The following is a 57,671-nucleotide window of genomic DNA, read 5'->3' as shown; positions in this document are numbered from 1 at the left end:
GATGCCGAGCACCTTGAAAAACAGGTGATAAACCGCCAGGGCAATGCCGAAGAACAGCGCCGCGCGCCAGATCCACGAGGCATAGCTCCAGCACAGCAGGCGCCGGCGCAGCTTCGGCGACCAGCGTTCGGGCATGGGCTCGCCATAACCGAAGAGCGTTTCCCGCAGGTGCCAACGACCCAGGGCGAATCCACGCCCCTGCAGGTTATCGACCCCCCACAGATCGCTGAGCAGGAAATAACCATCGAAGCGCATCAGCGGATTGACGTTGATCGCCAGGGTGGTGATCCAGGTGGCACTGGCCAGCATGAAGGCGGCGGTGCGCCCTGCCCCGTCCGGCAGCAGCGACCACGCCAGCAGGGCGATACAGGCCAGGATCAGCTCGGCGAGCACGCCACCGGCGCCGATCAGCAGGCGGGTGCGGCGGTCCTGCACGCGCCAGGCATCGCTGACATCGGTGTACAGCATCGGCAACAGGACCATGAACGCCACGCCCATGCTCGGCACCCGGCAACCGGCGCGCTTGGCCATATAGGCATGGCCAAATTCATGGCACAGCTTGGCGAAGCCCAGGGCAATGGCGAAGGCCGCCATGCCGCCGAGGCTCAGCAGATGGGGGAAGGTCGACAGAAAGCGCTCCCAATCGCGCATCACCAGGAACAGGCCGAGCAGCAGCGTAGCCGGCAGGCCGTAGCACAGCAGGTTGCGACCATGGCGTTCGAGCCAGGGCCAGGTGCGATTGAGGAAAGCGTCCGGGCGCCACAGGGGAATGCGGAAAAACAGGTATTTGTGCAGCACCTGGGCCCAGATGCCCTGGCGCTGGGCTGCCGCCTTGGCGGCGTAGCTGGCGCGCTGCTCTTCATCCACCGCGCTGATCAGGTCATGCCCGCGCAGAAAGCGCAGCAACTCTTCCACCGCAGCGCCGCTCAAGGGTGCGCCCGGCTCGGCATTGGCGGCGTTCAGCACCCGTTGCGGATCGCCCAGGGCCCAGTGGCGCAACAAGCGCATGGCCGGCGCACCGAGCTTGAAATAACGCCCGCGCAACGGATCGGCGAGGGTCCAGTTGGGCGAGCCGTCGAGCCCCGGCGCACCCGCCGAAAGCTGCAAGTCGGGGCGCAGCGCCGGCAGCATCACAGGCCCACCGCCTGACGCAAGGCCGCCAGGGGCCGGCGCAGCAGATACAGGGCCAGCGGGGCGCGATCACCGAACACCTTGGCGGTACCGCGCAGGCCGATGCGCGGCGGCGCGTTCTCGAAGCGGGCATCAAGGCGATAGGCAAGCTGCCCGGCCGGGGTGTTCTGCGCCTGGTAAGCGGCGCGCTCGAGCACGGCGTTGTGCCGGTGCAGCGGATCGCTGTCGAGAAACAGCGCGACTTCGGCGCCCTTCTCCAGGCCAATGGCATCAGCCACCGGCAGTTCGATGCGCAACTCGGCCTGGGCCGGGTCGGCGATTTCCATCAGCCGTTCGCCCGTGCGCATCGGTTTGCCGATATAGCGCTGGGCATCAGCGAACACGGCAATGCCGTCGCGCTCGGCACGCACTTCAGTGCGCGCCAGCAGATCACGGGCGTAGTCACGCTCGGCACGCTTCTGCTCGACCCGGGCGGCCAGCAGATCGAGGCGGGCACTGGAATCGCTATCGGAAAAGGCGCGCTGGGTATTGGCCTTGAACTCCGCCTCGGCCACGCCCAAGGTCCGTTCGGCGACATCGGCCTGGGCCTTGAGGGTGGTGGCATCGAAACGCACCAGCACTTCGCCGGCCTTGACCGGCTGATTCGGCTTGACCAGAAACTCGGCGACCACGCCATCCAGCGGCGCGGCAACCACCTGCCCGTTGCGCGGCGCCACTTCGGCCGGGGCCAGCACCGACTGGCGCACCGGCACCAACAGCACCAGCAGCAGGGCTGCCGCCAAGGCCCAGCGGGTCCGCGCCGGCCAGCGCAGGCGCCATGGCTTGCCCGGCTGCAGTGCAAGCCAGGCGTGGCTGTAACAGTCACCGAGTTGCGCCAGCAGCGCTTGTTCGGCCTCGTTCCAGGGCATGTCACGGGCCAGCCACAGCCCACCGAAGACTTCGCCCTGGCGGTCCTTCAACGGCAGCCAGAACGCATGCGCTGCAGACAGCGCCTGCCAGTCATCCCGACAGGCCTGGTCCAGCTCCTGCGCAGGCACCGTCCCCGGCAGGGCAAAACGCTCGCCAGCCGCCAGCGCCTTGGCCACCCGCTCGACAAACACCACGAACGGCGCATTCGGCTCCACCGAGCTGACGCCGGTCAGCGCGCGGACTTTGCCAGTGATCAACAGGGCCCCATGGCGGTAGCCGAACAGCGGCTGGCTGTCGTTGACCATACTGAACGCCAGCTCCTCCACCGAAGGCGCAGACCGGGCCTGGCGCTCGAGCTTCAGGTAATGGGCCAGCAGTTGCTCCAGAGCGCCGGGAACGGGAGCGTTCATTGGCGCTCCGCGAAGTGCGCCGTGCCGCTCATGCCAGACAGCAGGCCCGAGGTGTTTGCCGGAACATTGGCAATCAGCAGCAACGTCTGGCTGCCTTCGTCGATACGCGCGCCCAGCCGCTTGATCACCGCATCGATCGGCTTGCCGGTTTCATCGGGAACAAAGCTGAAGGTCTGTTCCGGCTTGAGTTTGCCCAGCCAGTTCGAGGGCACCAACAGGTGGATTTCCAGGGCGCGGTTGTCGACGATTTCCAACAGGGGTGCGCCGCTGGCCACGCTTTCGTGGGGCTGGACCCGCCGCTGCACCACCTGGCCGTCGTACGGTGCCTTGATCTGGCAGCGCTGTACCTGCACCTGGTAGACCTGGGCTTCGGCTTGGGCCTGGGCCTGGCGCGCTTCGGCCAGGGACACCTCGAACTTGCCGATCGAGTTCAGCGCAGCCAGTTGCTGCTTGTTGCGCAGCTCTTCACGGGTCGCCCGCACGGCAGCGGCAGAGGCATTGGCCTGGGCCTGGTAGGCACTGCAATCAAAGCGCACCAGCACATCGCCCTTGCTGAACGACTGGCCTTCGCTGAAGGGGATTTCCGTGACCCGACCGGACAGCTCGCTGGCCAATACGGCCTGGTGGCGGGCGCGCAGCACGCCGCGCACTTCACTGGCGCCGTTGGAGGTGGCGCCATCGAGCAACGGGTCGCTTTCGGCCGCCGCCTGTGCAGCACCTGTCATCAAGGCCAACGCCGCCCACCACAGTGCCTGCTTCATCTCGCTACATCCCTGTAAAAAGTGTGGATCTTATCCATTTGGGTATCGGCTGCTGTTCACAGAACGTGAACGCCATGTATCACCATGGGCCACTGTTTATCGAGCACCGCAGCTGGGCAAAGGCATCTGGCCGGGGACGCCGGCAAATGTGAAGCGCATCACAAAACCGGCATTCAAACAGATGGCTGAATGCTATCAACGTTTTTCATCCGCCGGAAGCGGCGAGTTGATCATCGGCAATCGGCAAATATCGGTTTGATCGCGGTTAAAGGCGAATTGCCATCAGCCGATAGGCATAATACTGGCGTTGCCCAATCTCTTGGATCAGTTGCTGCCCCATGATTACCCTGTTCGCCGTCCTGCTCGCCTTACTGCCCGGCCTGGCTCTGCTGCGGGTGCTGCACCGTCAGCGCCAGCAGCACCGTGCCCTGCTGGCGGCGCTGGACGTGGGCGTGTTGCAACTGGATCGTGATGGACGGGTAGTTTGGCACAACCCGGCCGCGGCCGAACTGCTCGGCTGTTGCAGCACGCCGTTGCTCGGTCAGTTCCTGCGAGAACGCCTGCCGCCGCTGGCCGCGCCAGCCGGTTCAGTGCAGTTCACCGGCGACGATGGCCAACCGCGCGCGCTGCACATCAGCCAGCACGTCACGGGCAATGCCAGGCAATGGCTGCTGATCCGTCCGATCCTGGTCGAGGCCGAACGCTTCCAGCGCAGCCAGTATTTCGCCCGCATCGGCACCTGGGATTGGGACATCGACACCGACCGCCTGTACTGGTCCGACGCCATCTACGGCATGTTCGGCCATGCGGTCGCCGCAGTGACACCCAGCTACCAGCTGTTCTGCAACGCGGTTCATCCGGACGATCGCGCCCGTGTGCGCGCCGGCGAACTGCGCTGCATCGAAACCGGCGAGAACCACGACGAGGAGTATCGGGTGGTCTGGCCGGACGGTACGCTGCACTGGTTGCGCGAGACCGGCAACGTGGTCAAGGACGAACGTGGCACGCCTATCAAGATGATGGGCGTGGTGCGTGATATCACCGAGGAGAAAACCTGGGCCAACCGGCTGCACCAACTGGCACACCATGACCCGCTGACCGGCCTGCCCAACCGCCTGGTGTTCGAGGAGCGCCTGGGCAGTGCCCTGGCGCTGGCCCGGCGCAACCACAGCCGTGTCGCACTGGTGTTCATCGACCTCAACGGGTTCAAGGCGATCAACGACAGCCTGGGCCACGCGGCGGGCGACCAGGTCCTGCAGGCCACCGCGAGCCGTCTGCACGAGGCACTGCGCAACTCCGATAGCGTGGCACGCCTGGGTGGCGACGAGTTTGTCACCGTGCTGGAAGGGCTATCGGCCGAGCGTGCGCCTGAGGACGAGGCACGGGGGATCGCGCAAAGGTTGCTGGTGCCGCTGGACGCCCCCATCCGCGTGGGCGACACGCTGCAGCGGGTCGGCGTCAGCCTGGGCATCGCCCTCTTCCCCGATCACGCGCAAACCCGCGACCAATTGATCCATGTTGCCGATCTGGCGATGTACGAGGCCAAGCGCAGCGGCGACAACCAGTACCGCCTGGGCCAGGCGCAGACGCTGCACGCCCGCAACGGCTGACGCGGATGAGGGCTACGCAATACCCTCTGACGTGGCCTCGTCTGCCCGCTTTCTACGCTGCCCGAGCAAGGCACGCGCCGCGACTGCAGCGACCACCAGGCCAGGCGACGCCGCCAGCAGCAGGCCGCCGACCCCCGCCCCCGCCGCCAGGATCTGCCCTGCCGCCAGCGGCCCGGCCATCGAACCCAAGCGCCCAATCGCCACCGAAGCCCCCACACCCGTGGCGCGTACCTGGGTTGGATACAGGGTTGGCGCCAGTGCATACAGCACCAGTTGCCCGCCGATGGCGCAGTAACCCGCAGTGAAACCGGCCAGCAACATCAGGCCAAAACTGCTCGACAAACCCAGCCCCGCCAACGACGCCAGCATCCCGGCATAGGCGATCAGCACCGCCCGCCCGGCAAAGCCGCGGTCCATCATGCGCCCGGTGAGGAATGAACCCGCTGCCCCGCCAAGGTTGAACAGGATCTGAACCGCACCGGCCTGGGGCCGGCTGAAACCTTGGCCGATCAGCAGCGACGGCAGCCAGTTCAGCAGCATGTACAGCACCGTCAGGGTGAAGAAGCATGCCACCCACAGCAGCAGCGTACGGCTCATCTGCCCCGCCCCGAACAGCTGGGCAAGGGTGCCATCGGCGCCGGCCTGCGCACCACCCTGGGCACGGAACGCCTGAGACTCTTTCAACCAGAGCATCAGCACCAGGGCAATCGCGATCGGCGCGATGCCACCGACGTAGAACACCGTGCGCCAGCCCTCGCCTACCCCGCTCATGCCAATCACCGACGCCAGCGCCCCGCCCAGCGGCACGCCGCAATAGGTCAGGCTCACGGCCGTGCTGCGCAGGTGCGCCGGTGCCGCCTCACTGGCCAGGGCGATCAGGATCGGCAACGCCGCGCCCAGTCCAAGGCCGGTCATCAAGCGCGCGATCAGCAGCGTGGTGTAGCTTTCGGCATGGGCGGTGCCGAGCGAGAAACCGCCGAACAGCAGCACTGCCACGATCAGGATCGCCTTGCGGCCAAGCCGGTCAGCCAGCCAGCCGCCGACGAATGCGCCGGGCAACAACCCCAGCAACCCGGCACTGAACACCCAACCGAGCATGCTCGGGGTCAGGGCAAACTCCTTGGCCATGTGCGGTGCGGCAATGCCGGTCGCCTGCAGGTCCAGCCCTTCGAGCAGTGCGACAAGAAAACACAAGCCGATCGTGAGCACCGCCTTGTTGGACGTTGCGGATGTATGACGCATGTGAGGCCCCTCTTGTTGTTATCGGTTGGGTAGTCAAAGGCGGAACGTGGCACGTAACGAGATGAACGACGAGTCCTCGCCGCCAGCGTCCTTGATGGCCGCGCCGACGTCGTAGTACTTGAGGTCGAGGTCCAGCGTGAGGTTGGGTGTGGCCAGCCAGCGGGTGTTGGCGCGGTAGATGGTGCCCACGTGCCGGCCCGTACCGCGGGTGTTGGCCAACAGGCTCATGCCGGGCATGTACACACCGTCCTCTTCGCGCTGCTTCCAGACTTCGAAGAGGCCGGGTTCGAAGCGCACCGTGCGCCAGGGCGAAAAACCGAACTTGGGCCCGACCACGATGATGTTGCTCAGGGTGGTGAGGCTGGCCTCGCCGTAGACGCCGTTGCGCGGGTAAAGCGGGTCGAAGGTGCCGACCTTGCCGTCGCCTGGGTCGCTGTCGCCGCTGGCGGCATCGATGCGCATGCCCAGGCGTGGTTGCCAGGGATGGGCGAAGGTATAACCGCTGTCGCTCGACACGGCCCAGGCGCGGATCGAGGCATTGCCCAGGTGGCCGGTCTGCCCGGCCAGGTTCCAGCTCCAGTCCAGCGCCTGCTGGCGGCCGAACAGCCGCGTGCCGAAGGTGTAGCGCTGTTCGTCACCGGATTCGCCGGCCAGGCTACGGTCGTCGGTTTCCAGGCCGAAGGCGAACAGGTCCATGTTCCAGGCCGGCGACAGCGGCAAGGTACCGTAGAGGCCATAGAACTTGACGCTGTTGTTGCTACCGTCGTCCCAGCTGTCCTCGCCGGTTTTCAGTGGGCGCACCGCAAAGGCATCGAGCTTGCGCCCGTCCTTGAGGTTGAGGCCGGCGCGCACGCCGTCGAAGCTCAGGCGGATGTTCGGTACGTCGCGGTAGGTGACGAACACCTGGTCGCCAAAGGCCATCTCCTGGCGACCTACACGGGTGGTATAGCGCCCCTCGGCAAAGTCGTGGTTGAAGTCGACGAAAGCCTGGCGCACTTCATTGCGGCCCTCATCGTTGGGCGAGTACAGGTCCTTGCCGAAGGCGCGGGTGTTTTCCACCTGGACGAAGGTGCGCAGGGCATCGTCGAACAGGTGCAGGTCGGCGTGGGCCTGCAGCCGTTGCAGCAGGTAGGAATCGTCTTTAACCCCGCGCAGGCCGAAGAAAGGCTTGTCGAGCGCGTCGGCCCGGTAGCGCGCCTCGGCACCGAGTTGCAGCCAGGCCGACTCGGACAGCCGGTGGTAGCGCAGGCCATCGAAAGGGTCGGTGGCTTTGCCAGGGTCGTCGAGAAAGCGGTAGTCCTCGATCCAGCGAGGGGCGCCGGGCCGCCCTGGCCGGCTCTCTTCAAGCGGGTTGGCCGCATGCACGGTCTGGCAGAGCGAAAGCAGTACAAGGGGCACCCACACCCCATTCAACGGCCTGGTCATCAGAATTTCCCTTTGCTTGTTCTTATATTTGTCTTTGGAACTGGATAACTCTATTAACGATTATTTTTGTTAACTATTAAGCCGTCAATAGGGATGATCGCTGCGGCAAGCAGCGACCACCATCAAGCGTTCGCTGATCGCACACTTCTGCACCCAGTGACCGCGGCACGCCCCTCTCGGCCGCTAGAATCTCCATGGCGCGGCCTCTAGCATGAGGCTCTAGCCAAAAACTCATTCATAAGAACAACAAGAGCACCTCAATGAATCATCTGCCCTCCCTCGCCGCCCTCGGCGTGCTCATGCTCGCTGCCGGCCAGGCGCTGGCTGCACCATCCGTTAAACAACCAAACATTCTGCTGGTCGTCGCCGATGACCTCGGCTTCTCCGACCTGTCGGCCCTGGGCAGCGAGATCCAGACGCCGAACCTGGACAAACTGCTGGCCGCCGGCCGCCTGATGCTCGACTTCCACGCAGCGCCCAGCTGCTCACCGACCCGCGCCATGCTGATGTCCGGCAACGACCCGCACCTGGCCGGGTTGGGCATGATGTCGGAAGCGCGCAAGCGCCTACCTCCAGGCTCCGAGGTGCGCGCCGGCTACGAAGGTGTGCTCGGTGGCAATGTCGCCACCTTGGCCGAACTGCTGCATGACGCCGGTTACCGCACCTATATCTCCGGCAAATGGCACTTGGGCATGCAGCCGGCGCAGCAGCCGCAGAACCGCGGCTTCGACCAGGCCTACGTGCTGCTCGAAGGCGGCGCCGCTCACTTCAAGCAGGCCAACATGGACCTGCAGTCGAACTACAGCGCAACCTTCCGCCACAATGGCGAGCCCATCGAACTGCCCGACGACTTCTACTCCAGCACCTGGTTCACCGACCGCCTGATCGATGTCATCGACCAGGGCAAGGCCAGCAACAAGCCGTTCTTCGCGTTCGCCGCCTATACGGCGCCGCACTGGCCGCTGCAGGCGCCGGACCGTTACCTGGCGCAATACCGTGGCCGTTACGACCAGGGTTACGAGGCCATCGCCCGTGAGCGCCTGGAGCGCCAGCGCAAGGCCGGCCTGGTACCGGCCGACTTCCCCCAGGAAGCCACACTGGAAGGCGTGCCGAGCTGGGCTTCGCTGAGCGAAGAACAACAGCGCCAGTCGGCACGCAGCATGGAGGTATACGCCGCCATGGTCACGGCCCTGGATGCCGAGGTCGGGCGCCTGGTGGAGCACCTGCGCAACACCGGCGAGCTGGATAACACGCTGATCCTGTTCATGTCCGACAACGGGCCGGAGAATGCCACCCGCGTCGATCCCGACTGGATCAAGGCGAACTTCGACAACCGCCTGGAGAATTACGGCCGCCGCGACTCGTTCCTGATGATCGGCTCGGCCTGGGCCCAGGTCAGCGCCCTGCCCAGCCGTCGCTACAAGATGACCACCTACCAGGGCGGCATCCGCGTACCGGCCTTCGTCTACTACCCGGCCACCATCAAGGCCGGCCGCAGCGAGGAACTGGCCAGCGTGCGCGACATCATGCCGACGCTGCTGCAACTGGCCGGTGCGCCGCTGCCCGGCATCAAGTACCGCGACCGCGATATCGTGCCGCCGCAAGGCACCTCGGCGCTGGACTACCTGCAAGGCAAGGACAGCCAGATCCACGCCAGCGACGAAGCCCTGGGCTGGGAAATCAACGGCAGCGCCTCGCTGCGCAAGGGGCCGCTGAAGCTGTTGTGGGATGCCACCGACGGTACACCGGGCTGGCACCTGTACGACCTGCGCAAAGACCCCGGCGAACACCACGACATCGCCGCTGAGCACCCAGGGCAGGTGGTGCAGATGCTGCGCGACTGGAAAGCCTATGCCCAGCGCAGCAACATCGCGATCGATGCCGATGGCCGCCCGGCCAGTCCGGCAAGCCCGGCCCTGGCCAGGCAGCAATGAACGCCCGACTTGCCGCTGGCGCAGCGCTCGCCGCCGGCCTGCTCGCCGCCGTGTACGGCGCCTGGCCACAAGCCGCGGCGCCGCTGCTGCTGTGCGCAAGCTACAGCGGCCTGCCCGCGCAGCGCCAGGGCCCGTGGCGGGACGGCATGGTGCACGTGCCTGGCGGCGAGTTCAGCTTTGGTTCAAGCCGCTTCTATGACGAGGAAGGCCCGCCCCATCGCGCCAGGGTGTCGGCCTTCTGGATCGACGTGCATCCGGTCACCAATGCCCAGTTCGCCCGCTTCGTGAACGCCACCGGGTACGTCACCCATGCCGAGCGCGGCATCAGTGTGGAAGACGATCCCGACCTGCCCGAAGGCCTGCGTGTGCCGGGCGCGATGGTGTTCCAGCAGGGCCCGGACGTGCTCAGCCCCGGCTGGCAGTTCATCCCGGGTGCCAGCTGGCAGCACCCGCAAGGGCCGGCGAGCAGCCTGGCCGGGCTGGACAACCATCCGGTGGTGCAGGTCGCCCTGGAAGATGCCCAGGCCTACGCCCGCTGGGCCGGCCGCGAGCTGCCCAGCGAGGCGCAGCTCGAGTACGCCATGCGCGGCGGCCTGGCGGATGCGGACTTCAGCTGGGGCGCCAGCGAGTTGCCCCAGGGCAAGCTCATGGCCAATACCTGGCAGGGCCAGTTCCCCTACCACAACGCGGCGGCCGACGGCTTTACCGGCACCTCGCCGGTAGGCTGCTTCCCGGCCAATGGCTTGGGCCTGTTCGATGCTGGCGGCAATGTCTGGGAACTGACCCGCAGCGGCTACCGGCCGGGCCACGACGCCCGGCGCGACGCCGTGCTCGACCCTCCAGGGCCGCAATTGAGCGACAGTTTCGACCCCGCCGAGCCGGGCGTGCCGGTGGCAGTGATCAAGGGCGGCTCGCACCTGTGCTCGGCGGACCGCTGCATGCGCTACCGGCCCTCGGCACGTCAGCCACAACCGGTGTTCATGGCAACCTCACACGTAGGCTTCAGAACGATTCAGCAATGAACGGCAACGGTGCAGCGGCCGCAGCGATGGCCGCCACCTGCCGGTCGAGGTCGGGTAGCAGGTAGTCGAAGAAGTAACCGACGCTTTCCTGCTTCTCGCGGCGTAGTGGCGCCTCCACCGGCAGTGCCTCGATACAGCGGGCAGTGCGGGCCCAGGCAAAGGCCTGCAAGGCCGTGGCACAAAGTTGCAGGAAGTCGCCAGCCGCGCGATACGGGTATTCGCAATCGTCCGCTGCCATCAACCGCAGGTTGGCCAGCACCGTTTCGAGCTTGTCGCAGGCCCCGCCCAGCTCGGTGGCAGCCCTGCCAGCCGACGCGGCGGCCTCGGCGCGCAACTCCCCCAGCAGCAGCGCAACCCCTTCGCCGCCATCGCCCAGCACCTTGCGCAACAACAGGTCGTTGGCCTGGATCTCGTTGGTGCCTTCGTAGATCATCGCGATGCGGCTGTCGCGCAGGGTCTGCTCGATGGCGAACTCCTCGGTGTAGCCATAGCCGCCGAACACCTGCAGGGCCTTGCTGGCCAGGCTGAAACCTTGCTCGGTGAAGGCCGCCTTGATCACGGGCGTCAACAGCGCGGCCAGTGTCGCCGCCTTGGTCCGTTGCTCAGGTTCGGCAGCGACCGCAGCGATATCCAGCCAGTGCGCCGCCCAGTAAGCCAATGCCCGCATGCCCTCGCTGCGCACGCGCAACTCCAGCAGGGTCCGGCGCATGGCCGGGTGCAGGTGGATCAGGTCGGCCCCCTGGGCACCCTTGGCGCGGCCCGGCGCGTTCATCTGGCGCCGCTCCAGGGCATAGTCGCGGGCCTGCTGCCAGGCGGCCTGGGCATGCCCCAGCCCTTGCAGCCCGACATGCAGCCGGGCCGAGTTCATCATCACGAACATCGCTGCCAGGCCACCGTGGGCCTGGCCGACCAGCCAACCGCGGGCACCTTCGAAGCGCAACGCGCACGTGGCGCTGCCACGAATGCCCAGCTTGTGCTCCAGGCCGTCGCAGTACACGGCATTGCGCTGGCCGTCCTCGTGCCATTTCGGCACCAGCAGCAATGACAGCCCACGGCTGCCGGCCGGCGCATCCGGAAGCCGCGCCAGCACCAGGTGGAGGATGTCGCGGGTCAGGTCGTGCTCGCCTCCGGAGACGAACAGCTTGTTCCCGGTTACCGCGTAACTGCCATCGCCCAGTGGCTCGGCACGGCTGCGCAGCAAGCTGAGGTCACTGCCGGCCTGGGCTTCGGTCAGGCACATGGTGGGCAAGGTCTGGCCACTGACGATGCCCGGCAGATAGCGTGCCTGCAACGCGACGGACCCGTGGCTTTTCAGGCACAGGTAGGCCCCATGGGCGATGCCGGTATACATGGCCCAACCGTGGTTGCTGCCAAAGAGCATTTCCTGCAGGGCCGCCTCCAGCACCAGGGGCAGCCCCTGGCCGCCAGACTCGGTGGCACACGCCAGCGCAGGCCAACCGCCTTCGACATAGGCACGGTAGGCGGCCGGGAAGCCCTCTGGCGAGCTCACCTGGCCTTGCGCCACCCGGCAGCCCTGGCGGTCACCGGGAGCATTCAAAGGCGCCAGCACCTGTTCGCTGAAACGGGCCGCCTGCTCCAGCACCTGAACCGCGAGGTCGAGGTCGACGTCGGCATAAGCCGGTAGCTGCGGCCAGGCCTGATCGACCCGAAGCCAGTGTTGCAGGACGAACTGCATGTCGCGCAGCGGCGCCTTCCAGGCCATGGCTTACCTCGGGATCAGTCAGTGAAATGGGGGTTTTCGATCAGCAGCGCCATGCCCTGGCCACCGCCGATGCAGGCCGCGGCGATGCCATAACGCAGGTTGCCGTGGCGCAGTTGCCGGGCCAGGGTGTGCACCAGGCGCAGGCCGGTGGCGGCCAGCGGGTGGCCAAGGGCGATGGAACTGCCGTGGACATTGAGTTTTTCCATATCGAGTTCGAGCGCCTGGGCTACTGCCAACAACTGGGCGGCTTGCGCCTCGTTGATTTCGAAGCGGTCGATCTGCTCCAGGCGCAGGCCGCTGCGTTCGAGCAGCAGTGCGATGGCTGGCACCGGCCCGATGCCCATGGTTCGCGGCGGCACGCCCACGGCCGTGGCCATCAGCAAGCGTGCCAGCGGTGGCTGGGTGCAGCCCGAAAAGCGCGTGACCACTGCCGCCGCCGCGCCATCGACCACGGCGCAACTGTTACCGGCGGTGTGTACGCCACCCTCGTGCACTGCACGCAAACGGGCCAGCGACGCCGCATCGGTAGGCCGTGGGTGGCTGTCCCGGCTGACCGCGGTCACCCCTCGTGGTAACCCGATGGCGCGTGGCAGGCAGCCTTCTGCGCTGAACGTCTGCGCCGTGACAGTGGCGATCTCATCGTCGAACCAGCCTTGTGCCTGGGCTTGCAGGGCGCGCTGGTGGCTGCGCAGGGCCCAGGCATCCACCGCTTCACGGCCCAGGCCATACTCGCGGGCCAGGAGCTCGGCGGTACCGATCATGTCCACGCCGGCAGCCGGGTCGTACAGCGCTTCCCAAAGAAAATCCTTGAACCCGACCGGCGCGCCAAGGCGGAAGCCGCCGCGGTGTTCGTAGGCGGCGATCGGGTTGCGCGACATCGACTCGGCGCCTACGCACAACACCTGCTGCGCGCCACTGCGCAACTGCTCGGCGGCCTGGCGCAGCAACTCCAGCCCGGTGCCGCAGATGCGCTGTACCGCCAGCGCCGGAACGCCTTGCGGTACGCCACAGTACAAGCCGATGTGACGCGGCAGCATGTAGGCATCGAAACTGGCCTGGGCCATGCTGCCGGCGAGCACGCTGTCCACCGTTTGCGGGGCGCTGCCGGCCCGCGCCAGCGCCGCCCGCCCGGCCAGGATGCCCAGGTCGATGGGCGAAACCCCGGCCAACGCACCGCCCAGGTCGACCCAGGGCGTGCGCGCCATCGCGACGATGGCGGCATCCTCGAACGCCGTGCACAGCCCGCTGCGGCTCATGGCAGCACCTGTGCGCGCAATGCGCTCGGGTCTTCGCCGCGGTACAGCGCCTCGACCTGTGCAGCGCGCCGTTGCAGCACCGCACGCTGGTTGATCGAGCCCTTGTCGGTGATCTCGCCAGCATCGATCGATGGCGGCTCTACGAGCAGCGCTAGCCACTCGACGCGGCTGGCGTTGCCCTGGGCATCGCGGTTCAAGCGCTCCAGCCAGCCGGCGAACCAGTGGCGCACGGCATCGCTGGCCAGTACCTCGGCATCGCTGGCAGCCACGGGCAACCCGGCCAGCTGCCGGCACTCGGGTAACCGCGCAAATACCAGCACCCCCAGGCATTCACGGTCCGGCGCGGTCACCACGATATCCTGCACATAGGGCGAGCCCTCCAGCACCGCACGGTTGCGCAGCGGGCCGACACTGACGAACACCCCTGAAGACAGCTTGAAGTCCTCGGCGATGCGGCCATCGAACATCAGGCCATGCTCGGGTTGCTCGGCAACGGCAAGCTTCAGGGCGTCGCCCGAACAGTAGAAGCCCTCCTCATCGAAGGCCTCTGCCGTCTGCTGCGGCGAGCGCCAGTAGCCCGGCATGATGTGCGGGCCACGGAAACGCGCCTCCAGCTTGCCGGCCTGCGGCACCAGTTTCACCTCGCAGCCCGGCGCCGGCAGCCCGACATAGCCGGCCATCGACAGTGGCCCGGTGGTGAAGGTGCATGAGGGTGAGGCTTCGGTCATGCCCAGGCCGGCCATCATGCGGATGCGCTCGCCACAATGCTGCTCGGCAATCCGGTCGAGGCGGTCCCAGACACTCTGCGACAGGCCCGCAGCGGCGAAGAAGAACAGCTTGATGCGGGCGAAGAACACCTCGCGCAGCGTAGCGTCCTGCTCCAGTGCCTTGACCAGCTCTTCCCAGCCCTTGGGCACGGTGAGGTAAGCCGTGGGGGAAATCTCGCGCAGGTTGCGCAGGGTCTCGGCGAAGCCTTGCGGAGTCGGCTTGCCGGTGTCCAGATAGAAGCTGCCGCCGTTGTACAGCACGATGCCGAGGTTGTGGCTGCCACCAAAGGTGTGATTCCAGGGCAGCCAGTCCACCAGCACCGGCGGCTCCTCGGCGAATACCGGGAAGGTCTGCAACAGCATCTGCTGGTTGGCGCAGAGCATGCGCTGGGTGGTGATCACCGCCTTGGGCAACTTGGTCGAACCCGAGGTGAAGAGGAACTTGGCGATGGTGTCCGGCCCGGTTGCGGCGAATGCCGCATCGGCCGCAGCCAGGTCGCCAGCTTGCAGCAGGGTGTCGAAGCCCAGGTGACGACGGCCCGCAGCCTGGCCGCGCACGCTGATCACTGCGACCGAAGCGTCCAGCACGGCATCGAAGGCCCGCTGGAACGGTTGGGCGTCGGTGGCAAACACCAGCCCTGGGGTCAGCACTTCGCACACATGGCGTAGCTTGGCGAAGTCCTGCGACAGCAGCGCGTAGGCTGGCGATACCGGGCAATAGGGAATGCCGGCATACATGGCGCCGAGGGCTATCTGCAGGTGCTCGATATCATTCCCGGAAAACAGTGCCAATGGCCGCTCGGCGCTGAGGCCAAAGCCCAGCAGGTTGGCGGCGATGGTGCGCACATCGGCGAGCATCTGCGCGTAGCTGATCGTACGCCAGGCACCGTCCGCCTGCCGCGCCGCGATGAACGTGCTGTCGGGGCGCACGCTGGCCCAGTGCAGCAGGCGGTCGAGTAGGCGCGCCGGTAGCGGTGCCAAGGGTTCGACGGGCTGCATGCGCAGCACGCCATCAACGTGGCTGACCTGCACTTGGGGATGCCCGATGGCCACCTGCCGGTAGCGCGGGACTTGGCCAGGGTCGATTGACCGTGAGCGGGCTTCGGTATTCACGCAGGTTGCTCCTTGTTCTTGTTGTACATCCTGCCGCCGCCTGACGTTGCAGGCGGCGGTCTTGTAGCGCGTTGCCTGGGGTTGCAAAGGCTAGATCGGGTAATGCCGCGGGCCTTGCTGCAGGGTGACCCAACGCAGCTGGGTGAACTGGTCGATCGCGGTGCGGCTGCCGAAGCTGCCGTAGCCGCTGGACTTGACCCCGCCGAACGGCATCTGCGCTTCGTCGTGCACGGTCGGGCCGTTGATATGGCAGATACCCGACTCCACCCGTTGTGCCAGGGCCAGGGCGCGACTGGTGTCGCGGCTGAAGATCGCCGACGACAGGCCGAACTCCGAGTCGTTGGCCAACGCCAGCAGGGCCTCGTCGCCCTCGGCACGCAGCACCACCGCCACCGGCCCGAAGGACTCCTCGCGGTACAGGCGCATGCTGGCATCGACGTTATCGAGCAAGGTCGGTTGCAGGATGCTGCCATCGAGTTGGCCACCACACACCAGGCGCGCGCCCTTGGCCACGGCGTCGTCGATCAGCGCCTTGATGCGCTCGCCGGCCTCGGCACTGACCAGCGAACCGAGCACCGAGGTGCTGGCTTGCGGGTCACCCGCGCGCAGCCCGGCGACCTTCACCGCCAGCTTGTCGACGAAGGCGTCGGCGATGCGGCTGTCCACCACCAGGCGTTCGGTAGACATGCAGATCTGCCCTTGGTTGAAGTAGGCGCCAAAGGCCGCCGCTTCGACCGTGACGTCCAGGTCGGCATCATCGAGCACCAGCAGCGGCGCCTTGCCACCCAGTTCGAGCAGGGCTGGCTTGAGGTGGCGGGCGGCCAATTCGCCGACGATGCGCCCGACATGGGTGGAACCGGTGAAGTTGACGCGACGCACGGCGGGGTTGGCGATCAAGCGCTCGACGATGGCCGGGGCGTCCTCCGGCGCATTGCTGATGACATTGACCACGCCATCGCCAAGGCCGGCGTCTTGCAGCACCTGGCCGATCAACCGGTGCACCGCCGGGCTCAGCTCCGAAGCCTTGAGCACCACCGTGTTGCCACAAGCCAGCGGCATGGCGATGGCGCGGGTGGCGAGGATTACCGGGGCGTTCCACGGGGCGATGCCCAGCACCACGCCACAGGGCGCGCGCAAGGCCATGGCAAAGCTGCCAGGCACATCCGAGGGAATCACCTCGCCGGTGATCTGCGTGGTCATGGCGGCGGCTTCGCGCAGCATGTTGGCAGCCAGCTTGACGTTGAAGCCGTACCAGTTGGCCATGGCCCCGGTTTCACCGGCAGCGGCGATGAATTCGGCAGCCCGTGCCTGCAGCAGGTCGGCGCCGGCGAGCAAGCGGCTACGCCGCTCACCGGGGGCCAATGCCGCCCAGGCCGGGAATGCCGCGTGGGCCGCAGCCACCGCCGCATCGGCATCGGCCAGGGTGGCGGTGGCAGCTTGCGACACCACCTCACCCGTCACCGGGTTGCGGCGTTCGAAGGTTCGTCCATCACGGGCAGGACGTGACTGCCCGCCAATCAGCAAAGGCACCTGCAACATGCTCATTCCTCTTGTTGTCGTTATAGAGAAATACCCACGGGCAGTGGCCGATGAGGCCAATGCCCGCCGCTGGATTCAGCGCTTGTAGGCTTGCAGACCGGGCTTGATGCTCTTGTCGTCGAGGAACTGCTTCATGCCCTGCTCGCGACCACCGCTGGTATCCAGCAGGCGCGACTGGTCGAGCTTGGCGTAGAGGTAGTCTTCGTTCTGCTCCCAGGTCAGTTCGCGGCAACGCTTGAAGCCGTTCTTCGCGGCGCGCAGGACCACCGGGTTCTTTTCCAGCAGGTTCAGCGCCAGCTCACGGGTGGTTTCACGCAGCTCGGCCAGCGGCACGCTGTCGTTGACCAGGCCCATTTCCGCTGCCTTGCGGCCGTCGAAGGTCTTGCCGGTCATGATGTAGTACAGCGACTGGCGATGGCCAACGGTATCGGCCATGGCCTTGCTGACCAGGTTGCCTGGCGGGATGCCCCAGTTGATTTCCGACAGGCCGAAAGTGGCCTCGTTGGCGCAAATGGCCAGGTCGCACGCCACCAGCGGGCTGAAGCCGCCGCCGAAGCACCAGCCGTTGACCATGGCGATGGTCGGTTTGGCGTACAGGCGCAGCAGCTTCCATTGCCATTGCGAGGCTTCGCGGCGGATTTTCTCCTGGAGGATTTCCGGGCCGGCGTCCACCTCGCGGAAGTACTCCTTGAGGTCCATGCCTGCGGTCCAGGATTCGCCAGCACCCGTCAGTACCAGCACGCCTGCGTCGGCGTCCTGCTCCAGGGTTTCCAGCACATCGACCATCTCCCGGTTCAGGGTCGGGCTCATGGCGTTGCGCTTTTCCGGCCGGTTGAGGGTGACCCAGGCGATGCCCGATTCCAGTTCGACCTTGACGGTGGTCCAGCGGCCTTCGTATTTGCTCATGGTTCTGCACTCTTGTTGTTCGAGGTGATGGGCTTACGCTAATCGAGCAAATTAGTTATGTCAATTAATCGTTATGAAAGTTATCTTTATCTGCGTGTGTATCGAGCAGCTTTTTTACTGGCGCGCCCCTAGCCTGATCGTGCGGGGGCAGGCAAACTGGGTAACTTTCTTATCAATAACCGAGGAGCATGCCCCTGATGGCCAGGTCTGCCCGAACTGCCGACACCGCCCCCCTGCTCCCCGCTGCCGGGGAAGTGGTACTTGAGGACTTGATCGGTTACGCGTTGCGCCGTGCGCAACTGAAGCTGTTTCAGAACCTGATTGGCCGGCTCTCGGCCTACGACCTGCGCCCAGCGCAGTTCTCGGCATTGGCGATCATCGAGCAGAACCCGGGGCTGATGCAGGCCGACCTGGCGCGGGCGCTGGCAATCGAGCCGCCGCAGGTGGTGCCCATGCTCAACAAGCTGGAAGAGCGGGCACTGGCGGTGCGGGTGCGCTGCAAGCCGGACAAGCGTTCGTACGGCATCTACCTGAGCAAGGCCGGGGAAGCGCTACTCAAGGAACTGAAGCAGATCGCCAGCGACAGCGACCGCGACGCCACGTCAGCGCTGGATGATGAGGAACGGGGGCAGTTGCTACGGTTGCTGACCAAGATCTATCAGGAGTAAGCCAATCACAACGCAAGCACCAACTCGGGGCAAAACCTGCAGCGCGATGCATGACGCGCCCTTTTGATGCACGCCGGGCGGCAGCCCCGGTGTCAGGCAGTCACCACTGCGCCCCACGCCGCCCTTTGATTGCGCAACAAAACCACATTGTTTCAATGCCTTAGCGCTCACTCACGCTCACTCGAACGCTGCGCCGTAGTTTCGGCACCTTCATTGCAATGGCCTTTTGCACGCAAAACGCACTGCCAGCAACGGTAGCAAGGAGTGGCTATGTCCCGGGCTTTTTTCAATGAAATGTACGAAGCGAACGGCAGTTGCCGCCCGCATTATCAGGAGTTTGCCCGCTGGTTGGCCAACACCCCGCTGGAGCTGCTGGAACAACGCCGGCGCGAAGCCGACCTGCTGTTTCATCGCGCCGGCATCACCTTCACCCTGTACGGCGACAAGCAGGATACCGAGCGCCTGATCCCCTTCGACATCATCCCGCGCAGCATCCGCGCCAGCGAATGGCGCATGGTCGAGCGCGGTTGTATCCAGCGGGTGCAGGCGTTGAACCTGTTCCTCCAGGACATCTACCACGACCAGCGCATCCTCAAGGCCGGCATCATCCCGCCGGAGCAGGTGCTGGCCAACGAAGGCTACCAGATCGCCATGCAGGGCCTGGACCTGCACCGTGGGCTGTATGCCCATATCGCCGGCGTCGATCTGGTGCGCGATGGGGATGGCAGCTACTTCGTGCTGGAAGACAACCTGCGCACCCCCAGCGGGGTCAGTTACATGCTCGAAGACCGCAAGATGATGATGCGGCTGTTCCCCGAACTGTTCGCCGCCCAGCGTATCGCCCCCATCGACCACTACCCCAACCTGCTGCTGGACACGCTCAAGAGCGCCAGCCCGCTGGACAACCCCACCGCCGTGCTGCTCACCCCGGGCCGCTTCAACAGCGCCTACTTCGAGCATGCCTTCCTGGCGCGGGAAATGGGCATCGAACTGGTCGAGGGTGCCGACCTGTTCATCCGTGACGAGCATGTCTACATGCGCACCACCGCCGGCCCGCAACAGGTGGACGTGATCTACCGCCGCCTGGACGACGACTACCTCGACCCGCTGACGTTCAACCCGGACTCGATGCTGGGCGTGCCTGGGCTGACCTCGGTGTACCGCGCCGGCAACGTGGTACTGGCCAACGCGGTGGGCACCGGCGTGGCCGACGACAAGTCGATCTACCCCTACGTCGACGACATGATCCGCTTCTACCTGAGCGAAGAGCCGATCCTCAACAACGTGCCCACCTGGCAATGCCGCCGGCCTGCGGACCTGTCCCATGTCCTGGCGCACCTGCCCGAGCTGGTGGTCAAGGAAACCCAAGGCTCCGGTGGCTACGGCATGTTGGTCGGCCCGGCGTCGACCCGTGCCCAGATCGAGGACTTCCGCGCCCGCATCAAGGCCCGCCCGCACGCCTACATCGCCCAACCCACGCTGTGCCTGTCCACCTGCCCGACCTTCGTCGACAGCGGCATCGCCCCGCGCCACATCGACCTGCGCCCGTTTGTGCTGTCGGGCAGTGAAACCCGCCTGGTGCCTGGTGGCCTGACCCGCGTGGCGCTGCAGGAAGGCTCGCTGGTGGTCAACTCGTCGCAGGGCGGCGGTACCAAGGACACCTGGGTGGTGGAGGACTGAACCATGCTTTCGAGAACCGCTTCCGACCTGTACTGGATGTCCCGTTACCTGGAGCGCGCAGAGAACCTCGCGCGCATGCTCGAAGTCAGTTATTCGTTGTCACTGATGCCCCAGGCCGGGCGCGGCGACGGCCATGCCGAGCTGGCCATGTCGCTGCTGGCCGCCGGCATGCTGGACGACTACCGCCGCCGGCACAACGAGCTCGACAGCGAGCGCATGCTGCACTTCTTCGCCCTCGACGCGACCAACCCCAGCAGCATCTATTGCTGCCTGCAGGCGGCCAGGACCAATGCCCATGCAGTGCGTGGCCGCATCACCGCCGACATGTGGGAAAACATCAACGCGGCCTGGCTGGAGATGCGCAACATCGCCAGCAACGGCCTGGGGCGCTATGGCATCAGCCAGTTCTGCGACTGGGTCAAGGAGCGCTCGCACCTGTTCCGCGGGGCGACTTCGGGCACCATCATGCGTAACGACGCCTACAGCTTCATTCGCCTGGGGACCTTCCTGGAGCGGGCGGACAACACCCTGCGCCTGCTCGATGCGCGCTACGAAATGTTTGGCGAGGCCTCTGAAGAGGTCAGCGACGACTCTGCCCGCGGCTATTACCAGTGGAGCGCCTTGCTGCGTGCGCTGACCTCGTACGAGGCCTTCAACGAACTCTATCGCGCCGCGCCCAGCGCCCGGCCGGTGTCCGAGCTGCTGTTGCTGCGGGTGGACGTGCCGCGCTCGCTGCATGCCTGCATCGAGGAACTCGACCAGATCCTCGCCAGCCTGCCGGGCAGCACCGGGCGCGCCGCCCAGCGCATGGCCGCCGAACTCAATGCGCGCCTGCGCTACACCGCAATCGACGAAATCCTCGAAGCGGGCCTGCACCCGTGGCTGACCGACTTCATCGGGCGTATCAACCAATTGGGCCAGGCGGTCCATCACTCCTACCTGGAGGTCGTATGAAACTGTCCATTCGCCACGACACCACCTACAGCTACGCCAGCGACGTCTGCAACAGCATCCAGTTCCTGCGCCTGACGCCGCGCAGCAGCGAGCGCCAGCGCATCGATCAATGGCAGCTGGACCTGCCCTGCAAGGTGAAAGGCCAGATCGACCCCTATGGCAACATCCTGCATGTACTGACCCTGGACAAACCCCATGGTCACCTGGTGCTGACCGCCAGCGGCCAGGTGGAGATCGACCCGGACCGCGAACTGGAGCACGAAAGCCAGTCACCGCTGCCCTTCCTGCGCGGCAGCCACCTGACCCAGGCCGACGACACCCTCAAGGCCTTCGCCCGCCAGCACTGCGGCGAACACCGCGAGCGAGCGGCGCTGATCGGGTTGATGCACGGCCTGGCCGAGCACATGCCGTACCGCCCGGGCGCCACCTCCGTCGGCACCACCGCCATCGAGGCGTTCAGCGGCGCTGCCGGCGTCTGCCAGGACCACACCCACGCCTTTCTCGCCTGCGCACGCAGCCTGGGTATCCCGGCGCGCTACGTCTCCGGTTACCTGTGCACCGAGGACGAGCAGCACCTGGCCAGCCACGCCTGGGCCGAAGCCTGGGTCGATGACGCCTGGTACAGCTTCGACATCACCAACCGCCTGACCCGGCCAGAGCGTCACCTGAAGCTCGCCGTGGGCCTGGACTACCTCGACGCCTGCCCGGTCAGGGGCGTGCGCCGGGGTGGCGGCGCCGAATCGATGCAGGCCAGCGTCCACGTGCACCGCCAGTGACTGGCGCTGCACCCGCTTCTAGAAAAACAAGGGAAACCGCATGACCTACTGTGTCGCCATGCACCTGGCGGACGGCCTCGTCTTCATCAGCGACTCACGCACCAATGCCGGCATCGACCAGATCTCGACCTTTGCCAAATTGTTCGTGTTCAGCGTACCGGGCGAGCGCCTGATCGTGCTGCAGACCGCCGGCAACCTGGCCACCTCGCAGTCGGTGGTGAACCTGCTCAGGCAACGTACCCAGGGCAGCGGCCCGCACCTGCTGAACGTGGCCACGCTTTACGACGCCACGGTGCTGGTCGCCGACACCCTGCGCGAGGTAGTCAGCCGCGACCGCAGCAAGCTGACCGCCGGCATCGACCTGAGCAGTTCATTCATCGTTGGCGGCCAGATTGCCGGCGCGCCCATGGGCATCTACAACGTCTACGCGCAGGGCAACTTCTTCCAGGCCACCGCAGACACGCCGTTCCTGCAACTGGGCGAAAGCAAGTACGGCCGGCCGATTCTCGACCGCAACCTGAGCTTTCATACCCCCCTTGATGAAGCGTTACGCTGCGGCCTGATCTCGTTCGACTCGACCATACGCAGCAACCTGTCGGTGGGCCTGCCGCTGGACCTGCTGGTGTACCGTAAGGGCAGCCTGGAAACCCACTCGCGCCAACGCATCACCAGCGACGACGCCTATTACCAGCAGATTCGCCGGCAGTGGAGCGATGGCCTGAAACGGCTCCTGGCCGAGCTGCCAGCGCCACCGTATGGCTGAAGGCCGCGCACAGGGTGCGCGATAAAATTGTACAAAAATATTCTTCTGTATAGATTTATCCGGGCACCTGCACTATACCTTGTACAGTTATTTCATTTTGTACAGGTATTGTGCATGTCCAACTACCTGCAACATTTCACCGAGCGCTTTGCCGCGCTGGGTTCAGACAACCTCCAGATGCTGGGCGACTTGTACAGCGAGGATGTCACCTTTCGCGACCCGCTCCATCACATCAGTGGGCTGACGGCCTTGCGCGCCTATTTCGCCCAGCTGTATGGCAACGTTACCGAGGTCCGTTACACCTTCGAGGGCCTGGACGAGCCACAGCCGGGCCACGGCTACATCCGCTGGACCTTGCACTATCGCCACCCGCGCCTGGCTGGCGGCCAGCCGATCAGCCTGCAGGGCTGCAGCCATTTGCGTTGGCGCGCACGGGTGCACTTTCACCAGGACTACTTCGACGCCGGCGCCTTGCTGTATGAGCATGTGCCGGTTTTGGGCGGCGCGGTGCGCTGGCTCAAGGGCAGGCTGGCATGAGCCGCTGCTGGCTGACCGGTGCCAGCAGCGGCATCGGCGCGGCACTGGCGCAGCGCTTGCTGGAGCAAGGCCACCAGGTAGCGTTAGGGGCGCGTCGGGCAGAAAGCCTGGCAAACTTCGCCGCACACTTTCCGGGCCAGGTCCTGTTGGCTGTCGGCGATGTCGACCAGCCTGAGCAGGTCGCCTTGATCGCCACGCAGATCGAGCAAGCCTGGGGCTCGCTGGACCTGGTAATCCTCAATGCCGGCACCTGCGAATACCTGGAGCCCGGACAGTTCGACCCGGCGCTGGTCGAGCGGGTGATCCGCACCAACCTGCTCGGCACCAGCCACTGCCTGGCTGCGGCCTTGCCCTTGCTGCGCCGCAGCCAGCACCCGCACCTGGTGGTGGTGGGCAGCTCGGTCAGCTGGTTTGCCCTGCCGCGGGCCGGTGCCTATGGCGCGTCAAAGGCCGCGCTGCGCTACCTGGTCGAATCCCTGCGCCTGGACCTGGCCCACGAGAACATTGATGTCACCCTGGTCAACCCCGGCTTCGTCGATACCCCCCTGACCCGCCGCAACGACTTCCCCATGCCCCAGCTGTGGAGCGCCGAGCGCGCCGCCGGGCACATTCTGGCACGACTGCCCCGTCGCCCACTGGAGATCACGTTCCCCGCCACTTTCACCCTGTTGCTGCGCCTGCTCGGCGCACTGCCGGCACGCTGGCGCCTGAAGCTGGGCCAGCGCCTGGCGCGTCAACCCCAGGGCTGAGCCATGCGCATCGCCATCATCGGTAGCGGCATCGCCGGCCTTACATGCGCCCACCTGCTGTCACGCCAGCACGCCGTCACGGTATTCGAAGCGGCAGACCGGGTCGGCGGACACACGCATACCGTCGATGTGCATTGGCGCGGCCAGCACCATGCGGTGGACACCGGTTTCATCGTCTTCAATGACTGGACCTATCCGCATTTCATCCGCCTGCTGGAGCACCTGGGCGTCGCCTCGCGGGTGACCGAGATGAGCTTTTCGGTGCACGACCCGCGCACAGGCTTCGAGTACAACGGGCACGACCTGCGCAGCCTGTTCGCCCAGCGGCGCAACCTGCTGTCGCCAGGCTTCTGGGGCATGCTGCGCGATGTGCTGCGTTTCAACCGCCAGGCCCTGGCCGACCTGGACCAGCAGCGTATCGACGGCCAGACCACCTTGGGCAACTACTTGCGTGATAACCGCTACGGCCAGCGCTTCATCGACCACTACATCGTACCCATGGGCTCGGCCATCTGGTCGATGTCGCGGGCCGACATGCTGCATTTCCCGCTGCAGTTCTTCGTGCGCTTCTGCCGTAACCACGGCCTGCTGTCGGTCAACCAGCGCCCGCAATGGCGGGTGATCGCGGGCGGTTCACGCAGCTACCTAGCGCCGCTGTGCCAGCCCTTTGCCGAGCACATTCGCCTGAACTGCCCGGTGCAACGGGTGAGCCGCGACGATCAGGGCGTAAGCGTGGCCTGGGCCGCTGGCAGCGAACGCTTCGACAAGGTGGTCTTCGCCTGCCACAGCGACCAGGCCCTGGCGCTGCTGGATGGTCCCAGCGAACAGGAGCAGGCGATCCTCGGCGCCATCCGCTACGCCAGCAACGACGTGGTGCTGCACACCGACACCCGCCTGCTGCCCCGCCGGCGCAGGGCCTGGGCCAGCTGGAACTACCGCCTGGCTGGCAGCGAGCAGGCCCCCGCTGCGCTCACCTACAACATGAACATCCTGCAGGGCATCGAGGCGCCGGCCACCTTCTGCGTCAGCCTCAACCAGACGGCGCTGGTGGACCCGGCACAGATCCTCGCCCGCTTCGAGTATGCCCATCCCCAGTACAGCCTCGCCGCCGTGGCCGCCCAGGCCCGGCAGGGCGAACTGCAGGGCCCGCTGCACAGTTACTACTGTGGTGCCTACTGGGCCAACGGCTTTCACGAAGACGGCGTGCTCAGTGCACTGAATGTCGCCAGGCACTTTGGAGAGCAGCTGTGAACAGCAGCCTGTGTCACGGCTGGCTCAGCCACCGGCGCCTGAGCCCTGCGCCCCACGCGTTCCGCTATCGCATCGGCCTGTTCTATCTGGACCTCGACGAGTTGCCGCGCCTGCCAGGCCTGTCGCGCTGGCTCGGGCGCTCGCGCCTGGCACCGTTGTGCTGGCGCGAAACCGACTACCTGCCGGCGTTGACCCGCCAGGGCATGCCGTTGATCGAGGCCGCGCGCCTGCTGGTTGGCCAGGCTACCGGGCAGGTGCCCGAAGGCGCGGTGCACCTGCTGACGCAACCGCGCTGCTGGGGGCTGTCGTTCAACCCGGTGAGTGTCTACTTCTGCCACGACCGCCAAGGTCAGGTCGCGGCCGTGCTGCTGGAGGTGCGCAACACCCCCTGGCGCGAGCGCTATCACTACGTGCTGCCGGTGCAAGGCGACCTGGACCGGCCCTTTACCGTGGCCAAGGCCTTCCACGTTTCGCCGTTCATGCCCATGGACATGGACTACCGGCTGCGCTTCGCGGTCGATGCACAACGCGTGCGCGTGCACATGGAAAACTGGCGCGCCGGGCACCTGGTATTCGCCGCAGACCTTGCCGTGCAGCGCCAGCCGCTGGACCGCGCCAGCCTGCATCGGCACATCCTGGCCTTTCCCTGGATGAGCCTGCGCACCGTCACCGGCATCTACTGGCAAGCCCTGCGCCTGCTGCTCAAACGCTCCCCCGTCTACGACCACTCTGCCAGCCAGCACGACCTGTCGCTTGGCCAAGCCATCCGCGAGGAACCCGACCATGTCCGAACCGACCTTGAGCGTTAGCAAATCAGCCGGAATCACGCCGCTGTTCGGCGGGCTGGCCAGGCGTGCGGTACTGGCGCAGCTGCATCAGCTGAGCCGTGGCCATCTGCGCCTGATCAGCCAAGGCCGGCAATGGAGCTTCGGCGACGTCGCCAGCCCGCTCTACGCGGAAGTGGAGATTGTGGACGACGCCGCCTGGGGCCTGGTGGCCGGCAATGGCTCGATCGGCGCCGGCGAAGGCTATATCCACGGCTACTGGCGCAGCCCGGACCTGGCCGCAGTGACCCGGCTGTTCGTCGCCAACCTCGACGTGCTGGACGCCATGGAGGGCGGCCTGGCCCGCCTGGCGCGCCCGGCCCTGCGCCTGCTGCACCACCTCAACCGCAACAGCCGGCGCGGCGCACGGCGCAACATCCTGGCCCACTATGACCTGGGCAATGCCCTGTTCGAACGGCTGCTCGATCCGACCATGATGTATTCCGCCGCTCAGTTCGACAGCGCCGAGCAAAGCCTGGAACAGGCGCAGTCGAACAAGCTCCGGCAGATCTGCCAGAAGCTCGAACTCAAGCCCGGCGAACACCTGCTGGAAATCGGCAGCGGCTGGGGCAGCCTGGCCATCTACGCGGCCTTGCAGCATGGCTGCCGGGTCACCACCACCACCCTTTCCGCCGCGCAGCACGCGCACACCTTGCAGCGGGTCAAGGCGCTGGGCCTGGAGCAGCACGTCACCGTGCTGCACGAGGACTACCGCGACCTGCGCGGGCGCTTCGACAAGCTGGTGTCCATCGAGATGATCGAGGCCGTCGGCCACCGCTACCTGCCCACCTACTTTCGCCAATGTGCCGCGCTGCTCAAGGACGACGGCCTGATGCTGCTGCAGGCCATCACCATCCGCGACCAGCGCTACGCCCAGGCCCGGCGCTCGGTGGACTTCATCCAGCGCTATATCTTCCCTGGCGGCGCCCTGCCCTCGCTGAGCGTCCTGCTCGACACCGCCAGCCGCCAGACGGCGCTGAACCTGGTGCACCTTGAGGATTTCGGCCAGGACTATGCGCGCACCCTGCGCCATTGGCGCGACAACCTGCGCCATTCGCGCACCGAGTTGGCCAGGCTCGGTTACGACGACGCCTTCCAGCGCCTGTGGGAGTTCTACCTGTGCTATTGCCAGGGCGGCTTCGAGGAACGGACCATCGGCGTGGCCCAGATGCTGTGGGCCGGGCCCCAGGCGCGCCGGGCGCCACTACCGGGTGCCTGAACATGGTGCGCCGTGGCTGGCTGCTCGGCAATGCGCTGTGGCTGCAGGCTGGCTGGTGGCTGTGTGTACTGGGGGCGCACAGGCCTTGGCTGTTGCTGATAGTAGTGTTCGGCCTGCTGCTGCACGTGTGGCTGAGCCCAGGCGGTGAGCTGCGCGTGCTGCTGTGGGTAGCGGTGGCTGGCTGCCTGCTGGACAGCACACTGGGCATGCTCGGCGTATTCAGCTTCGGCCAGTGGCCGCTGCCTGCGTGGCTGGCCCTGCTGTGGCTGGTGTTGGCCAGTGGCATGCGCCACAGCCTGGCAGGGCTCGGCCAGCCCGCATGGCTCGCGGTGCTGCTGGGCCTGCTCGGTGGCCCATTGGCCTATCTGGCCGGCGCCCGGCTGGCCGGTATCGACTTGCCTCTGGGGCGCCTGGATACCGCGCTGATCCTGGCGCCCGTCTGGGCACTGGCGCTGCCGCTGGCCTTGCGGTTCGCGGCGAGGGGATGATCAAAGGCCGGCCCGGTTAATCAGGCAGCGAGTACAGGCCCTGCAGCAAACGGTCCTGCGCCGACTGTGGCCCCAGGTAACGCGTGTACAGCTCCTCGCCGCGCGGCCCTGCAAGCGCCTGACTCAAGGCGCTGTCCACCAGCAGCCGAAAATCCTCATCGCCCCGGGCCATCGCCAGCGCTACCTGGTGCATGTCAAACAGACGGTCCGGCACCCACAGCTGCTCACGTTCGGCCTGCCCGGCCTGGTAGGCCAACAGGACCATGCGGTCGCCGAGGAAGGCATCAACCTCGCGCGCTGCCACTCGGCGCACCCCTTCCTGATAGGTGGGCACCTCCTGCAAGGTGGATTGCAAACCAAGCTGGCGAATCCGTTGCCGGGCCCAATCGCTGCTCACCGTGCCTTGCAGCACGGCAAAGCTGTGTTTGCTCAGGCCCGCATTGATCGTCGCGCGCCAGCGTGGGCCGCTATCACCGGCACGGCCGTTGAGCGGCCCGAGCAAGGTCGCGGGTGCATCGCGCCTGACCATGGCGGCCAGGCCGGAGGTGAACACCGGTATGGAGAAGTCCAGGGTTTTGCGCCTGGCGAGGGTTTCCACCGCAGGCGTGCAGAACAGATCGACCTGCCCCTCGCTCAACGAGCGCGCAACCTCCTGCTCCGGCAGCGCCCGCCAGCGCACCTGCAGCCCGGCAAAACCGGGCGTCTGGCGCAGCCGTTCGGCAACTGCCCGGCATAATTCGACCGCGTAACCTTGCGGGGCCTGTTCATTGCCCGAGGAAAACGGCGCAAAACCGTCCATGTACCCCAGCGTCAGCACCTGGCTGTCACGTATCCGGCCCATGACATCCGCTGCAGCAACCGTAGCATAGGGTGTCGCCCAGCCAATCAGGCTGGCAAGGCACAGGCTGGCCAGCTTCGCTCTGCTGCTCATGGCGCGCCTCCGATCATGTCCAGTCCCTTGATGAATCGCTTGGCGATGAAGCCGAACAACAGGTAACCCAACGCCATGATCAGTGCCGCTCCAAATACCGCCTCCAGCCCCGAGGCGTAAAGCGCATAGAGGCAATAGCACACGGCGACCAGCATGATGGCGCTGTTGCGGCGGAAAATGGCGATGTCCACCTGGGCCTTGTACATGATCACCAGCAAGCCGGTCAGCGAGGTGATGTAGGGAATGATGTTGGTGACCGCCGCCAGGTTGACCAGCCTGCCGAACTGGGCGCTGGCGTTGGGTGACAAGGTCGACAGGGCAATCAGGCTCTGCATCACCGCACAGGTCAGCATCCCGGCCAGGGGCACGCCCCGGGCCGTGGTGCGGGTGAACAGTTTCGGGAACAGCCCCTGCCCGGCCGTGACCTTGGCGGTCTCTGCCAGGGTGAACTGCCAGCCCAGCAAAGAGCCGACGCAGGCGATCACCGCCAGGCCCATGATCACGTTGCCAACGGTGTCATCGAACATCCGTGCGTAAGCCAGGGCGAACGGCGCACTGGCGTTGGCCAGGTCGGGGTTGGGCACGATGCCCTGGATGACGCTGGTCGAAAGGATGTACACCACCGCCGCGCCCAGCGTGCCGAACAGGCAGGCCAGCGGCACATTGCGCTTGGGGTTCTCCACCGCGTCGGAGTTCTGCGCAGCCGACTCCATGCCCAGGAACGCCCACAAAGTCAGCGGAATGCTGTTGGTGATCGCCTGGCCGACCGGCACCTGCCCGGGGTTCCAGGCCTCATGGAAGGTTGCAGGGCTGAACCAGAACCAGCCGATCAGGCTCAGGCCCGCCACCGGCACGATCACGCCCCAGACACTGATCGCCCCCAGGCGCCCGGTGATGTCGGCGCCCCCCAGATTGGCCAGGGTCGTGAACCAGATCAGCGCCACCGCCCCGACCAGCAGCGGCAGCGCACCGCTGCCGAGCCAGGGGATGAAGGGCGTGAGGTAACCCACGGCAGAAATGCCGATGGCAACGTTGCCGATCATCAGTGACAGAAAATAAAGGTAGGAACAGAGGAAGAACGCGGATTTGCCGTGCGCCTCTTCACTGTAGGCCGACATGCCGCCTGAGCGCGTGCAGTAGATGCCGCACTGGGCGAAGCAATAGGCGATGGCCATCGAGCCCACAGCCGTGATCACCCAGGACAACAGCGAGACGGCGCCGATCTGCGCCATACTTGCCGGCAGCATGATGATGCCGGAGCCCATCATGTTCACCGTGACCAACGTGGTGAGCCCGACCAGGCCCATTTTTTTTGCAGGATCGCGCACGATGATGACCTCCGCGCCAAGCGTCGATGCCAAAGGGGGATTGCACTGCAAAAGCGTCGGCCAGCCAGGTACAGCACACCCGCAATACGGCCAGTACAGCTAGATTCTGCTAGATGATGATGGCTGGTGATTGGCAATGCAGCCAGGTGTGAGGGTGAACAAATCCGTCGTTTGCTTCTTTCAAGGAGTGTCCCATGCGAGCCATGAAACCGTTGCGGCGTGACTTCATCGGTGAATTCTGGCGCGGGCTGCTGGTGGTCTGGCCGATCGTGTCGGTGCTGCTGGTGTTCATGGCCCTGCTCGGGCTGGTCGTCGGCGAGCTGGAAGGCTGGCCGGTGGGCGATGGCCTGTACTTTTCCTTCGTGACAGGCTTGACCATTGGCTATGGCGACCTGGTGCCCAAGCTTGGCCTGGCACGCTGCCTGGCCATGCTGATCGGAATGGCGGGCATCGTCATGACCGGGCTGATCGTCGCGGTCGGCGTGCATGCGTTGCGCAAAGTACTGGAAGACCAAGGTATCCACTGATACACGGGGCGACGTCCGCTGCCGGATCAACTACAACAGTACATAGCACCCGGGCACCCTGACAGGAAGCGAGCGAATGGCGTCGAAACACAGACCCTGCGTGGTCAGGCTGGCTCCGTTGAGCCTGGCGCCGCTGCTGCTGGCCGCCCAGGGCGCCAACGCCGAGGATCTCGAGCCCAGGGCCTACGCCAATACGCCAGTCGGCATCAACTTCCTGCTGCTGGGCTACAGCGACCTGCGGGGCAACGTGACCGCCAACCCCTCGGTGCCGCTGGAAGATGCCAAGCTCGACATCGAAACGGTGGTGTTTGCCTATGCCAGGTCACTGGATGTCTGGGGCCGTTCCGCCAAGTTCGATGTCGTCGTGCCCGAGGCCAGGTTGAGCGGCTCTGCACTGTTCGCCGGCGAACCCAGGGAGCGCAATGTGAGCGGCCTGATCGACCCGAGATTGCGTTTTTCAGTCAACTGGTATGGCGCCCCGGCCCTGTCGCTGGCGGAGTTTCCCAGCTACCAGCAGGACGTGATCATCGGCACCAGCCTGGCGATCACCGCGCCGCTTGGCCAATACGACTCCAGCCGGCTGGTCAACCTCGGCAACAATCGCTGGTCGTTCAAGCCTGAAATCGGCATCTCCAAGCGCATCGGCGCAGTGACCCTGGAGTTGTCGGGCGCAGGCACCTTCTTCACCGACAACAACCAGTACCTCGGCAACCGCAGCTTTTCCCAGCGGCCGATCTACCAGACCCAGGTGCACCTGATCTACGCCTTTCAAAATGGTGTCTGGGCCTCGCTGGACGGCACCTATTTCGCTGGCGGCAACACCTCGGTCGACGGGGTGGGCAACCACGACTTCCAGGAAAACACCCGCTATGGCTGCACCCTCACCCTGCCGGTCAACCGCAACAACTCGGTGAAGCTGTTTGCCAGCAATGGTGCCCACACCCGCACCGGCAGCGAATTCGATGTGGCCGGCGTGGTCTGGCAGTATCGCTTCGGCGGCGGGCTGTGAAGGCCTGCGCCATAACTGCTACACACCGGACGGCTGTGGCGCTTTCTTGCCCAAGCGGATCAGCTCATTGGAGAAACACAGCCCAAAGAGGATCAAACCGGCCCCCAGGTACAAAGTGTCTCGCGGCACCTCATTGAGGACCACGAACGCCAACAGCGCGGCAAACAGCGGTTCAGTCAGTTCCAGTGCTTGAACTTGCGACGGCTTCAAATACTCGATGGCCTTGGTGGTGCAGAAGAAACCGAGGATGGTCGGCAGTGTCGCCAGAGCGAGCAATGCCATGACCGCCAGCAGCGACAGCTCTCCCATGACGAACCCATCGCTCGCCGCCGGCATCAGCAGGTAAAGGCTGCCGAAAAGCAAAAGTTGCCGAGTGAAATGCAGCCCCCCAGCCACACCCATGCGCTTCATGGCTACCGAGAATGCCCCATAACTGCAGCCTGCGATCGACGCGAGCACTGCACCTTGCAGGGTAAAGCCCTGCTCCATATCGGCCCCGAAAATGACCGCAATACCGGCTATCGTCAATCCGGCGCCTACCGTCACGTTGGCGGTGATGGGGTCGTTGAGGACTATCCGTCCCAGTAATATCGAAGAAATGGATGCGCTAGCCATCAGGATCACCACGACCCCGGCCGCGGCGTAATGGCTATAGGCCGAAGTTTCAAAGTGGAACAGCATGAAAATGCCGAGAAAGGCGCACACCGCTGCCGGGAGCCACTTAGCCACGTGCAAGGGCCGCTTGAGGAACAGTAGCAAGACTGACAGCAGCAGGCAGCCGAGCAGGGTTTTTATCAAGGCGATACTGCTGGAGCTGAATCCACTGTTCATCAACACCTTGCTGAGTACGCCGATGGTTGCATTCAATGCCGCGGCGCAGAGTGCAAAGACGACGCCTTTGCCGAAATGAGATTGCATCATTACATTCCTTGTCATGGGTGGGCTCAGTTGGGCAAGTAACCCTTGACGTAGCGCACCGTCTTTTCCAGTGTTCGTGCCAGGTCTGGATGTGTTAATTGATACTTGCGCTCCAATTGCTTGCTGTAATTCATGTCAAAGCGCTGCGTCTGAATAAAGTTCAACGACTCGGTGCTGATCGCGAATCGGGCCGCCAGCCCAGGAATGGTCAATAGCCACTTGAGCAAGCCTATCGCTACGTGGCGTCGAGGGGCCTTTACTTCCAGCGTTGTTGCCAGTTGCGCAAGCATCCGCTGAAGGTTCGGTGTGCCCTCATTGAGCGCCAGGACCTGCCGGTTGGCCATCGAGGGGTCGAACGCCACGCAGGTTATCATCGTTACCAGGTAATCGACGCTGACGACTGGCAACCAGTGCCTGGCGGAACCGGGGACAGCTTTGAACCGGCCTTGTGCCAGGTTTCGAATGAGTTCGGCCAGCGGCTGCCCTTCCAGGATGTGCCCACTCTCGCTGTGGCCACACACCGTGGCGGGATGAACAATCGTGTAATCCGCGTCTGCCTCCTGCATGTAACGGATGACTGCAAAATGCGACTCGAGCTTGCTGCCTTCGTAGCCACCCACACGCTCATAGACTACAGGCCAATTGGTGTTTTCAGGGCACTCGACGTCAACGCCGACATGGGCAAGGTGGGTCAGGTTTTGCAGCATATAGCCGCCCACCATCAGTAATCGGATGTGCTGGCTGGCGGCGAGCCTTGCGACTCTCAGCGCCCCTTGCACATTGACTTCGCGCGCGCGCTCCATTGTCAGCCCCCAGGTGAATTGCGCCGCGAGGTGGAACACCACAGCGACCGAAGACACGCATTGCCTGTCTGCCTCACTGAGCCCAAGCCCTTCTCTGCTGATATCGCCCTCAACCGCATGGATAGACGCCGGGTTACCGCCCAGCCGGCCTACCTGCTCTCTGAGGCGCTCGATGTTTTCAGGGCTGCGCATAAGCACCCAGGTCTTGTGCCCTGTCGCAGTAAGCCGCGCCAGCAAATGTTGCCCCACAAAGCCACTGCCGCCTGTGACGAAGCATTCCACGCTCATATCCGAATCCTTGTTTGGAAGATCGGCGCAGGCTAAGGTATAGAGGGCACTCTACAGTCAAGGAGTTTTACGGTGAATATTGGAGAGTTGGAGCGCCGCAGCGGGCTCGGCCGCCATGCATTGCGATATTACGAACAGTTCGGGCTCATCGTGGCCCATCGCCAAGCCAACAACTACCGCAGCTATAGCGATCAGACCGTTGCCGATCTGGCCTTCATTCAGAGTGCCCAGGGCGGCGGTTTTTCACTTGCCGAGATCAGGGACATCCTTCAGGCCAAGCGGGGTAATACGATCGATTGCGCGCAAGGCGCGGCCCTGGTCGCCAACAAGATGGCCGACATTCAAGCGAAGATCACCGCGCTGCAAGCCACTTATGTTTTTCTCGACGCGGAGCGTGCAAAGCTTGAAGCCAGTGCCATTGCCAACGGGCTGACTGTTCCTGGAGCCAAGGCTTAGCTCAGCGGCTACAAGCCCTTCCCCTCTGCGCGCCGTCTAGATGGAGCGCTGATTCACCCTGGCCGATAAAGCTTGCGCGCTTTCTTTTCGCTCCGAATAGCGATCTACCAGATAGCCCTCACGGCCACGAACCAGCAGCGTGAATTTCACCAACTCCTCCATCACATCGACTAAACGGTCGTAGTACGGCGAAGGCTTCATTCGGTTTGCTTCGTCAAACTCCAGGTACGCTTTCGGCACCGACGACTGATTCGGGATGGTCAGCATGCGCATCCACCGGCCGAGAATACGCATCTGGTTGACGGCGTTGAACGACTGAGAGCCGCCGCACACCTGCATCACTGCGAGGGTTTTACCCTGGGTGGGCCGCACGGCACCCAGGGTCAAAGGAATCCAGTCGATCTGTGCTTTGAATACTGCAGACATCGCGCCGTGACGCTCTGGGGAACACCACACCTGACCGTCTGACCACAGCACCAGATCACGTAGCGCTTGCACTTTGGGGTGGTCGACGGGTGCATCATCCGGCAAAGGCAGCCCTGACGGATCGAAGATCACCGTCTCGGCGCCCATGTGCTGGAGCAGGCGTGCAGCCTCTTGCGTCAACAGACGACTGAACGACCGCTCTCTGGTCGACCCATAGAGCAAAAGGATGCGTGGCTTGACGTCCACATCATTTGCCAGGCCAAGTTTATCGGCGCTGGGGAGATCCATCAGCGACAGATCAAGGGCAGGAAAAATCTCGCAAGTGTCGGTATCAAATTCGCTCATCACAGTGCTCCAATACGATCCAGGGCCTGCTTCAGATCAGCACCCTGAAGCGTTCTGAGAACCAGAGTGAAGAAGGCTGCACACCGCCTTTTGATGTGTTCAACCGTTGCATCGAATGCGGCCTGAACATCCTCGTCAGTGCCGTCTGCCTCTGACGGGTCGGATAGCCCCCAGTGGCTCTTGATGGCCGGGCCAAAATACACCGGGCAAGGCTCGCCGCCCGCCTTGTCGCACACGGTGATAACGATATCGGGTGGTGCGTCGGCGAACGCCTCTGAACCTTTGCTGTACAGGCCAGACGTGTCGACACCCAGCCCTTGCAGCGTGCTCACCGCACGCGGATTGAGTTTGCCGCTGGGAAAGCTGCCCGAACTGATGGCCGTGAAGCCTTCCGGGGCAACATGGTTGAACAGCCCCTCGGACAAGACGCTACGACAGCTATTGGCCGTACACATGAACAGGATCTTCACACGTTAACTCCTAAGCGCTGATGCTCAAGCGCACGGCAAGTGCTGCCAGTGTCGTAAGCAAAATGGGATTGAAATCGCCAGCAACCTGTCAGGTCTGCAAAACACTCAACAGCAGGAGACCTGGCGTACCGGGCGACCTTCCATAGAAGCAAGGCGACTTTGATCATCGCCAAGCCAAGAGCGGTTTGCCTCAAGCGTCGTCTTGAGTACATCCACTGCCCATTGGGGGAGTTGCGGATGAAGGCGGTAATAGATCCATTGGCCTTGCCGGCGATCCTCCAGCAAGCCACAGGTACGCAGTTGAGCCAAATGCCGGGAGACTTTCGGCTGACTGTCGTCCAGTGCCCAGATCAGTTCGCAAACGCACAGCTCGCCCTCAGCGGCGAGCATCAACATGATCCGGGCTCGGGTTTCGTCACCGAGGCATTTGAAGAGGGTGCAGGGCTGAATGGGCATAGCCGACCTGTATATTCGTTTTTGCGCATATGCGAATTTACAGATATTAAGCGCCCATTGATAGCTGTAAATTCAGCTGGCCTTCAGGAAGGCACCTTAGGGTATGCCGCAGACGCCGCCCTCGACCGGAGACACCGTCATGAAAAAGATCATCGCAGCAACCTGCCTCGTCGGCGCCATCGCCCTGCCGGCGCTGGCCCAGGCCCGGGAAGTGACCTTGACCACGCAGCTCAAGGACTACAGCGGCAACGATGCGTACCTGGCGATCTACGTCACCGACGCCAGTGGCCAGTATCAGAAAACCCTCTGGGTGGCCGGGAAGAAGGCCAAGTATTACAAGCACCTGGGCGACTGGGCACGTGGCAGCGGGATGAACCCAAGCGAGTTTGACGGGGTCAGCGGCGCCAGTGTCGGCAGTGGGGGCACGCTCAAAGTCAGCGTGGAACTGGCAGACACGCTGATTGATGCCGGCTATCAGATCCGCATCGACAGCGCCGTCGAGGACCAACGTGACGCCCGTGGCGATGTCAGCGTAGCGCTGACGACCAAAGGCTCAGGCAAGCCCACGACCGGCAGTGCTTACGTCGACACCTTCACTTACGACCTGTAGCACCCGACACTTCTGGAGGCTGAATATGCTTCGTCGGTTCCATTCCCTGCCTGGCCTGATCGCAGCCCTGTTGGTCATGGTATTGGCCATCAGCGGCGCGATCCTGTCTGTGCAGCCGGCGCTGGAACGCTTGCACGGCACCTCCCCTGCGGCCGGACAACTCAACGTCGGCCAACTGGCCGGGCGCGTTGCCAGCCACTTCACGGGCGTGGAGCAGATCCAGCGCTCAGCGTCTGGCACGGTGATCGTCTATTACAACCAGAACGGCCAGGCCAGTGCGGAACAGGTCGACCCACTGACGGGCCAGGGCCTCGGTCCTTACCAGCCATCCGCGTTCTCCCGGTGGGTCAAGGACCTGCACCGCTCGCTGCTGCTTGGCACGCCGGGCCATGGGGTGTCGGGTGCTGGCGCCCTGATCATGCTGGCGCTGTCAGTGTCCGGTGCACTGCTGCTGGCCCGGCGCCTGGGCGGCTGGCGCAACCTGCTGCGCCCGCTGCGGGGCAGTTTCAGCCAGCGCTGGCATGCTGAAGTCGGCCGGCTGGCCTCGCTCGGGCTGCTGCTGACGGCCTTGAGCGGGCTGTACATGTCCGCCACCACGTTTGGTTTGATCGCCGACGGTAGTGAACGTGAACCCGCCTTCCCGGCCCACGTCAGCGCCGGCCCGGCCTTGCCGGTGGCCACGCTGCAGGCGTTGCAGGCCACCGACCTCAATGACCTGCGCGAGCTGGTCTACCCAAGCCCCGGCGACCCCCGCGATGTGTTTTCCCTGCGCACCACCCAGGGCGACGGCTACGTGGATCAGGCCAGCGGCGCAGTGTTGTCCTATCAAGCCCACGGCTCGATGCGCAACCTCTATGACGTGATCTACCAACTGCACACTGGCGAGGGCCTTTGGTGGCTGGGCCTGCTGCTCGGGGTCTGCGCCCTCTGCGTGCCGTTGATGAGCGTGACCGGCATTGTGTTGTGGTGGCGCCGCCGCAGGGCTGGCCCGAACATCCGCCACAACAGCCTGGCCCACGCTGCCGACAGCGTGATTCTGGTGGGCAGTGAGAACAACAGCACCTGGGGTTTTGCCAAGACCCTGCACGACGCCCTGCACCAGCGTGGCCACAAGGTGCACAGCGCGGCGATGAATGAATGGGTGGGCGACTACCGCAATGCCCAACGGCTGTTCATCCTCACCGCAACCCACGGTGACGGCGATGCGCCGGCCTCGGCATCGCAGTTCCTGGCGCGGCTGGCCAAGACCGGCCTCAAGCCCGGCTTGCCGTTCGCGGTGCTGGGCCTGGGCGACCGCCAGTTTACGCAGTTCTGTCAGTACGCCCACCACGTGCAGGATGCAATGTTGCAGGCCGGTGGCTCGCCACTGCTCAGGCTGGAAACCATCAACCGCCAGTCCTCTCAGGCGTTTGCCCGCTGGGGCCAGGCGTTGAGCGAGGTGTTGGGGCAGGAGCTGGCGCTGGTTCACACCCCGCAGCAGCCGCGTACCCATGCCTTGGCGCTGACAGAGCGGATTGCCTATGGCGAACAGGTGAATGCACCGACCCACGTCCTGCGCTTCAAAGCCTGCAGCGAACTGCCGGGCTTTCTGGCCGGCGACCTGCTCGGGATTCTGCCCCCGGGCAGCCCAATCCCGCGTTTCTACTCGCTGGCCAGCGGTTCCCAGGACGGCGTGCTGGAGATCTGCGTGCGCAAACACAACGGTGGCCTGTGCTCGGAATTTCTTCACGGCCTGGACATCGGCGCACAGATCGATGCCTTCATCCAGCCCAACCCGCAGTTTCGTCCGGCATCGGGCGCACACCCGGTGATCCTGATCGGCGCCGGTACCGGTATCGGTCCTCTGGCCGGTTTTATCCGCAACAACAAGGCCCGACACCCAATGCACCTGTATTGGGGCGGGCGCAACCCGGCCTCGGACTTTCTCTACGAACCCGAGCTCAACCAATACCTGTCGGACCGCCGCCTCACGGCATTGCGTGCCGCCTTTTCTCAGGCTCAGGACCGCAGCTACGTGCAAGACCGGCTGATCAGCGATGCCCTGGCCTTGCGCCGGCTGATTGAGAAAGGTGCCCAGGTGCTGGTATGTGGCAGTCGCGAAATGGCCAAAGGCGTGATGCAGGCCCTTGATGAAGTGTTGGCGCCTCTCGACCTCAGTGTGCTCACCCTCAAGGCACAAGGGCGCTACCGTGAAGATGTCTACTGAGTTGCAGCGTTACAGCCTGAACGGCGAAACCATGGGCACCCGCTACACCGCCCTGTTTTATGCCGGGGCCGGGATCGACACCGACCAAGTGGGCCAGCAACTGGCCCGCGCCGTGGCCCGGGTGGACCAGCAAATGTCCACCTGGAAACCCGACTCGGACCTCAACCGCCTCAATGCCGCCCCCGAGCAGCAATGGCTGTCGGTGCCCAAGGAACTGGCCACGGTGCTGTCTGCGGCATTGCGCGTCAGCCAGCAATCCGGCGGCGCCTTCGACATCGCTGTCGGTGACCTGGTGAACGCCTGGGGCTTCGGCCCAGGCGAGCAGACGGTCACGGCGCAGGCTAGCGGCACGGTTGCGCCGCGTGCCCGGCTGTCGGCCAGCGCCGCATTGGTGGTGCAGCCCCAGCGCAATCAGGTGTGCAAGCGCGGGCCGCTGCACCTTGACTTGAGTGGTATCGCCAAAGGTTTTGGCGTGGATGAACTTGCCCGTTGCCTGGACGGTCTGGGCATCACCCGCTACCTGGTCGGTATCGATGGCGAGATGCGCGCCCGAGGCGTCAAACCCGACGGCCAGTGCTGGGTCGTCGCCCTGGAAAAGCCCACGCGGGGCGTGCGTGAAGTCATGGGCGTGATGGCGCTCAGCGATGCCGCGATCGCGACTTCGGGGGACTATCGACACTGGGTCGAGGTGGCCGGTCAGTCCTATGCTCACACCATGGACCCGGCCACCGGCGCGCCTCTGTGCAACCCGCTCGCCGCCGTCACCGTGGTGGCGGCCTCCTGCATGCTCGCCGATGCCTGGGCCACGGCGCTGATGGTCCTGGGCGAAACCGAGGGCCCACGCCTGGCGCAGGCGCGCGGGATGGACGCGTTGTTCGTGCTGCGCGAGGGTCGACAATTCAAAGAAATATCCATCGTCGGCGGGCAGTTGCAGGCGCACATTGAAACCCGCTGATAGCTGCAATCCGCCCCGATCATTCTTGTCATTTGCCAATGCTTGGGCCAAGGTCGATATCAAGGACATCTCTGCCGAAGGAGTCACCCATGTCAAAGATCTATCCCGCTATTGATCCCGAGGGGCTGGTCGAGTACTCGGTGGTCTACACCGACCGCTCGCTCAATCACATGTCGCAGGCCTTTCAAGGTGTGATGAAGAACATTTCCAGCACCCTGAAACAGGTCTACAACGCCCAGGCCGTTGCAGTCGTACCAGGCAGCGGTACCTTCGGCATGGAGGCGGTAGCGCGACAGTTCGCCAGCGGCCAGCAATGCCTGGTGATACGCAATGGCTGGTTCAGTTATCGCTGGAGCCAGATCCTTGAGATGGGCAACATCGCGGCGGCCACCACGGTGCTCAAAGCCCGGCCGGTCGACACGGGGCGCCAGGCGGCTTACGCGCCTCCCCCTCTGGACGAAGTGCTGGCGGCCATTGAGGCGCACAAGCCGCAGGTTGTCTTCGCCCCTCACGTTGAAACTTCATCCGGGATGATCCTGCCCGACGATTACCTGCGGGCCGTCGGTGACGCCGTGCATGCGGTGGGGGGCTTGTTCGTGCTGGACTGCATCGCCTCAGGCACGCTTTGGGTCGATATGCACAAGTGCGCCGTCGACCTGCTGATCAGCGCCCCCCAAAAAGGCTGGAGCGCCTCGCCTTGCTGCGCCCTGGTGATGTTCAGTGCCTTGGCCCTCGCGCGCATCGAGCAGACGCAGAGCAGCAGCTTTGCCTGCGACCTGAAAAAGTGGCTGCAGATCATGCAGGCCTACGAACAGGGCGGGCATGCCTACCATGCGACCATGCCCAGCGATTCACTGGCGCGCTTCAACGACGTGATCAACGAGATGCAAGCCTATGGCTTCGACAAGCTTCGCGGCGAGCAACAGGCGCTGGGCGATCGGGTACGCGCCATGCTGGCCGGCAAAGGCATCAGGAGCGTGGCCGCAGCCGGTTTTCAGGCCCCGGGCGTGGTGGTGAGCTACACCGATGATGCCGATATCAAGAACGGCAAGAAATTCGCCGAGCACGGCCTGCAGATAGCCGCCGGCGTGCCGTTGCAATGTGACGAGCCAGCCGACTTCCAGACCTTCCGCATCGGTCTGTTCGGGCTGGAAAAACTGCACAACATCGAGCGCACCGTCAGCACCCTTGAGCAGGCACTGGACGAAGTGCTGGTGAACTGAGCCCTCATCGGCGGCGGGCTGTGAAACCGGCAGGGCAGGCACTCACCAGTGACCAGCGCCTGCCCTGCCGGGCACAGCCTTACACCGCTTGCAGTTGCCGGTCAGCGTGGTAGGACGAGCGCACCAGCGGCCCGGCTGCCACGTTTCTGAACCCCATCGCCAACGCTTGCTCGGCAAGCATGGCGAAGGTGTCGGGGTGCACGAAGCGCTGCACCGGCAGGTGGCTGCGTGACGGTTGCAGGTACTGCCCCAGGGTCAGCATGTCGACCTGGTGCTCACGCATGCGCTGCATCACCTCGACCACCTCGGCATCGGTCTCGCCCAGGCCGAGCATCAGCCCGGACTTGGTCGGTACCGTCGGCAGGCGTTGCTTGAAGCGCTCCAGCAGGTCCAGCGACCATTCGAAGTCCGAACCTGGCCGTGCCGCCCGATACAGGCGCGGTACGGTTTCCAGGTTGTGATTGAACACATCTGGCGGCTCTTGCGCGGTGATGTCCAGGGCCACATCCATACGGCCACGGTAATCCGGAACCAGGGTCTCCAGCTGAATGCCTGGCGACAGCCTGCGGATCTCGCGCAGGCAATCGGCAAAGTGACGGGCGCCGCCATCGCGCAGGTCGTCACGGTCCACCGAGGTGATCACCACATACTTCAGGCCAAGGTCGGCAATGGCGATGGCCAGGTTCTTCGGTTCATCGGCATCCAGCGGCTTGGGCCGGCCATGGCCGACATCGCAGAACGGGCAACGGCGGGTGCAGATGTCGCCCATGATCATGAAGGTCGCCGTACCGCCCGAGAAGCACTCGCCCAGGTTCGGGCAGGACGCCTCTTCGCACACGCTGTGCAGCCTGTGCTTGCGCAGCAGGGCCTTGACCCGCGCCACTTCCGGCGTGGTGGCAATCGCCACGCGAATCCAGTCGGGTTTGCGCGGCACCTGCTCGGTCGGCAGGATCTTCACCGGAATGCGCGCCACCTTGTCGGCGCCGCGCAGTTTCACCCCGGCCTGCAAGGGCTGCGGGCGCGGCGATGTGTGTTGCAGTTGTTCGGTGGACATGGCTGGCTCCTGGCCCCGCGTTGATATTGACTGACAGCATTACCGGGGGCTGCTGTGCAGCCCCCAGGTGTCAGGCCGGATAGACCGGGAACAGCTTGCACAACGCCGCTACCTGGCGCGCCACCTGGGCCTCGACGTCGGCATCGCCGAGGTGGTCGAGGATGTCGCAGATCCAGGTCGCCAAGGCGCGGCATTCCACTTCCTTGAACCCACGGGTAGTCACGGCCGGGGTACCGATACGCAGGCCCGAGGTCACGAACGGCGACTGCGGGTCATTGGGCACCGCGTTCTTGTTCACCGTGATGTGCGCACGGCCCAGCGCGGCGTCGGCGTCCTTGCCGGTGATGCCCTGGCGGATCAGGCTGAGCAGGAACAGGTGGTTGTCGGTGCCACCGGACACCACGTCGAAACCGCGCTGCATGAACACCTGCGCCATGGCTTGGGCGTTGCTGATGACCTGGCGCTGGTACTCCTTGAAACCCAGCTCCAGGGCCTCCTTGAAGCACACCGCCTTGGCCGCGATCACGTGCATCAGCGGCCCGCCCTGCCCGCCCGGGAATACCGCCGAGTTGAGCTTTTTCTCAAGCTCCGGGTCGGCCTTGGCCAGAATCAGGCCACCACGCGGCCCGCGCAGGGTCTTGTGGGTGGTGGTGGTGACCACATCGGCATACGGCAGCGGGTTGGGGTACAGGCCTGCCGCGACCAGCCCGGCGACGTGGGCCATATCAACGAACAGGTAGGCCCCGACCTTGTCGGCGATCTGCCGAAAACGCGGGAAGTCGAGGGTCTTCGAGTAGGCCGAGAAGCCGGCCACGATCATCTTCGGCCGGTGCTCGACGGCCAGGCGCTCGACTTCGTCGTAGTCGATCAGGCCGTTGCCATCGATGCCATATTGCACGGCGTTGTACAACTTGCCCGAGGACGACACCTTGGCACCGTGGGTCAGGTGGCCGCCGTGGGCCAGGCTCATGCCCAGGAGCGTATCGCCGGCCTGCAGCAAGGCCAGGTAGACCGCCGCGTTGGCCTGGGAGCCCGAGTGTGGCTGGACGTTGGCATAACCGGCACCGAACAGTTGTTTGGCGCGGTCGATGGCCAATTGCTCGACCACGTCGACATGCTCGCAGCCACCGTAGTAACGCTTGCCCGGGTAGCCTTCGGCGTACTTGTTGGTCAGCTCGGTACCCTGGGCCTGCATCACCTGGGGGCTGGTGTAGTTTTCCGAAGCGATCAGCTCGATGTGGTCTTCCTGGCGTTGCACTTCACGGCCGATGGCCGCGGACAGTGCAGGGTCGAAATCGGACAGGGTCAGGCTTTTATGGAACATGGGTGTGATTCCTTGTTGTTCGGTTGGCAAGCACGGCCCGCAAGCGCTGCGGGCCAGCAGGGTCAGGCATCTTGATAGCTCGACAGCGGCGGGCAGGCACAGGCCAGGTTGCGGTCACCGTAGACGTTGTCCACGCGCCCCACCGGCGGCCAGTACTTGCTGTCGCGCAGGTCGGCCAGCGGGTACACCGCCAGCTCCCGGGCATAGCCATGGGGCCATTCGCCCACCAGCTCGGTGGCGGTATGCGGCGCGTTCTTCAGCGGGTTGTCGAGCTTGTCCAGGGTGCCGTTTTCCACGGCGCGGATCTCTTCGCGGATGCAGATCATCGCGGCGCAGAAGCGGTCCAGTTCTTCCTTGGACTCGCTCTCGGTCGGCTCGACCATCAGCGTGCCGGCCACCGGGAACGACATGGTCGGGGCATGGAAGCCGAAGTCGATCAGGCGCTTGGCCACGTCCTCGACGCTGATGCCGCTGCTGTCCTTGAGCGGGCGCAGGTCGAGGATGCATTCATGGGCGACCAGGCCGTTCTCGCCGGTGTACAGCACCGGGTAGTGGTCCTCCAGGCGCCGGGCGATGTAGTTGGCATTGAGAATCGCCAGTTGCGAGGCACGCTTGAGCCCTTCCCCGCCCATCATGCGGATGTACATCCAGGTAATCGGCAGGATGCTGGCACTGCCATAAGGCGCCGCGCTGACCGCGCCCTGGGGGTTGGCCAGGTGGGCGTGTCCGGGCAAGAACGGCGCCAGGTGCGCCTTGACGCCGATCGGGCCGACACCGGGGCCGCCACCGCCGTGGGGGATGCAGAAGGTCTTGTGCAGGTTCAGGTGCGACACGTCGCCACCGAACTTGCCCGGGGCACACAGGCCGACCATCGCGTTCATGTTGGCGCCGTCCAGGTACACCTGGCCACCGTGCTCATGAATGATGTCGCAGATGCGGGTGATGGCCTCTTCGAACACGCCGTGGGTCGAGGGGTAGGTGATCATCAGCGCGGCCAGCTGCGCCCGGTGCTGCTCGGCCTTGTGCTGCAGGTCGACGACATCGACGTTGCCACGCTCGTCACAGTTGACCACCACCACCCGCATGCCGGCCATCTGCGCGGTGGCCGGGTTGGTGCCATGGGCCGACGACGGGATCAGGCACACATCGCGCCCTGCCTCGCCACGGCTGGCGTGGTAGGCGCGGATCGCCAGCAGGCCGGCATACTCGCCCTGCGAGCCGGCATTGGGCTGCAGCGACATGGCGTCATAGCCGGTGGCCGCACAGAGCATGGCTTCCAGCTCATCGGTCAGCTGACGGTAACCTTGCGACTGCTCGGCCGGGGCGAATGGGTGCAGGGCGCCGAATTCGGGCCAGGTGATCGGTACCATCTCGCTGGCAGCATTGAGCTTCATGGTGCATGAGCCAAGCGCGATCATGCTGCGGTCCAGGGCCAGGTCCTTGTCGGCCAGGCGGCGCAGGTAACGCATCAGTTCGGTTTCACTGTGATAGCGGTTGAACACCGGGTGCTGCAGGAATGGGGTCTGGCGCAGCAGCGCCGGGGGCAGGCAGTCGCCACTCTCGGCGGCCAGGGCGGCAAAGTCCGGGAGCACCTGGCCTGCTGCGGCGAAGACCTGCCACAGGGCCTCGACACTGCCCTGCTCGCAGGTTTCATCCAGGGCCACGCCAACCCGCAGTTCATCGACCCGCCGCAGGTTCAGACAGGCACTCTGGGCGGCCGCCAGCACATCGGCCACAGGCCCGGCAGTGACCACGCTGACGGTGTCGAAGAAATGCGCCTGTTCGACGTGGTGCCCGAGCTGCTGCAGCCCTTGCACCAGGATCGCGGTCAGGCGGTGCACGCGCCGGGCGATCTGCTCCAGGCCCGTGGGGCCGTGGTAGACCGCATACATGCTGGCGATGTTGGCCAGCAGCACCTGCGCGGTGCAGATGTTGCTGGTGGCCTTTTCGCGGCGGATGTGTTGTTCGCGGGTCTGCATGGCCAGGCGCAGGGCCGGCTTGCCGAAGCGGTCGATGGACACGCCGACCAGGCGGCCGGGCATGTCGCGCTTGAAGGCATCGCGGGTGGCGAAGTACGCCGCGTGCGGGCCGCCGAAGCCCAGCGGCACACCGAAGCGCTGGGCGCTGCCCAGTACCACGTCGGCATCGAACTCGCCCGGTGGGGTCAGCAAGGTCAGCGCCAGCAGGTCGGCGGCCACGGCCACCAGCGCACCCGCCGCATGGGCGCGTTGCACCAGGGCACGGTGGTCGGTGATGGCGCCGGTGCTGGCCGGGTATTGCAGCAACAGGCCGAAATAGCCGTCCAGGGCTTGGCCCTGCAAAACCGCTTCATCAGCGATGACCACTTCGATACCCAGTGGCTGGGCACGGGTGCGCAGCACGTCGAGGGTCTGCGGGTGGCAGTGGCTGGAGGCGAAGAACGCCGGGGCCTTGTTCTTCGCAAGGCGCTTGCACAAGGTCATTGCCTCGGCGGCAGCGGTGGCTTCGTCGAGCAACGAGGCGTTGGCGATCTGCATGCCGGTGAGGTCACTGACCAGGGTCTGGAAGTTCAGCAGCGCCTCCAGGCGGCCCTGGGAGATTTCCGGCTGGTACGGCGTGTAGGCGGTGTACCAGGCCGGGTTCTCCAGCAGGTTGCGCAGGATCGCTGTTGGCGTGTGGCAAGGGTAGTAGCCCTGGCCGATGTGGTTGCTGAACAGCTGGTTGTTCGCCGCAATGGCCTTGAGTGCGGCCAGGGCTTCAGCCTCGCCCTGCCCCTTGCTCAGCGCGAGCACGCTGCTGCCCCTGATGCTGGCGGGGATGACGCTGTCGATCAGGGCATCGAGCGAGTCATGGCCGACCAGCGCCAGCATGGCCTCGATATCGCCCTCGCGCGGGCCGATGTGACGGGCGATGAACTCGTTGTCGGTGCCCAGCGGGATGGATGCGTTGGTCATGTCGGCACCCTGGCTCAGGCGTTGTCGGCCAGGAAGCGGTCGTAGCCGTCCTGGTCCATCAGGCCGTCGAGCTCCGACGGGTTGGCTGCCTGGATGCGGAAGAACCAGCCGTCCTGCATGGGCGAGCTGTTGACCAGCTCGGGGTCGTCGGCCAGGGCCTGGTTGACGGCCACCACGGTGCCGCGCAACGGCATGGTGATGTTGCTGGCGGCCTTCACCGACTCCAGCACTGCGACTTCGTTGCCCTCGCCGTACTCGCCCGGCTCCGGCAGTTGCACGAACACCACGTCACCCAGGGCCTGCTGGGCATAGCTGGTGATGCCGACGGTCAGCTCGCCAGTCGCTTCCAGACGCAGCCATTCGTGTTCGGGAGTAAAACGCAGCGTGCTCATGGATCTTCCTCTCTTGTTATCAGGTGAGTCCCGATGCAGGACTGACAGATACAGAGCAAGGGTGATGCCAACTCACTAAAACCTATATATATCAATGCTTTACTGTTTTATTTCGATCACTTCCGAGCCTGCGCGATGGAGCGGATTCGCTCCGTGGCGCAGGCCCGACAACCACCCCTGACAGCACGGGCCAATGAACCCGCCACCCCGCCAGCCCGGAGCACAATCACTCCAGCGGAGCGGATTCGCACCGGGTCGGCTATGAGGCCCGGCTGGCGATGCCGTACTTGCGCAAACGCTGGCCGATCGCCGTGTGCGAAGTCTGCAAGCGCACCGCCAGTTGCCGGGTCGAGGGGTAGCTCGCGTAGAGTTTTTCCAGCAAGGATTTTTCAAAGGCCTGCACGGCCGCTTCCAGGCTGACGATCTCCTGCCCCTCGGCTTGCTGGCTGCTCAAGGCGGTGCCAGCCAGCTCCAGGTCATCACAGTCGATCACCTCCCCTTCGCTGATGGCTGCCGCGCGGAAGATCACGTTCTGCAACTGGCGCACATTGCCGGACCAGCGATTGCCCAGCAGCAGCGGATGGGTGGCCAGCGCCAAGCGGCACGGGGTACGCTGGATCTGCGCACAGGCCTGGCGCAGGAAATGCTCGGCCAGCAGCAGGATGTCCCTGCCCCGCTCACGCAGCGGCGGCACCTGCAGGTTGAGCACGTTGAGGCGATAGTAAAGGTCTTCGCGAAAGTCACCTTCGAGCACCATGCTTTCCAGGTTGCGGTGGGTGGCGCAGACCACCCGCACATTTACCTGCACCTCGCTGCCACCGCCCACCCGGCGAAAGCTGCCGTCATTGAGAAAACGCAGCAGCTTGGCCTGCAGGTACGGCGACATCTCGCCCACTTCATCGAGAAACACCGTACCGCCATCGGCCAGTTCCAGCAGGCCCGGCTTGCCGCCCCGCTGGGCGCCGGTAAACGCACCTGCGGCGTAGCCGAACAGCTCGCTTTCGGCCAGGCTTTCAGGTAACGCCGCGCAGTTCAGCGCCAGGAACGAGGCATCGCGCCGGGCACTCAGCGCGTGGCAGGCACGGGCCACCAGTTCCTTTCCCGTGCCGGTCTCGCCCTGGATCAAGACCGGCGCTTCCAGGCTCGCCACCTTGTGCAAGCGGGCCTTGAGCGCCTGCAGCGCCGCCGACTCGCCCAGCAACGCCCCCAGGCCTTCGCTGTTGTCATGCAGCAGCGAGGCCAGGCGCTCGCCGATGCGGCTGGGTGGGTACAAGGTCAGCAGGCCGCCCACCAGGCCATCGGCGCCGCCACTGATCGGTGTGGCCTCCAGCAGCAGGGCCTGGCCCTGAAAGCCCACCTCGCACATCGGTAAGCGAAAGCCCTTGTCGATCAGGGTCTGGGCCAGGTCCGGCTCGGCAAACACGCGGTTCAACGGCTCACCGGCCGGCTCACGCCCAACCAGGGCGACCAGGGTCGGGTTCGCCAGCAGCACATGGCCGCCAGGGTCCACTGCCAGCACCGGGTCGCTCATCGCCGCCAGCAACGCCTCCAACTGCAGGCGGCGGCGGTGGCCGGGAAGGAAGTCGACCAGCGCCACGTCCAGCACCCCGTCCACCTCCAACAGGGCTGCGTAGAGTTCGTCCAGCACCCTGGGCGACAGGGTCGGGGCATCGATATAGACGTTGGGTGGAATCATCTCCACAGCGTCCAGGTTAAGGTTGCGTGCCCCAAGCAGCGAGAGGATTTCCTGAGTGATACCGACACGGTCGAGAAAGTTGACGTGGATTCTCATAAAAATTCCCTGCTGGATAGAAAGACGACAGGGGGACAGCGCACGGCGCTGTCCCCCTTGGGTAGTCGGTGAAGGTGGCGGTCAATCGGCATCGAATGACAGCTGCACGGCCTGCTGCCTTTTGCGCCGGTTCGATCGATAGGTCAGGCCCAGTCCGGCAAACCAGACCGGCATCAGGTACAGCGCGCTGCGGGTGTCGGCCTGCAACGCCAGCAAGGCCAGGATGAAGGCGAAGAACAACAGGCACACCCAGCACATCAACGTGCCGCCCGGCATCTTGTACTTCGACGCCTGGTGCAGCGGGTCACGCTGCTTGCGGTAGGCCAGGTACGACAGCAGGATGATCGACCAGACGAACATGAACAGCAGTGCCGACACCGTGGTGATCAGGGTGAAGGCTTCGAGCATGTTCGGCACCAGGTAGATGACCAGCGCCCCGCCCGTCAGGCACACACAGGAAAAGATCAGGCCGTTGGAAGGTACCGCGCGGCTGGACAGCGCAGCGAACTTGCCAGGCGCATCGCCATCCACCGCCAGGCCGTAGAGCATGCGGCTGGTCGAGAACACGCCGCTGTTGGCAGACGACATGGCCGAGGTCAGCACCACGAAGTTGATGATGCCGGCCGCAGCCGGCAGGCCGGCCAGCACGAACAGCTCGACGAAGGGGCTCTTGTTGGCCACCACTTCACGCCAGGGTGTGACGGCCATGATAGCGATCAGGGCAAGCACGTAGAAGACGATGATGCGCAAGGGAATCGAGTTGATCGCCCGTGGCAGGTTGCGTTCCGGGTTCTTGGTTTCGGCGGCGGTAGTCCCCACCAGCTCGATGCCGACGAAGGCAAACACCGCAATCTGGAAGCCGGCAAAGAAGCCCATGGCGCCATGGGGGAACATGCCGCCGTCATTCCACAGGTTGGCCAGCGAGGCAGCATGCCCGGCCGGCGACTGGTAAGCCGCCGCCACCATGTAGAACCCGGTGCAGACCAGCGCGCAGATGGCGACGATCTTGATCATGGCGAACCAGAACTCCATTTCGCCGAACATCTTCACCGTCATCAGGTTCAACGTGAGCAACAGGCCAACACAGGACAACGCCGGCATCCACAAGGGGATGTCGGGGAACCAGAACTGCGCATAGGCCGAGATGGCGATCACGTCGGCGATACCGGTGACAATCCAGCAGAACCAGTAGGTCCAGCCGGTGAAGAACCCCGCCCAGGGGCCGAGCAGGTCCGCCGAGAAATCGATGAACGACTTGTACTGCAAGTTGGACAACAGCAGTTCGCCCATGGCCCGCATGACAAAGAACAGCATGAAGCCGATGATCATGTAGACAAAGATGATGGAGGGCCCCGCCAGGCTGATGGTCTTGCCAGAACCCATGAACAGGCCGGTGCCGATGGCACCGCCAATGGCGATCAACTGGATATGGCGGTTGGACAGGTTGCGCTTGAGTTCGTGTGCGTCACCGTCAGGCAGGCGGTGGCCGTGGGGCAAGTTATTCATTGTTTTCTACCTTGCTAGTCTAATTGTTTTTATAACGTCACAAGTTCAAGCCTCGAAAGCGGACGAACAACTTTCAAATCCGCTCGCGTGCAAGGTAGAGAGCAAGCTCTGTGCCAGGCGGAAAACGCCCGGATTACAGGGTTCCCATTGAATGTTGCCGGTTTGGCTGTAAAGAAGTCGCTCCACAAAACCGGCGCCAATCCGCCGGTAGAACACCGCCAGGCGTCGTGAGCCTTGCGCCAGCGCCACCTGTAGCGAAAGCGCTCCAATGGAGCGCATTCGGTCCGCAGGGTGCCGCCTGGCGGCCCGGCATCCCTAGCGCACAGGCATCTCGCGCAGCGGTGCACGGCTGCGTTGCTGTTCCTCCCAGCCCCCCACCAGGCCAACCGGCACATCGCTCGGTGCCAACGGCTGGCGCCCGCGCACCAGGTCGGCAGCGCGTTCGGCCAGCATGATGGTCGGTGCGTTGAGGTTGCCATTGGGTTCGCTCGGGAACACCGAGGAGTCGATCACCCGCAGCCCCTGCAGGCCATGCACACGCAATGTCGAATCGACCACGGCCATGTCATCCTCGCCCATCCGGCACGAGCCGCACGGGTGCATGGTGCTTTCCATGTTGGCGCGCACGAACGCGTCGATCTGCTCATCGGTCTGCACCTGTGGCCCGGGCGCCAGTTCCTCGCCGCGGAAGCGGTCCATGGCCGGCTGCGCGATGATCTCGCGGGTCAGCCGCACACAGCGGCGGAAGCCCTCGCGGTCCTCCTCGCTTTCGAGGTAGTTGAAGCGGATTTGCGGATGTTGGTACGGGTCGGCCGACAGCGCCCGCACATGGCCGCGGCTCTTGGGCTTGTTGGGCCCGGTCAGCACCATGAAGCCATGGCCCTTGAACGGTTTGTCGCCGTCATAGCGCATGGCCGCCGGCAGGAAGTGGAACTGGATGTCCGGCCAGCGCAGGCCCTTGGACGAGCGGATGAAGCCGCCCGCTTCGAAGTGGTTGCTGGCGCCCAGGCCGTCCTTGAACAGCAACCAGCGCAGGCCGATCATCGCCTTGCCCAGCAGGTTCATCTTGCCATTGAGGGTCACTGGCTCCTTGCACGCATACTGGATGTAGATTTCCGAATGGTCCTGCAGGTTCTCACCCACCCCAGGCAGGGCATGGCGCACCTCGATGCCGGCCTTCTTCAGCACGGCCTCGGGGCCGATGCCGGAGCGCTGCAACAAGTGCGGCGAACCGATCGGGCCAGACGCCACCAGCACCTCGCGGTTGCACAGGACCTTGTGGGTCTGGCCGCCATGGTCATATTCCACGCCCACCGCCCGCTTGCCATCGAGCAGGATGCGCCGGGTCATGGCATGGGTGATCACGGTCAGGTTCGGCCGGCTCATGGCCGGGCGCAGGTAGGCGTTGGCCGTGGACCAGCGCACGCCATCCTTGACCGTCATGTGCATGGCACCAAAGCCTTCCTGCATGTAGCCGTTGCAGTCGTCGGTCTTGATGTAGCCGGCTTCGGCACCGGCCTCGACCCAGGCGCCGTACAGCGGGTTCTGCATGTTGTTGCCGTTGTTGGTGGCCAGCGGCCCCATGCCGCCGCGGTAGTCATCGCCGCCGAACTTGTACTGCTCGGCACGCTTGAAGTACGGCAGGCAGTTGCGGTAGCTCCAGTTCTTCGCCCCCAGGCTTTCCCACTCATCGAAGTCGCAGGCATGGCCACGGATGTAGACCAAGCCGTTGATCGAGGAAGAGCCCCCCAGTACCTTGCCCCGTGGGCAGTGCAGGCGGCGGTTGTCCAGGTGCGGCTCGGCGACGGTCTCGTAGCGCCAGTTGTACTTCTTGGTGTTCATCGGCAACGAGAAGGCACTGGGCATCTGGATCAGTACACTGCGATCGCTGCCGCCGAACTCCAGGACCAGCACCGAGGTGCCGGCGTCTTCGCTCAGGCGGTTGGCCAGCACACAGCCAGCAGAGCCTGCGCCGATGATGATGTAGTCGTATCGCTTGGTCATGGTTCTAGTCCTGTACACGAAGGCCGGCAGCCTGGATGTTGTGTTCATTGCGCGTTGGGTAGCCGCCCCAGCCCAGGCGTGCCGCCAGCAGCCGGGTCAGGCCGTAGTGCACCAGCCCGGCCAGCAGGCAGGACGGCAGCGAGGCGGTGGCGAAGGTGAAGAAGTCGGTATGGGCCAGGGTCTGCGGGTTGAACACCACCACGTAGATCGCGAAACCGGCCACCAGCGCCAACAGCGCGATGGGGTTGAAGCCTTTGCAGTAGCGCAACGCCGACACGCTCTGTTCGGCGTAGAGCTGGCGCAGGTTCAGGCGCTGCTTGCGCAGGAAGAAGTAATCGGCGATGCCGATGCCGGCCAGGGCGCTGTTGAGCGCGGATGTCCATACCAGGAAGATGAAAAAGCCGTCGTAGATCCCCGGCAGGAACACCACGATCACCACCGGGATGATGCAGAACAGCCCGATCAGTACCCCCCAGCCCACGCTGCGCAGGCGCTCGCCGGCCAACTGACGCAAGCCGATCACCGCGGTGTAGAGGATGTTGACCATACCGGTCAGGTTGGCCAGTGCCAGGAAGCTCAGGGCGATGACGCCAAAGCCCATGCCGCCTGCCAGGCGCATCCAGGTGGTAGGGTCGCTGCTGCCCAGGGTGGTGGCGGCGAACAGGCTGACCGACTCGCCCAGCGACGCCGCCGCGAAGATGCCCACCAGGTTGGGCCAGAAGGCCGTGCGCTGGTTGCTGCACAGGCGCGACAGGTTGCCGATGTAGGGCCACCAGGAGAAGCCCGCGGCGATGTTGATCTCCACCGCCACCATGAAGTTGACGTGGGGGTTCTCGAACGGTGGCTGCAAAGGCGGCATGGCCAGCAGTTCGTCGAAGCTGTAGCGGCGGGAAATGAAGTACATCAGCGCCAGCATGATCAGGATCAGGCTGGGCGCGATCACCGCGCTCAGCCGGCGGATCATGTCCGGCCCGCGCATGGCCACCAGTGCCGCCAGCACGATGGCCAGCAAGCCGCCGGCGGTCACCAGCCAGTCGTCACCGTTGGGCTGGCGCTGCTGCACCAGGGTTTGCAGGTTGTCCAGCGCCCGCCCGCACATCAGCCCCAGCACCGCCAGCCAGCCCATGGTCAGCACCACCACCGAGAGGAAGTACACCAGGCGGCTGCCGTTGAGGCCGAACATGCTGCGCAGGAAGGTGAACTGCTCGACGCCGTACTTGCCACACGGCAGGCAGGTGGACGATGCGGCGAGGACCACGCCGATGATGTTGCCGATGATGATCGCGGCAATCCCTTGCAGCGGCCCGACGAACAGCGCGGTGGCGCCGCCGATCAGGAACACCCAGGTGGCCACCGCCAGCGCCGAGTTGGCGTAGGCAAACCCCCAGAACCCCCACACCCGCTCATTGGGCAGCAAGGGGGTGTCGCCACGTTCCGCGCTCAGGCGAAATTCTTGCTCGCGCGAAGCACTCATGGCTGGCCTCCCAGGTAGTACGCGCCGGCCACCATCACCAGCGTCAGCAGGGCCAGCGCCACCACGTCGGCCGCGCTCAGGGCGCCCGGCCAGCGGGCGCTGTGCTCCAGTTCTTCATAGGCGCGCAGGCGCCTTTCCAGGTCTTGCGCACGCTCGCTATCCACTTGGCTGTTCATCGGCATCACCTCGACAGGTTCTTGTTATTGAAATTCGATGCATTCGATAAACCTGCGCCGCCGGCCAACCTTCGGCGGCGCAGGACGGCCCTGCTACCTCAGGGCAAGGTGATCCAGACCGCCTTGGTCTCCAGCAGGAACTCCAGTTGTTCTGCGCCCATGTCCTTGCCATAGCCCGATTGCTTGTAGCCACCGAACGGCATGGACGGGTCCAGGGTGCTTTGGGCATTGACGTACACCGTGCCCGCACGCAGGCGCGGAATCAGCCCGTGGACCTTGCCCAGGTCGTTGGAGTAGATTGCCGCCGCCAGGCCAAACTCCGAGTCGTTAGCCAGGGCCAGTGCCTGTTCCTGGGTGTCGAACGGCTGGGTCACCAGCACCGGGCCGAAGATTTCCTCGCGAACCACGCGCATGTCGTTGTTGCAGTTGGCGAAGATCGTGGGCTGCACGAAGAAGCCCGGGCCGGCGAGCGGCTCGCCGCCGTAGTACACCTGCGCGCCTTCGGCCTTGCCCAGGGCGATGTAGTCCAGCACCCGCTGCTGTTGCTGGCGCGACACCATGGGGCTGATGAAGCAGTCCGGGTCCAGGCCGGGGGCGATCTTCAGGGTGGCGGTGTACCTGGCCAGCGCTTCGAGGAATGCCGGGTAGACACTGCGCTCGACATACGCCCGGGTACCGGCGTCGCACACCTGCCCCGAGTTGAAGAACACCCCGTTGGCCACCGCTTGCGCCGCTGCCTCGATGTCCGCATCGGCGAACACGATCACCGGCGACTTGCCGCCCAGTTCCAGGGTCAGGCGTTTCATCTGGTCCATCGCCGTCTTGCCCACCGAGCAGCCGACCGGTGTCGAACCGGTAAAACTCAGCTTGTCGATGCCTGGGTGGCGGGACATCGCCTCGCCGACCACGCTGCCGCGCCCGGTCACGATGTTCACCACCCCGTCGGGAATGCCCGAGGCCTGCACCAGCTCGGCAAAGCGCAATGCCGACAGCGAAGTCAGCTCCGCCGGCTTGACCACCACGGTGCAACCGGTCGCCAGCGCCGCGCCGAGTTTCCAGGCCATGGTCTGTAGCGGGAAGTTCCACGGCACGATGGCACCGACCACCCCCACCGCCTCCTTGCGCGTGTATGCCAGGTAGTTGCCGGGCAGCGATGGCTCGACGGTGCGGCCGTGGATCTTGCTGGCCCAGCCGGCAAAATAGCGCAGGGTATCGACCGTGCCCTGGATATCCACCGCCCGTGCCTGGGCGACCGACTTGCCCATGTCGATGGCTTCGATCTGTGCCAGCTCGTCGCCGTGGGCCTCGATCAGGTCGGCCAGGCGATGGATCAGGCGCTCGCGCTCCAGTGGCTTGAGCTGGCTCCAGGCACCGCCATCGAACTGCGCACGCGCTGCGCGCACGGCGCGGTCGAGGTCATCGGCAGTGGCCATGGGGATGCGCGTCAGCACACCCTCGGTGGACGGCTCGATCACCTCGGCGCTGCCGCCGTCGCTGGCCTCGAGCCAGGCGCCGGCAATGAACATGCGCTGCGCCTTGCTGAGAAAGTGCTGGGTCGCCTCGGATACACCGAAGGCCTGCAAGTAGTCTTTTACCTTGTGGTCCACAGGACAGTCTCCGGGTCAGCGGGCTTTGGCGCGCGCGTGGAAGATGAAGCCGATGCTGTTCATCAGCAGTTGCGCGGCGAGGATCGAGGTCATGCCGGTGGGGTCGTAGGCCGGGGCCACTTCGACCAGGTCCATGCCGACAATGCGGCCGTGGCTGCGCTGCGCCAGCGCCTGGATGATCTCCAGCACTTCGTAGTACAAGAAGCCGCCATGGCTCGGCGTGCCGGTGCCCGGGGCGATGGACGGGTCGAAGCCGTCGATGTCGATGGTGATGTAGTAGTTGCGGCCTTCGGGGATTTTCGCCAGCACACCCGCGCAGCCCAGGCGGCGCACGTCACGTACCGAGAGGATCTGCGAGCCGGCCTCACGGGCGGCATCGTAGTCATCACGGTTGGAGGATGACACGTTGCGGATGCCCATCTGGGTCATGCCGACGATGTGCTCCAGTTCCGAAGCGCGGCGCAGCGGGCTGCCGTGCCCATAGCGCACGCCATGGCGCTCGTCGACGAAGTCCAGGTGGGCATCGAAGTGCACGATATGGATCGGCCCATGGCCTTCGAACGCCTTGATCACCGGGGCATGCACCGAATGGTCACCGCCCAGCACCACCGGCATGGCCCCCGCTGCAAGGATCTGCCGCACCGCCAGCTCGATGTTGGCGTTGCTGCTGGCCATGTCGGTGTGCACGATATCGGCATCGCCGACGTCGACCATACGGACCTGGTCTTCAGTCAGGTAGGTGGCGTCATCCTCGAAGTCGTAGGCGCCGGCATGGCCGAACGAGAACAGGGTCGATGCCTCGCGAATGCCGCGAGGTCCGAAGCGTGCCCCCGAACGCCACTGGGTGCCCATGTCATTCGGTGCGCCGAGGATTGCCACATCGGCGTCGATCGCCGCCCAGTCGGTGCACACCGGGGCCTTGGCGAACGTGCAATGCCCCACGAAGGGCAGGTTCAGGCGGCCGGACTCGTAACCGTGCTTTGCCATGTTCTGGTTTCTCCAGTTCTTGTTCTGTTTCAGGAGACGGGGCGACTGCTCGACCACCGTTGCGATCCACTATGGCAACCGTGCCGGCGGGGAAAAATGCGCAAGTGCAGATACATACATCGCCCTGGCCGAAGTATCTGCCGCGGTTCAAACCCGGCGATACCCGGCATTGCAGTGGCCAGGTACTCATGGTTAGCTTGCGCGACAAGAACAATGCATGGGTGTTCATATCAGCACTGGCGATGTGACACCCGGCCGGGAGGCTACGGTGATCCAACTGCACGATGTCGACCTGAAGCTGCTCAGGGTTTTCACCACGATCGTCAGGTGCGGCGGCTTTTCTGCGGCACAGGCTGCGCTCAATGCCGGCCAGTCGACCATCAGCGAACAGATGTCGCACCTGGAGACCCGCCTGGGGGTCAAGCTCTGCCAGCGCGGGCGCAGTGGCTTTCGCCTGACCGAGCAAGGGGTGGCCATCCATGAAGCGACCCTGCGCCTGCTCAGTGCCGTGGAGAGCTTCTGCATGGATGCCGACGTGCTCAAGCAGCACATCAGCGGCAAGCTCAACCTGGGCATCATCGACTCCACCCTGACCGACCCCGTGTCGCCCCTGCCGCGCACCACCCAGCGCTTCGTTTCGCGAGGGCACGATGCCCATCTGCACATCTACATCGGTGCCCCGGCGGAACTCGAAGAGCGGGTGCTCGACGGCAGGCTGCACCTGGCCATCGGCCACTTCCCGTTGCGGGTCGCGGGGTTGTCCTACCAGCCGCTGTATGACGAGGCCCTGGGGCTTTACTGTGGCCGGCGCCACCCGCTGTTCGCCAGCAACGCGAGCAACGGCCGGCTGATGGAGGACGTGCGCCAGAGCCGGATCGTGGTGCGTGGCTACATGCAGCAGTACGACCTGGAGCAATTGGGCATCACCAAGGCCGATGCCACCGTGGAGAACATCGAGGCAGCAGCGATCCTGATCATTTCCGGCGCCTATATCGGCTTCTTGCCGGTGCACTTCGCCGAGCAATGGCTCAAGACCGGCGACATGCGCCGCCTGGGCACCAGCCTGCTGGACCTGTGCTCGCCGTTCGATGTGGTCACCCGCCGCGGCGTATCGCGCCCGCCCATCCTGCAGGCGTTCCTCGAAGACCTCGATGCCTGCGCATCCCAGCCCGGCTCCAGCTGATTCGCCCCGCTACTCGAAACGGACGATCCCCGCCCGCCAACACTGCGCTACCGTCGTTGCCAACCCCCTACCCGCCGCCCCACCATCAATGACTGGAGAACCTATGAGGGTACTGGTAAGCGTCAAGCGAGTGGTCGACTACAACGTCAAGGTTCGCGTCAATGCGGACAACAGCGGTGTCGACCTGGCAAATGCCAAGATGTCCATGAACCCCTTCTGCGAAATTGCCGTGGAGCAAGCCGTGCGCATGAAGGAACAGGGTATCGCCAGCGAGGTCGTGGTGGTCTCCGTCGGCCCGACCACCGCTCAGGAGCAGTTGCGTACTGCCCTGGCCCTGGGTGCCGACCGCTCCATCCTGGTCGAAGCCGCTGACGAGCTGAATTCCCTGGCCGTGGCCAAGGCACTGAAAGCCGTTGTCGATAAAGAGCAGCCTCAGCTGGTCATCCTCGGCAAGCAAGCCATCGACAGTGACAACAACCAGACCGGCCAGATGCTGGCCGCGCTGACCGGCTTCGCCCAAGGCACCTTCGCCTCCAAGGTCGAAGTCGCTGGCGACAAGCTCAACGTCACCCGTGAAATCGACGGCGGCCTGCAGACCGTTGCGCTGAACCTGCCAGCCATCGTCACCACC

At 64.8% G+C, this 57,671-nt stretch carries 51 protein-coding genes (1 of these 51 running past the window's edge); 23 read left to right on the top strand and 28 right to left on the bottom strand.

Annotated features, from left to right (window positions below):
• The 3 genes in view from ABE528_RS03020 to ABE528_RS03010 are tightly spaced (each overlapping or abutting the next) and all read right to left on the bottom strand, a layout consistent with a single transcriptional unit that may run on beyond the window.
• Positions 1–1,134, bottom strand: partial view of a site-2 protease family protein gene (locus tag ABE528_RS03020; RefSeq protein WP_346652141.1) — the 5' portion only. It extends 966 nt beyond the left edge of the window; the window shows 1,134 of its 2,100 coding nt (coding positions 1–1,134); the start codon lies at positions 1,132–1,134; the stop codon falls past the left edge of the window.
• Positions 1,131–2,450 carry an HlyD family efflux transporter periplasmic adaptor subunit gene (locus tag ABE528_RS03015; protein WP_152958199.1) on the bottom strand — a complete coding sequence of 440 codons (1,320 nt, stop codon included), beginning with the start codon at positions 2,448–2,450 and terminating at the stop codon, positions 1,131–1,133. Before ABE528_RS03015 ends, ABE528_RS03020 begins: the two co-directional genes overlap by 4 nt.
• A complete protein-coding gene (locus ABE528_RS03010; protein ID WP_346652140.1) occupies positions 2,447–3,211 on the bottom strand; it encodes an efflux RND transporter periplasmic adaptor subunit in 765 nt (254 codons plus the stop codon). The genes ABE528_RS03015 and ABE528_RS03010 overlap by 4 nt, the downstream gene beginning before the upstream one ends.
• Before the next feature lie 338 nt (positions 3,212–3,549).
• Between ABE528_RS03010 and ABE528_RS03005 the strand changes: the two genes are divergently transcribed.
• The gene (locus tag ABE528_RS03005; protein WP_346652139.1) at positions 3,550–4,821 is read left to right on the top strand and encodes a diguanylate cyclase; all 1,272 of its coding nucleotides are present in this window, start codon (positions 3,550–3,552) and stop codon (positions 4,819–4,821) included.
• Between the two features lie 12 nt (positions 4,822–4,833).
• Here the strand turns inward: ABE528_RS03005 and mhpT are convergent, their stop codons facing one another.
• Entirely contained in the window at positions 4,834–6,063 is a 1,230-nt protein-coding gene (gene mhpT / locus ABE528_RS03000; RefSeq protein WP_152958195.1) for a 3-(3-hydroxy-phenyl)propionate transporter MhpT, read from the bottom strand.
• Positions 6,064–6,096: 33 nt separating this feature from the next.
• On the bottom strand, positions 6,097–7,488 hold the full coding sequence (locus ABE528_RS02995) for an alginate export family protein (protein WP_346652138.1): 1,392 nt from the start codon (positions 7,486–7,488) through the stop codon (positions 6,097–6,099).
• A gap of 260 nt (positions 7,489–7,748) precedes the next feature.
• Between ABE528_RS02995 and ABE528_RS02990 the strand changes: the two genes are divergently transcribed.
• Together ABE528_RS02990 and ABE528_RS02985 are read left to right on the top strand one after the other, a co-directional pair.
• Positions 7,749–9,422, top strand: a complete 1,674-nt coding sequence (locus ABE528_RS02990) for an arylsulfatase (RefSeq protein WP_346652137.1) — start codon at positions 7,749–7,751, stop codon at positions 9,420–9,422.
• Positions 9,419–10,444, top strand: coding sequence for a formylglycine-generating enzyme family protein (locus ABE528_RS02985; protein WP_346652136.1), 1,026 nt, complete (start codon positions 9,419–9,421; stop codon positions 10,442–10,444). Before ABE528_RS02990 ends, ABE528_RS02985 begins: the two co-directional genes overlap by 4 nt.
• Here the strand turns inward: ABE528_RS02985 and ABE528_RS02980 are convergent.
• From ABE528_RS02980 to ABE528_RS02960, 5 genes are all read right to left on the bottom strand, one after another.
• Positions 10,425–12,167 (bottom strand): acyl-CoA dehydrogenase family protein, encoded by a 1,743-nt coding sequence (locus ABE528_RS02980; protein ID WP_346652135.1) that lies wholly within the window; start codon positions 12,165–12,167, stop codon positions 10,425–10,427. The two genes, ABE528_RS02985 and ABE528_RS02980, sit on opposite strands and share 20 nt — an antisense overlap.
• 14 nt (positions 12,168–12,181) lie before the next feature.
• Entirely contained in the window at positions 12,182–13,423 is a 1,242-nt protein-coding gene (locus tag ABE528_RS02975) for a thiolase family protein (protein WP_346652134.1), read from the bottom strand.
• Entirely contained in the window at positions 13,420–15,303 is a 1,884-nt protein-coding gene (locus ABE528_RS02970) for a feruloyl-CoA synthase (RefSeq protein WP_346652133.1), read from the bottom strand. The genes ABE528_RS02975 and ABE528_RS02970 overlap by 4 nt, the downstream gene beginning before the upstream one ends.
• Positions 15,304–15,393: 90 nt before the next feature.
• A complete protein-coding gene (locus ABE528_RS02965) occupies positions 15,394–16,842 on the bottom strand; it encodes an aldehyde dehydrogenase (protein WP_346652132.1) in 1,449 nt (482 codons plus the stop codon).
• 75 nt (positions 16,843–16,917) lie between these two features.
• Positions 16,918–17,748 (bottom strand): p-hydroxycinnamoyl CoA hydratase/lyase, encoded by an 831-nt coding sequence (locus ABE528_RS02960; protein ID WP_152958187.1) that lies wholly within the window; start codon positions 17,746–17,748, stop codon positions 16,918–16,920.
• A 197-nt stretch (positions 17,749–17,945) separates the two neighbouring features.
• Between ABE528_RS02960 and ABE528_RS02955 the strand changes: the two genes are divergently transcribed.
• The 11 genes from ABE528_RS02955 to ABE528_RS02905 all read left to right on the top strand — a co-directional run bounded on the left by ABE528_RS02955 (position 17,946) and on the right by ABE528_RS02905 (position 27,657).
• Positions 17,946–18,416: a MarR family transcriptional regulator gene (locus tag ABE528_RS02955; RefSeq protein ID WP_103447709.1), complete on the top strand. Its 471-nt coding sequence runs from the start codon at positions 17,946–17,948 to the stop codon at positions 18,414–18,416.
• A 270-nt stretch (positions 18,417–18,686) separates the two neighbouring features.
• A complete protein-coding gene (locus tag ABE528_RS02950) occupies positions 18,687–20,096 on the top strand; it encodes a circularly permuted type 2 ATP-grasp protein (protein WP_152958186.1) in 1,410 nt (469 codons plus the stop codon).
• 3 nt (positions 20,097–20,099) lie between these two features.
• On the top strand, positions 20,100–21,050 hold the full coding sequence (locus ABE528_RS02945) for an alpha-E domain-containing protein (RefSeq protein WP_346652131.1): 951 nt from the start codon (positions 20,100–20,102) through the stop codon (positions 21,048–21,050).
• Complete coding sequence (locus ABE528_RS02940; protein WP_152958184.1) at positions 21,047–21,826, top strand: transglutaminase family protein; 780 nt, start codon at positions 21,047–21,049, stop codon at positions 21,824–21,826. The genes ABE528_RS02945 and ABE528_RS02940 overlap by 4 nt, the downstream gene beginning before the upstream one ends.
• Before the next feature lie 40 nt (positions 21,827–21,866).
• Complete coding sequence (locus ABE528_RS02935) at positions 21,867–22,589, top strand: proteasome-type protease (protein WP_152958183.1); 723 nt, start codon at positions 21,867–21,869, stop codon at positions 22,587–22,589.
• A 114-nt stretch (positions 22,590–22,703) separates the two neighbouring features.
• Positions 22,704–23,126, top strand: a complete 423-nt coding sequence (locus ABE528_RS02930; RefSeq protein ID WP_152958182.1) for a nuclear transport factor 2 family protein — start codon at positions 22,704–22,706, stop codon at positions 23,124–23,126.
• Complete coding sequence (locus ABE528_RS02925; protein WP_152958181.1) at positions 23,123–23,875, top strand: SDR family NAD(P)-dependent oxidoreductase; 753 nt, start codon at positions 23,123–23,125, stop codon at positions 23,873–23,875. Before ABE528_RS02930 ends, ABE528_RS02925 begins: the two co-directional genes overlap by 4 nt.
• Positions 23,876–23,878: 3 nt before the next feature.
• A complete protein-coding gene (locus ABE528_RS02920) occupies positions 23,879–25,126 on the top strand; it encodes an FAD-dependent oxidoreductase (protein WP_346652130.1) in 1,248 nt (415 codons plus the stop codon).
• A complete protein-coding gene (locus ABE528_RS02915) occupies positions 25,123–25,935 on the top strand; it encodes a DUF1365 domain-containing protein (RefSeq protein ID WP_346652129.1) in 813 nt (270 codons plus the stop codon). The genes ABE528_RS02920 and ABE528_RS02915 overlap by 4 nt, the downstream gene beginning before the upstream one ends.
• A complete protein-coding gene (locus ABE528_RS02910; protein ID WP_152958179.1) occupies positions 25,910–27,169 on the top strand; it encodes a cyclopropane-fatty-acyl-phospholipid synthase family protein in 1,260 nt (419 codons plus the stop codon). Before ABE528_RS02915 ends, ABE528_RS02910 begins: the two co-directional genes overlap by 26 nt.
• A gap of 5 nt (positions 27,170–27,174) precedes the next feature.
• A complete protein-coding gene (locus tag ABE528_RS02905) occupies positions 27,175–27,657 on the top strand; it encodes a DUF2878 family protein (protein WP_346652272.1) in 483 nt (160 codons plus the stop codon).
• Between the two features lie 16 nt (positions 27,658–27,673).
• Here ABE528_RS02905 and ABE528_RS02900 read toward each other — a convergent pair whose 3' ends face one another.
• Together ABE528_RS02900 and potE are read right to left on the bottom strand one after the other, a co-directional pair.
• Positions 27,674–28,588, bottom strand: a complete 915-nt coding sequence (locus ABE528_RS02900) for a transporter substrate-binding domain-containing protein (RefSeq protein ID WP_346652128.1) — start codon at positions 28,586–28,588, stop codon at positions 27,674–27,676.
• Positions 28,585–29,916, bottom strand: a complete 1,332-nt coding sequence (potE, locus tag ABE528_RS02895) for a putrescine-ornithine antiporter (protein WP_346652127.1) — start codon at positions 29,914–29,916, stop codon at positions 28,585–28,587. Before potE ends, ABE528_RS02900 begins: the two co-directional genes overlap by 4 nt.
• A 194-nt stretch (positions 29,917–30,110) precedes the next feature.
• Between potE and ABE528_RS02890 the strand changes: the two genes are divergently transcribed.
• Together ABE528_RS02890 and ABE528_RS02885 are read left to right on the top strand one after the other, a co-directional pair.
• Positions 30,111–30,443 (top strand): potassium channel family protein, encoded by a 333-nt coding sequence (locus ABE528_RS02890; RefSeq protein ID WP_256669395.1) that lies wholly within the window; start codon positions 30,111–30,113, stop codon positions 30,441–30,443.
• 76 nt (positions 30,444–30,519) lie between these two features.
• Complete coding sequence (locus ABE528_RS02885; RefSeq protein WP_152958176.1) at positions 30,520–31,452, top strand: transporter; 933 nt, start codon at positions 30,520–30,522, stop codon at positions 31,450–31,452.
• Between the two features lie 18 nt (positions 31,453–31,470).
• Here the strand turns inward: ABE528_RS02885 and ABE528_RS02880 are convergent, their stop codons facing one another.
• Together ABE528_RS02880 and ABE528_RS02875 are read right to left on the bottom strand one after the other, a co-directional pair.
• On the bottom strand, positions 31,471–32,370 hold the full coding sequence (locus ABE528_RS02880; protein WP_346652126.1) for an EamA family transporter: 900 nt from the start codon (positions 32,368–32,370) through the stop codon (positions 31,471–31,473).
• Between the two features lie 26 nt (positions 32,371–32,396).
• The gene (locus tag ABE528_RS02875) at positions 32,397–33,461 is read right to left on the bottom strand and encodes an SDR family oxidoreductase (protein WP_346652125.1); all 1,065 of its coding nucleotides are present in this window, start codon (positions 33,459–33,461) and stop codon (positions 32,397–32,399) included.
• A 72-nt stretch (positions 33,462–33,533) separates the two neighbouring features.
• Between ABE528_RS02875 and ABE528_RS02870 the strand changes: the two genes are divergently transcribed.
• On the top strand, positions 33,534–33,917 hold the full coding sequence (locus tag ABE528_RS02870) for a MerR family transcriptional regulator (RefSeq protein WP_346652124.1): 384 nt from the start codon (positions 33,534–33,536) through the stop codon (positions 33,915–33,917).
• A 36-nt stretch (positions 33,918–33,953) separates the two neighbouring features.
• Here ABE528_RS02870 and arsH read toward each other — a convergent pair whose 3' ends face one another.
• The 3 genes from arsH to ABE528_RS02855 form a co-directional block, all read right to left on the bottom strand.
• Positions 33,954–34,688 (bottom strand): arsenical resistance protein ArsH, encoded by a 735-nt coding sequence (gene arsH, locus ABE528_RS02865; protein WP_346652123.1) that lies wholly within the window; start codon positions 34,686–34,688, stop codon positions 33,954–33,956.
• Complete coding sequence (locus tag ABE528_RS02860) at positions 34,688–35,158, bottom strand: arsenate reductase ArsC (RefSeq protein WP_346652122.1); 471 nt, start codon at positions 35,156–35,158, stop codon at positions 34,688–34,690. Before ABE528_RS02860 ends, arsH begins: the two co-directional genes overlap by 1 nt.
• Before the next feature lie 105 nt (positions 35,159–35,263).
• Complete coding sequence (locus tag ABE528_RS02855) at positions 35,264–35,614, bottom strand: metalloregulator ArsR/SmtB family transcription factor (protein WP_152958172.1); 351 nt, start codon at positions 35,612–35,614, stop codon at positions 35,264–35,266.
• A gap of 139 nt (positions 35,615–35,753) precedes the next feature.
• On the opposite strand from ABE528_RS02855, the gene ABE528_RS02850 reads away from it, so the two are divergent.
• From ABE528_RS02850 to ABE528_RS02835, 4 genes are all read left to right on the top strand, one after another.
• The gene (locus ABE528_RS02850) at positions 35,754–36,224 is read left to right on the top strand and encodes a DUF2271 domain-containing protein (RefSeq protein ID WP_152958171.1); all 471 of its coding nucleotides are present in this window, start codon (positions 35,754–35,756) and stop codon (positions 36,222–36,224) included.
• A gap of 25 nt (positions 36,225–36,249) precedes the next feature.
• Positions 36,250–38,430 (top strand): PepSY domain-containing protein, encoded by a 2,181-nt coding sequence (locus ABE528_RS02845; RefSeq protein WP_346652121.1) that lies wholly within the window; start codon positions 36,250–36,252, stop codon positions 38,428–38,430.
• A complete protein-coding gene (locus ABE528_RS02840) occupies positions 38,420–39,385 on the top strand; it encodes an FAD:protein FMN transferase (RefSeq protein ID WP_346652271.1) in 966 nt (321 codons plus the stop codon). The genes ABE528_RS02845 and ABE528_RS02840 overlap by 11 nt, the downstream gene beginning before the upstream one ends.
• Positions 39,386–39,474: 89 nt before the next feature.
• Positions 39,475–40,608, top strand: a complete 1,134-nt coding sequence (locus ABE528_RS02835; RefSeq protein ID WP_346652120.1) for an alanine--glyoxylate aminotransferase family protein — start codon at positions 39,475–39,477, stop codon at positions 40,606–40,608.
• Positions 40,609–40,687: 79 nt separating this feature from the next.
• On the opposite strand, the gene lipA is transcribed toward ABE528_RS02835, so the two are convergent.
• The 11 genes from lipA to speB all read right to left on the bottom strand — a co-directional run bounded on the left by lipA (position 40,688) and on the right by speB (position 55,857).
• Positions 40,688–41,662, bottom strand: a complete 975-nt coding sequence (lipA, locus tag ABE528_RS02830) for a lipoyl synthase (protein ID WP_346652119.1) — start codon at positions 41,660–41,662, stop codon at positions 40,688–40,690.
• Positions 41,663–41,732: 70 nt separating this feature from the next.
• Positions 41,733–42,986, bottom strand: a complete 1,254-nt coding sequence (glyA, locus tag ABE528_RS02825; protein ID WP_346652118.1) for a serine hydroxymethyltransferase — start codon at positions 42,984–42,986, stop codon at positions 41,733–41,735.
• A 62-nt stretch (positions 42,987–43,048) separates the two neighbouring features.
• Complete coding sequence (gene gcvP / locus ABE528_RS02820; protein ID WP_346652117.1) at positions 43,049–45,919, bottom strand: aminomethyl-transferring glycine dehydrogenase; 2,871 nt, start codon at positions 45,917–45,919, stop codon at positions 43,049–43,051.
• Between the two features lie 14 nt (positions 45,920–45,933).
• Entirely contained in the window at positions 45,934–46,311 is a 378-nt protein-coding gene (gcvH, locus tag ABE528_RS02815) for a glycine cleavage system protein GcvH (protein WP_152958165.1), read from the bottom strand.
• A 259-nt stretch (positions 46,312–46,570) separates the two neighbouring features.
• Positions 46,571–48,103, bottom strand: coding sequence for a sigma-54-dependent transcriptional regulator (locus tag ABE528_RS02810; RefSeq protein ID WP_346652116.1), 1,533 nt, complete (start codon positions 48,101–48,103; stop codon positions 46,571–46,573).
• Positions 48,104–48,184: 81 nt separating this feature from the next.
• Complete coding sequence (gene cycA, locus ABE528_RS02805) at positions 48,185–49,609, bottom strand: D-serine/D-alanine/glycine transporter (protein WP_346652115.1); 1,425 nt, start codon at positions 49,607–49,609, stop codon at positions 48,185–48,187.
• Between the two features lie 315 nt (positions 49,610–49,924).
• Positions 49,925–51,613, bottom strand: a complete 1,689-nt coding sequence (gene betA / locus ABE528_RS02800) for a choline dehydrogenase (RefSeq protein WP_346652114.1) — start codon at positions 51,611–51,613, stop codon at positions 49,925–49,927.
• Between the two features lie 4 nt (positions 51,614–51,617).
• On the bottom strand, positions 51,618–53,087 hold the full coding sequence (locus ABE528_RS02795) for a cytosine permease (protein WP_346652113.1): 1,470 nt from the start codon (positions 53,085–53,087) through the stop codon (positions 51,618–51,620).
• The gene (locus tag ABE528_RS02790; RefSeq protein ID WP_152958160.1) at positions 53,084–53,263 is read right to left on the bottom strand and encodes a hypothetical protein; all 180 of its coding nucleotides are present in this window, start codon (positions 53,261–53,263) and stop codon (positions 53,084–53,086) included. The genes ABE528_RS02795 and ABE528_RS02790 overlap by 4 nt, the downstream gene beginning before the upstream one ends.
• Before the next feature lie 98 nt (positions 53,264–53,361).
• Positions 53,362–54,870, bottom strand: a complete 1,509-nt coding sequence (locus tag ABE528_RS02785; protein WP_346652112.1) for an aldehyde dehydrogenase family protein — start codon at positions 54,868–54,870, stop codon at positions 53,362–53,364.
• A gap of 15 nt (positions 54,871–54,885) precedes the next feature.
• A complete protein-coding gene (gene speB, locus ABE528_RS02780) occupies positions 54,886–55,857 on the bottom strand; it encodes an agmatinase (protein WP_152958159.1) in 972 nt (323 codons plus the stop codon).
• A gap of 268 nt (positions 55,858–56,125) precedes the next feature.
• Here speB and ABE528_RS02775 point away from each other — a divergent pair, with 268 nt between their 5' ends.
• A complete protein-coding gene (locus ABE528_RS02775) occupies positions 56,126–57,040 on the top strand; it encodes a LysR family transcriptional regulator (RefSeq protein WP_346652270.1) in 915 nt (304 codons plus the stop codon).
• Between the two features lie 103 nt (positions 57,041–57,143).
• Positions 57,144–57,671 (top strand): electron transfer flavoprotein subunit beta/FixA family protein (locus tag ABE528_RS02770; RefSeq protein WP_346652111.1); only part of this gene is annotated, 528 nt, incomplete at its 3' end.

This window comes from Pseudomonas sp. TWI628, assembly GCF_039673865.1.
Lineage (GTDB): Bacteria > Pseudomonadota > Gammaproteobacteria > Pseudomonadales > Pseudomonadaceae > Aquipseudomonas.
Note: the sequence above shows the minus strand (reverse complement) of the source record. Positions and strands in the feature narration are given on the sequence as shown.

Coding starts and splice junctions, on each gene's coding strand:
- ABE528_RS03015 (WP_152958199.1), bottom strand. CDS start 2,450: ATGAACGCTCCCGTTCCCGGCGCTCTGGAGCAACTGCTGGCCCATTAC.
- ABE528_RS03010 (WP_346652140.1), bottom strand. CDS start 3,211: ATGAAGCAGGCACTGTGGTGGGCGGCGTTGGCCTTGATGACAGGTGCT.
- ABE528_RS03005 (WP_346652139.1), top strand. CDS start 3,550: ATGATTACCCTGTTCGCCGTCCTGCTCGCCTTACTGCCCGGCCTGGCT.
- mhpT (WP_152958195.1), bottom strand. CDS start 6,063: ATGCGTCATACATCCGCAACGTCCAACAAGGCGGTGCTCACGATCGGC.
- ABE528_RS02995 (WP_346652138.1), bottom strand. CDS start 7,488: ATGACCAGGCCGTTGAATGGGGTGTGGGTGCCCCTTGTACTGCTTTCG.
- ABE528_RS02990 (WP_346652137.1), top strand. CDS start 7,749: ATGAATCATCTGCCCTCCCTCGCCGCCCTCGGCGTGCTCATGCTCGCT.
- ABE528_RS02985 (WP_346652136.1), top strand. CDS start 9,419: ATGAACGCCCGACTTGCCGCTGGCGCAGCGCTCGCCGCCGGCCTGCTC.
- ABE528_RS02980 (WP_346652135.1), bottom strand. CDS start 12,167: ATGGCCTGGAAGGCGCCGCTGCGCGACATGCAGTTCGTCCTGCAACAC.
- ABE528_RS02975 (WP_346652134.1), bottom strand. CDS start 13,423: ATGAGCCGCAGCGGGCTGTGCACGGCGTTCGAGGATGCCGCCATCGTC.
- ABE528_RS02965 (WP_346652132.1), bottom strand. CDS start 16,842: ATGTTGCAGGTGCCTTTGCTGATTGGCGGGCAGTCACGTCCTGCCCGT.
- ABE528_RS02960 (WP_152958187.1), bottom strand. CDS start 17,748: ATGAGCAAATACGAAGGCCGCTGGACCACCGTCAAGGTCGAACTGGAA.
- ABE528_RS02955 (WP_103447709.1), top strand. CDS start 17,946: ATGGCCAGGTCTGCCCGAACTGCCGACACCGCCCCCCTGCTCCCCGCT.
- ABE528_RS02950 (WP_152958186.1), top strand. CDS start 18,687: ATGTCCCGGGCTTTTTTCAATGAAATGTACGAAGCGAACGGCAGTTGC.
- ABE528_RS02945 (WP_346652131.1), top strand. CDS start 20,100: ATGCTTTCGAGAACCGCTTCCGACCTGTACTGGATGTCCCGTTACCTG.
- ABE528_RS02940 (WP_152958184.1), top strand. CDS start 21,047: ATGAAACTGTCCATTCGCCACGACACCACCTACAGCTACGCCAGCGAC.
- ABE528_RS02935 (WP_152958183.1), top strand. CDS start 21,867: ATGACCTACTGTGTCGCCATGCACCTGGCGGACGGCCTCGTCTTCATC.
- ABE528_RS02930 (WP_152958182.1), top strand. CDS start 22,704: ATGTCCAACTACCTGCAACATTTCACCGAGCGCTTTGCCGCGCTGGGT.
- ABE528_RS02925 (WP_152958181.1), top strand. CDS start 23,123: ATGAGCCGCTGCTGGCTGACCGGTGCCAGCAGCGGCATCGGCGCGGCA.
- ABE528_RS02920 (WP_346652130.1), top strand. CDS start 23,879: ATGCGCATCGCCATCATCGGTAGCGGCATCGCCGGCCTTACATGCGCC.
- ABE528_RS02910 (WP_152958179.1), top strand. CDS start 25,910: ATGTCCGAACCGACCTTGAGCGTTAGCAAATCAGCCGGAATCACGCCG.
- ABE528_RS02900 (WP_346652128.1), bottom strand. CDS start 28,588: ATGAGCAGCAGAGCGAAGCTGGCCAGCCTGTGCCTTGCCAGCCTGATT.
- ABE528_RS02890 (WP_256669395.1), top strand. CDS start 30,111: ATGCGAGCCATGAAACCGTTGCGGCGTGACTTCATCGGTGAATTCTGG.
- ABE528_RS02885 (WP_152958176.1), top strand. CDS start 30,520: ATGGCGTCGAAACACAGACCCTGCGTGGTCAGGCTGGCTCCGTTGAGC.
- ABE528_RS02880 (WP_346652126.1), bottom strand. CDS start 32,370: ATGCAATCTCATTTCGGCAAAGGCGTCGTCTTTGCACTCTGCGCCGCG.
- ABE528_RS02875 (WP_346652125.1), bottom strand. CDS start 33,461: ATGAGCGTGGAATGCTTCGTCACAGGCGGCAGTGGCTTTGTGGGGCAA.
- arsH (WP_346652123.1), bottom strand. CDS start 34,688: ATGAGCGAATTTGATACCGACACTTGCGAGATTTTTCCTGCCCTTGAT.
- ABE528_RS02855 (WP_152958172.1), bottom strand. CDS start 35,614: ATGCCCATTCAGCCCTGCACCCTCTTCAAATGCCTCGGTGACGAAACC.
- ABE528_RS02850 (WP_152958171.1), top strand. CDS start 35,754: ATGAAAAAGATCATCGCAGCAACCTGCCTCGTCGGCGCCATCGCCCTG.
- ABE528_RS02845 (WP_346652121.1), top strand. CDS start 36,250: ATGCTTCGTCGGTTCCATTCCCTGCCTGGCCTGATCGCAGCCCTGTTG.
- ABE528_RS02840 (WP_346652271.1), top strand. CDS start 38,420: ATGTCTACTGAGTTGCAGCGTTACAGCCTGAACGGCGAAACCATGGGC.
- ABE528_RS02835 (WP_346652120.1), top strand. CDS start 39,475: ATGTCAAAGATCTATCCCGCTATTGATCCCGAGGGGCTGGTCGAGTAC.
- lipA (WP_346652119.1), bottom strand. CDS start 41,662: ATGTCCACCGAACAACTGCAACACACATCGCCGCGCCCGCAGCCCTTG.
- glyA (WP_346652118.1), bottom strand. CDS start 42,986: ATGTTCCATAAAAGCCTGACCCTGTCCGATTTCGACCCTGCACTGTCC.
- gcvP (WP_346652117.1), bottom strand. CDS start 45,919: ATGACCAACGCATCCATCCCGCTGGGCACCGACAACGAGTTCATCGCC.
- gcvH (WP_152958165.1), bottom strand. CDS start 46,311: ATGAGCACGCTGCGTTTTACTCCCGAACACGAATGGCTGCGTCTGGAA.
- ABE528_RS02810 (WP_346652116.1), bottom strand. CDS start 48,103: ATGAGAATCCACGTCAACTTTCTCGACCGTGTCGGTATCACTCAGGAA.
- cycA (WP_346652115.1), bottom strand. CDS start 49,609: ATGAATAACTTGCCCCACGGCCACCGCCTGCCTGACGGTGACGCACAC.
- betA (WP_346652114.1), bottom strand. CDS start 51,613: ATGACCAAGCGATACGACTACATCATCATCGGCGCAGGCTCTGCTGGC.
- ABE528_RS02795 (WP_346652113.1), bottom strand. CDS start 53,087: ATGAGTGCTTCGCGCGAGCAAGAATTTCGCCTGAGCGCGGAACGTGGC.
- ABE528_RS02790 (WP_152958160.1), bottom strand. CDS start 53,263: ATGAACAGCCAAGTGGATAGCGAGCGTGCGCAAGACCTGGAAAGGCGC.
- speB (WP_152958159.1), bottom strand. CDS start 55,857: ATGGCAAAGCACGGTTACGAGTCCGGCCGCCTGAACCTGCCCTTCGTG.